At 61.0% G+C, this 55,149-nt stretch carries 58 protein-coding genes (2 of these 58 running past the window's edge); 37 read left to right on the forward strand and 21 right to left on the reverse strand.

Going from position 1 to position 55,149, the window contains the following annotated elements; translation table 11 throughout:
- The 12 genes from AC1DX3_RS08560 to AC1DX3_RS08615 all read left to right on the forward strand — a co-directional run.
- Nucleotides 1–1,260, forward strand: partial view of a DUF1800 domain-containing protein gene (locus AC1DX3_RS08560; protein WP_476988832.1) — the 3' portion only. The gene continues 570 nt to the left of window position 1, outside the view; the window shows 1,260 of its 1,830 coding nt (coding positions 571–1,830); the start codon falls outside the window, past its left edge; the stop codon is at nt 1,258–1,260.
- 2 nt (nt 1,261–1,262) lie between these two features.
- Complete coding sequence (locus AC1DX3_RS08565) at nt 1,263–2,822, forward strand: DUF1501 domain-containing protein (RefSeq protein WP_476988833.1); 1,560 nt, start codon at nt 1,263–1,265, stop codon at nt 2,820–2,822.
- Nucleotides 2,819–3,481: an HD domain-containing protein gene (locus AC1DX3_RS08570; protein ID WP_476988834.1), complete on the forward strand. Its 663-nt coding sequence runs from the start codon at nt 2,819–2,821 to the stop codon at nt 3,479–3,481. The genes AC1DX3_RS08565 and AC1DX3_RS08570 overlap by 4 nt, the downstream gene beginning before the upstream one ends.
- A gap of 23 nt (nt 3,482–3,504) precedes the next feature.
- Nucleotides 3,505–4,167, forward strand: coding sequence for a dienelactone hydrolase family protein (locus AC1DX3_RS08575; RefSeq protein WP_476988835.1), 663 nt, complete (start codon nt 3,505–3,507; stop codon nt 4,165–4,167).
- Nucleotides 4,168–4,233: 66 nt separating this feature from the next.
- Nucleotides 4,234–4,698, forward strand: coding sequence for a hypothetical protein (locus tag AC1DX3_RS08580; RefSeq protein WP_476988836.1), 465 nt, complete (start codon nt 4,234–4,236; stop codon nt 4,696–4,698).
- A gap of 310 nt (nt 4,699–5,008) precedes the next feature.
- Nucleotides 5,009–5,629, forward strand: coding sequence for a ribonuclease D (locus AC1DX3_RS08585; RefSeq protein ID WP_476988837.1), 621 nt, complete (start codon nt 5,009–5,011; stop codon nt 5,627–5,629).
- A gap of 22 nt (nt 5,630–5,651) precedes the next feature.
- Complete coding sequence (gene lptC, locus AC1DX3_RS08590; RefSeq protein WP_476988838.1) at nt 5,652–6,335, forward strand: LPS export ABC transporter periplasmic protein LptC; 684 nt, start codon at nt 5,652–5,654, stop codon at nt 6,333–6,335.
- A 46-nt stretch (nt 6,336–6,381) separates the two neighbouring features.
- The gene (locus AC1DX3_RS08595; RefSeq protein ID WP_476988839.1) at nt 6,382–6,918 is read left to right on the forward strand and encodes an LptA/OstA family protein; all 537 of its coding nucleotides are present in this window, start codon (nt 6,382–6,384) and stop codon (nt 6,916–6,918) included.
- A gap of 3 nt (nt 6,919–6,921) precedes the next feature.
- The gene (lptB, locus tag AC1DX3_RS08600) at nt 6,922–7,686 is read left to right on the forward strand and encodes an LPS export ABC transporter ATP-binding protein (RefSeq protein WP_476988840.1); all 765 of its coding nucleotides are present in this window, start codon (nt 6,922–6,924) and stop codon (nt 7,684–7,686) included.
- 362 nt (nt 7,687–8,048) lie between these two features.
- Nucleotides 8,049–9,569 carry an RNA polymerase factor sigma-54 gene (rpoN, locus tag AC1DX3_RS08605; protein ID WP_476988841.1) on the forward strand — a complete coding sequence of 507 codons (1,521 nt, stop codon included), beginning with the start codon at nt 8,049–8,051 and terminating at the stop codon, nt 9,567–9,569.
- A gap of 265 nt (nt 9,570–9,834) precedes the next feature.
- Complete coding sequence (gene hpf, locus AC1DX3_RS08610) at nt 9,835–10,443, forward strand: ribosome hibernation-promoting factor, HPF/YfiA family (protein ID WP_476988842.1); 609 nt, start codon at nt 9,835–9,837, stop codon at nt 10,441–10,443.
- Nucleotides 10,444–10,573: 130 nt separating this feature from the next.
- A complete protein-coding gene (locus AC1DX3_RS08615; protein WP_476988843.1) occupies nt 10,574–11,038 on the forward strand; it encodes a PTS sugar transporter subunit IIA in 465 nt (154 codons plus the stop codon).
- A gap of 200 nt (nt 11,039–11,238) precedes the next feature.
- Here AC1DX3_RS08615 and AC1DX3_RS08620 read toward each other — a convergent pair whose 3' ends face one another.
- From AC1DX3_RS08620 to AC1DX3_RS08630, 3 genes are all read right to left on the reverse strand, one after another.
- Complete coding sequence (locus AC1DX3_RS08620; protein ID WP_476988844.1) at nt 11,239–11,649, reverse strand: Hsp20 family protein; 411 nt, start codon at nt 11,647–11,649, stop codon at nt 11,239–11,241.
- A gap of 116 nt (nt 11,650–11,765) precedes the next feature.
- A complete protein-coding gene (locus AC1DX3_RS08625) occupies nt 11,766–13,004 on the reverse strand; it encodes a tetratricopeptide repeat protein (RefSeq protein WP_476988845.1) in 1,239 nt (412 codons plus the stop codon).
- 81 nt (nt 13,005–13,085) lie between these two features.
- Complete coding sequence (locus AC1DX3_RS08630) at nt 13,086–14,054, reverse strand: alpha/beta fold hydrolase (RefSeq protein ID WP_476988846.1); 969 nt, start codon at nt 14,052–14,054, stop codon at nt 13,086–13,088.
- Between the two features lie 288 nt (nt 14,055–14,342).
- On the opposite strand from AC1DX3_RS08630, the gene AC1DX3_RS08635 reads away from it, so the two are divergent.
- From AC1DX3_RS08635 to AC1DX3_RS08645, 3 genes are all read left to right on the forward strand, one after another.
- A complete protein-coding gene (locus AC1DX3_RS08635; protein ID WP_476988847.1) occupies nt 14,343–14,843 on the forward strand; it encodes a hypothetical protein in 501 nt (166 codons plus the stop codon).
- A gap of 10 nt (nt 14,844–14,853) precedes the next feature.
- Nucleotides 14,854–15,489, forward strand: a complete 636-nt coding sequence (locus AC1DX3_RS08640) for a CatB-related O-acetyltransferase (RefSeq protein ID WP_476988848.1) — start codon at nt 14,854–14,856, stop codon at nt 15,487–15,489.
- Between the two features lie 65 nt (nt 15,490–15,554).
- Nucleotides 15,555–16,472 (forward strand): hypothetical protein, encoded by a 918-nt coding sequence (locus tag AC1DX3_RS08645; protein WP_476988849.1) that lies wholly within the window; start codon nt 15,555–15,557, stop codon nt 16,470–16,472.
- Nucleotides 16,473–16,484: 12 nt separating this feature from the next.
- Here AC1DX3_RS08645 and AC1DX3_RS08650 read toward each other — a convergent pair whose 3' ends face one another.
- From AC1DX3_RS08650 to rimO, 3 genes are all read right to left on the reverse strand, one after another.
- Entirely contained in the window at nt 16,485–17,144 is a 660-nt protein-coding gene (locus AC1DX3_RS08650; RefSeq protein WP_476988850.1) for a glutathione S-transferase family protein, read from the reverse strand.
- 183 nt (nt 17,145–17,327) lie between these two features.
- Nucleotides 17,328–18,833, reverse strand: a complete 1,506-nt coding sequence (locus tag AC1DX3_RS08655; RefSeq protein ID WP_476988851.1) for a tryptophan halogenase family protein — start codon at nt 18,831–18,833, stop codon at nt 17,328–17,330.
- The gene (gene rimO / locus AC1DX3_RS08660) at nt 18,834–20,243 is read right to left on the reverse strand and encodes a 30S ribosomal protein S12 methylthiotransferase RimO (RefSeq protein WP_476988852.1); all 1,410 of its coding nucleotides are present in this window, start codon (nt 20,241–20,243) and stop codon (nt 18,834–18,836) included.
- A 108-nt stretch (nt 20,244–20,351) separates the two neighbouring features.
- Here rimO and fsa point away from each other — a divergent pair, with 108 nt between their 5' ends.
- Nucleotides 20,352–21,005: a fructose-6-phosphate aldolase gene (gene fsa / locus AC1DX3_RS08665; protein ID WP_476988853.1), complete on the forward strand. Its 654-nt coding sequence runs from the start codon at nt 20,352–20,354 to the stop codon at nt 21,003–21,005.
- Nucleotides 21,006–21,215: 210 nt separating this feature from the next.
- Nucleotides 21,216–22,397 carry an acetyltransferase domain-containing protein gene (locus tag AC1DX3_RS08670; RefSeq protein ID WP_476988854.1) on the forward strand — a complete coding sequence of 394 codons (1,182 nt, stop codon included), beginning with the start codon at nt 21,216–21,218 and terminating at the stop codon, nt 22,395–22,397.
- A gap of 7 nt (nt 22,398–22,404) precedes the next feature.
- Here AC1DX3_RS08670 and AC1DX3_RS08675 read toward each other — a convergent pair whose 3' ends face one another.
- The 5 genes from AC1DX3_RS08675 to dapF all read right to left on the reverse strand — a co-directional run bounded on the left by AC1DX3_RS08675 (nt 22,405) and on the right by dapF (nt 26,987).
- Nucleotides 22,405–23,106, reverse strand: coding sequence for a MarR family winged helix-turn-helix transcriptional regulator (locus AC1DX3_RS08675; RefSeq protein WP_476988855.1), 702 nt, complete (start codon nt 23,104–23,106; stop codon nt 22,405–22,407).
- A gap of 92 nt (nt 23,107–23,198) precedes the next feature.
- Nucleotides 23,199–23,942: an inner membrane-spanning protein YciB gene (locus tag AC1DX3_RS08680; RefSeq protein WP_476988856.1), complete on the reverse strand. Its 744-nt coding sequence runs from the start codon at nt 23,940–23,942 to the stop codon at nt 23,199–23,201.
- Nucleotides 23,942–24,892, reverse strand: coding sequence for a signal recognition particle-docking protein FtsY (gene ftsY, locus AC1DX3_RS08685; RefSeq protein WP_476988857.1), 951 nt, complete (start codon nt 24,890–24,892; stop codon nt 23,942–23,944). The genes AC1DX3_RS08680 and ftsY overlap by 1 nt, the downstream gene beginning before the upstream one ends.
- Nucleotides 24,889–26,157, reverse strand: a complete 1,269-nt coding sequence (gene mtaB / locus AC1DX3_RS08690; RefSeq protein WP_476988858.1) for a tRNA (N(6)-L-threonylcarbamoyladenosine(37)-C(2))-methylthiotransferase MtaB — start codon at nt 26,155–26,157, stop codon at nt 24,889–24,891. Before mtaB ends, ftsY begins: the two co-directional genes overlap by 4 nt.
- Nucleotides 26,154–26,987, reverse strand: a complete 834-nt coding sequence (gene dapF / locus AC1DX3_RS08695; RefSeq protein ID WP_476988859.1) for a diaminopimelate epimerase — start codon at nt 26,985–26,987, stop codon at nt 26,154–26,156. Before dapF ends, mtaB begins: the two co-directional genes overlap by 4 nt.
- 79 nt (nt 26,988–27,066) lie before the next feature.
- Here dapF and AC1DX3_RS08700 point away from each other — a divergent pair, with 79 nt between their 5' ends.
- Genes AC1DX3_RS08700 through AC1DX3_RS08710 form a run of 3 tightly spaced genes read left to right on the forward strand, consistent with a single transcriptional unit; the run spans nt 27,067 to nt 28,549 of the window.
- A complete protein-coding gene (locus tag AC1DX3_RS08700) occupies nt 27,067–27,300 on the forward strand; it encodes a hypothetical protein (protein ID WP_476988860.1) in 234 nt (77 codons plus the stop codon).
- On the forward strand, nt 27,297–27,653 hold the full coding sequence (locus AC1DX3_RS08705; protein ID WP_476988861.1) for a type II toxin-antitoxin system death-on-curing family toxin: 357 nt from the start codon (nt 27,297–27,299) through the stop codon (nt 27,651–27,653). Before AC1DX3_RS08700 ends, AC1DX3_RS08705 begins: the two co-directional genes overlap by 4 nt.
- Nucleotides 27,650–28,549 (forward strand): ion channel, encoded by a 900-nt coding sequence (locus AC1DX3_RS08710; RefSeq protein WP_476988862.1) that lies wholly within the window; start codon nt 27,650–27,652, stop codon nt 28,547–28,549. The genes AC1DX3_RS08705 and AC1DX3_RS08710 overlap by 4 nt, the downstream gene beginning before the upstream one ends.
- A 124-nt stretch (nt 28,550–28,673) precedes the next feature.
- Here the strand turns inward: AC1DX3_RS08710 and AC1DX3_RS08715 are convergent, their stop codons facing one another.
- Nucleotides 28,674–30,809 carry a M3 family metallopeptidase gene (locus AC1DX3_RS08715; protein WP_476988863.1) on the reverse strand — a complete coding sequence of 712 codons (2,136 nt, stop codon included), beginning with the start codon at nt 30,807–30,809 and terminating at the stop codon, nt 28,674–28,676.
- A 137-nt stretch (nt 30,810–30,946) separates the two neighbouring features.
- Here AC1DX3_RS08715 and AC1DX3_RS08720 point away from each other — a divergent pair, with 137 nt between their 5' ends.
- Both AC1DX3_RS08720 and AC1DX3_RS08725 read left to right on the forward strand, forming a co-directional pair.
- On the forward strand, nt 30,947–31,825 hold the full coding sequence (locus tag AC1DX3_RS08720; protein WP_476988864.1) for a glutamate racemase: 879 nt from the start codon (nt 30,947–30,949) through the stop codon (nt 31,823–31,825).
- A 175-nt stretch (nt 31,826–32,000) separates the two neighbouring features.
- Nucleotides 32,001–32,801, forward strand: coding sequence for a TraB/GumN family protein (locus AC1DX3_RS08725; RefSeq protein ID WP_476988865.1), 801 nt, complete (start codon nt 32,001–32,003; stop codon nt 32,799–32,801).
- 2 nt (nt 32,802–32,803) lie between these two features.
- Here the strand turns inward: AC1DX3_RS08725 and ahpD are convergent, their stop codons facing one another.
- Both ahpD and AC1DX3_RS08735 read right to left on the reverse strand, forming a co-directional pair.
- Nucleotides 32,804–33,337, reverse strand: a complete 534-nt coding sequence (gene ahpD / locus AC1DX3_RS08730) for an alkylhydroperoxidase, AhpD family (RefSeq protein ID WP_476988866.1) — start codon at nt 33,335–33,337, stop codon at nt 32,804–32,806.
- 98 nt (nt 33,338–33,435) lie between these two features.
- Nucleotides 33,436–33,984, reverse strand: a complete 549-nt coding sequence (locus AC1DX3_RS08735) for a peroxiredoxin (RefSeq protein ID WP_476988867.1) — start codon at nt 33,982–33,984, stop codon at nt 33,436–33,438.
- A 124-nt stretch (nt 33,985–34,108) separates the two neighbouring features.
- On the opposite strand from AC1DX3_RS08735, the gene AC1DX3_RS08740 reads away from it, so the two are divergent.
- The gene (locus AC1DX3_RS08740; protein ID WP_476988868.1) at nt 34,109–35,026 is read left to right on the forward strand and encodes a hydrogen peroxide-inducible genes activator; all 918 of its coding nucleotides are present in this window, start codon (nt 34,109–34,111) and stop codon (nt 35,024–35,026) included.
- Nucleotides 35,023–35,436, forward strand: coding sequence for a hypothetical protein (locus tag AC1DX3_RS08745; RefSeq protein WP_476988869.1), 414 nt, complete (start codon nt 35,023–35,025; stop codon nt 35,434–35,436). The genes AC1DX3_RS08740 and AC1DX3_RS08745 overlap by 4 nt, the downstream gene beginning before the upstream one ends.
- A 1-nt stretch (nt 35,437) precedes the next feature.
- On the opposite strand, the gene AC1DX3_RS08750 is transcribed toward AC1DX3_RS08745, so the two are convergent.
- Entirely contained in the window at nt 35,438–36,187 is a 750-nt protein-coding gene (locus tag AC1DX3_RS08750) for an SDR family NAD(P)-dependent oxidoreductase (protein WP_476988870.1), read from the reverse strand.
- 96 nt (nt 36,188–36,283) lie between these two features.
- Between AC1DX3_RS08750 and AC1DX3_RS08755 the strand changes: the two genes are divergently transcribed.
- Both AC1DX3_RS08755 and AC1DX3_RS08760 read left to right on the forward strand, forming a co-directional pair.
- Nucleotides 36,284–37,183: a LysR family transcriptional regulator gene (locus tag AC1DX3_RS08755; RefSeq protein ID WP_476988871.1), complete on the forward strand. Its 900-nt coding sequence runs from the start codon at nt 36,284–36,286 to the stop codon at nt 37,181–37,183.
- A gap of 158 nt (nt 37,184–37,341) precedes the next feature.
- Nucleotides 37,342–38,361 (forward strand): LacI family DNA-binding transcriptional regulator, encoded by a 1,020-nt coding sequence (locus AC1DX3_RS08760; protein ID WP_476988872.1) that lies wholly within the window; start codon nt 37,342–37,344, stop codon nt 38,359–38,361.
- A 107-nt stretch (nt 38,362–38,468) separates the two neighbouring features.
- Here AC1DX3_RS08760 and AC1DX3_RS08765 read toward each other — a convergent pair whose 3' ends face one another.
- A complete protein-coding gene (locus tag AC1DX3_RS08765; protein WP_476988873.1) occupies nt 38,469–40,937 on the reverse strand; it encodes a glucan 1,4-alpha-glucosidase in 2,469 nt (822 codons plus the stop codon).
- A 311-nt stretch (nt 40,938–41,248) separates the two neighbouring features.
- Here AC1DX3_RS08765 and AC1DX3_RS08770 point away from each other — a divergent pair, with 311 nt between their 5' ends.
- Together AC1DX3_RS08770 and AC1DX3_RS08775 are read left to right on the forward strand one after the other, a co-directional pair.
- Nucleotides 41,249–42,013 (forward strand): hypothetical protein, encoded by a 765-nt coding sequence (locus tag AC1DX3_RS08770; protein ID WP_476988874.1) that lies wholly within the window; start codon nt 41,249–41,251, stop codon nt 42,011–42,013.
- Nucleotides 42,014–42,030: 17 nt separating this feature from the next.
- Nucleotides 42,031–42,414, forward strand: coding sequence for a VOC family protein (locus tag AC1DX3_RS08775; RefSeq protein ID WP_476988875.1), 384 nt, complete (start codon nt 42,031–42,033; stop codon nt 42,412–42,414).
- 93 nt (nt 42,415–42,507) lie between these two features.
- Here the strand turns inward: AC1DX3_RS08775 and AC1DX3_RS08780 are convergent, their stop codons facing one another.
- Together AC1DX3_RS08780 and AC1DX3_RS08785 are read right to left on the reverse strand one after the other, a co-directional pair.
- Nucleotides 42,508–42,894, reverse strand: coding sequence for a RidA family protein (locus tag AC1DX3_RS08780; RefSeq protein WP_476988876.1), 387 nt, complete (start codon nt 42,892–42,894; stop codon nt 42,508–42,510).
- Between the two features lie 214 nt (nt 42,895–43,108).
- On the reverse strand, nt 43,109–44,389 hold the full coding sequence (locus AC1DX3_RS08785; RefSeq protein WP_476988877.1) for a hypothetical protein: 1,281 nt from the start codon (nt 44,387–44,389) through the stop codon (nt 43,109–43,111).
- Nucleotides 44,390–44,471: 82 nt separating this feature from the next.
- On the opposite strand from AC1DX3_RS08785, the gene AC1DX3_RS08790 reads away from it, so the two are divergent.
- Nucleotides 44,472–45,089, forward strand: a complete 618-nt coding sequence (locus tag AC1DX3_RS08790) for a CGNR zinc finger domain-containing protein (protein WP_476988878.1) — start codon at nt 44,472–44,474, stop codon at nt 45,087–45,089.
- Nucleotides 45,090–45,171: 82 nt separating this feature from the next.
- Here the strand turns inward: AC1DX3_RS08790 and AC1DX3_RS08795 are convergent, their stop codons facing one another.
- Nucleotides 45,172–45,675 (reverse strand): hypothetical protein, encoded by a 504-nt coding sequence (locus tag AC1DX3_RS08795; protein ID WP_476988879.1) that lies wholly within the window; start codon nt 45,673–45,675, stop codon nt 45,172–45,174.
- Nucleotides 45,676–45,825: 150 nt separating this feature from the next.
- Entirely contained in the window at nt 45,826–46,239 is a 414-nt protein-coding gene (locus AC1DX3_RS08800) for a winged helix-turn-helix transcriptional regulator (protein ID WP_476988880.1), read from the reverse strand.
- Nucleotides 46,240–46,417: 178 nt separating this feature from the next.
- Between AC1DX3_RS08800 and AC1DX3_RS08805 the strand changes: the two genes are divergently transcribed.
- From AC1DX3_RS08805 to AC1DX3_RS08820, 4 genes are all read left to right on the forward strand, one after another.
- On the forward strand, nt 46,418–47,005 hold the full coding sequence (locus tag AC1DX3_RS08805; RefSeq protein ID WP_476988881.1) for a dihydrofolate reductase family protein: 588 nt from the start codon (nt 46,418–46,420) through the stop codon (nt 47,003–47,005).
- A gap of 134 nt (nt 47,006–47,139) precedes the next feature.
- Nucleotides 47,140–47,553, forward strand: a complete 414-nt coding sequence (locus AC1DX3_RS08810) for a hypothetical protein (RefSeq protein ID WP_476988882.1) — start codon at nt 47,140–47,142, stop codon at nt 47,551–47,553.
- Nucleotides 47,550–47,753, forward strand: coding sequence for a helix-turn-helix transcriptional regulator (locus AC1DX3_RS08815; protein ID WP_476988883.1), 204 nt, complete (start codon nt 47,550–47,552; stop codon nt 47,751–47,753). The genes AC1DX3_RS08810 and AC1DX3_RS08815 overlap by 4 nt, the downstream gene beginning before the upstream one ends.
- Before the next feature lie 4 nt (nt 47,754–47,757).
- Nucleotides 47,758–48,633: an alpha/beta fold hydrolase gene (locus AC1DX3_RS08820; RefSeq protein WP_476988884.1), complete on the forward strand. Its 876-nt coding sequence runs from the start codon at nt 47,758–47,760 to the stop codon at nt 48,631–48,633.
- Nucleotides 48,634–48,777: 144 nt separating this feature from the next.
- On the opposite strand, the gene AC1DX3_RS08825 is transcribed toward AC1DX3_RS08820, so the two are convergent.
- Entirely contained in the window at nt 48,778–49,248 is a 471-nt protein-coding gene (locus AC1DX3_RS08825; RefSeq protein WP_476988885.1) for a terminase small subunit-like protein, read from the reverse strand.
- A gap of 505 nt (nt 49,249–49,753) precedes the next feature.
- Between AC1DX3_RS08825 and AC1DX3_RS08830 the strand changes: the two genes are divergently transcribed.
- The 4 genes from AC1DX3_RS08830 to AC1DX3_RS08845 all read left to right on the forward strand — a co-directional run.
- Complete coding sequence (locus tag AC1DX3_RS08830) at nt 49,754–51,148, forward strand: 3' terminal RNA ribose 2'-O-methyltransferase Hen1 (RefSeq protein WP_476988886.1); 1,395 nt, start codon at nt 49,754–49,756, stop codon at nt 51,146–51,148.
- A gap of 4 nt (nt 51,149–51,152) precedes the next feature.
- On the forward strand, nt 51,153–53,672 hold the full coding sequence (locus AC1DX3_RS08835; RefSeq protein ID WP_476988887.1) for a polynucleotide kinase-phosphatase: 2,520 nt from the start codon (nt 51,153–51,155) through the stop codon (nt 53,670–53,672).
- A 209-nt stretch (nt 53,673–53,881) separates the two neighbouring features.
- Nucleotides 53,882–54,478 (forward strand): RNA polymerase sigma factor, encoded by a 597-nt coding sequence (locus tag AC1DX3_RS08840; protein WP_476988888.1) that lies wholly within the window; start codon nt 53,882–53,884, stop codon nt 54,476–54,478.
- Nucleotides 54,465–55,149, forward strand: partial view of a FecR family protein gene (locus AC1DX3_RS08845; RefSeq protein ID WP_476988889.1) — the 5' portion only. 275 nt of this gene lie beyond the right edge of the window; only the first 685 of its 960 coding nucleotides appear in the window; it begins with the start codon at nt 54,465–54,467; the stop codon falls past the right edge of the window. Before AC1DX3_RS08840 ends, AC1DX3_RS08845 begins: the two co-directional genes overlap by 14 nt.

The raw sequence follows: 55,149 nt of genomic DNA on the forward strand, positions 1-55,149 counted from the left end.
CAGCTGCTCGAAGACGTGACCCTGCATCCGATGATGGGCACCTATCTCAACATGCTGGGCAACCAGAAGGAAGACACCCGCACCGGGCGTCACCCGGATGAGAACTATGCCCGCGAAGTCATGCAGCTGATGTCGATAGGGCTGTACAAGCTCAATCCCGACGGCACGCATGCCTTGACCCTGACGGGCCAGCCTCAGGCGAGCTATACCCAGGCCGATATCAAGGGGCTGGCCAAGGTCTTCACCGGCTATAGCTGGTATTCGCCGACGCCGGACAACGGCACCTTCTATGGCTGGCCACGCGACGACAGCGCCCCCGTCCACGCCATGCTGCCCTACAAGGATTTCCACTCGACCTCGCAAAAGGAATTCCTGGGCGTGGTCATTCCGGCGAAGTCGACACCCAATCCCGCCGGCGATCTGAAAATCGCTCTCGACACCCTGTTCAAAAATCCCAATGTCGGGCCGTTCATCGGCAAGCAGCTGATCCAGCGCCTGGTGACGTCGAACCCCAGCCCCGGCTATGTCAAGCGCGTCAGCAAGGTCTTCGACAACAACGGTTCCGGCGTCCGCGGCGACATGGCCGCCGTTATTCGCGCCATCCTGATGGACCCGGAAGCGCGCACCCTGCCCAAGCCGTCTTCGCCGATCAATGCCAGTGCGGGCCAGACGCTCGAATCCTACGGCAAGCTGCGTGAGCCCATCCTGCGCATGTCGCACCTGCTGCGTGCCTTCAACGCCACCTCCCATACCGGCCAATGGCGTATCGGTTCGACCAACTATAACTGGTCGCTCAGCCAGGCGGCGCTCGATGCGCCCTCGGTGTTCAACTTCTGGCGCCCCGGCTATATTCCGCCCAATACCAATCTGGGTAACAAGAACCTGGCCGCGCCGGAATTCCAGGGCGTCAATGAAGTCACCGTCGCCGGCTATATCAACACCATGCAGTACACGATCGGCTACGGGATCGGCGACTGGCAGGGCGACGACATCGGCAACGACGTCAAGATCGACTACGGCGCGGACTTCAATAATGCCACGGACGCCCTCAAGCTGGCGGCGCATATGAACCGCGTCCTCCTCAACGGCCAGATGTCGTCAAACCTGCAATACCGCATCAAGACGGCGGTCAACTCGATCGAGATCGGCACCCTGGCCGATGGCTGGTCGCAGGACGATATCGACGAAGCCAAACGCAACCGGGTCAGGACGGCGATCTTGCTGACCATGGCGTCCCCCGAATACCTGGCGCAAAGGTGAGCATGATGATCAAGAACCTGGGCTCTAACGAACTCGGCCGCCGTCGCTTCCTGCAAATGGGCGCGGGCCTGGCCGGCCTCGGTGCCATGGCGCCGTTCGCCCTGCAACTGGCGGCTGCCGGTCAGGTCGCCGCCACCGATGCGCCGGACTACAAGGCGCTGGTCTGCGTCTTCATGTTCGGCGGCAGCGACGCCAACAACATGATCGTGCCGACCGATCAGGATAGCTATAACCGCTATTGGTCGGCGCGTTTCACCGGCGATGTCCCGATCGCTTTGATGCCGGTCGGCGCCGCCAAGGTGGCTCCGGGCAGTGTGTCGCCGATCACCGGCCGCACCGCGAGCGCCTTTACGCCCGAAGCCTGGGGCGGCCTGCTGCCGATCGTGCCGAAAACGCCGCAGCCCATTCCCGTTGGGACTTCGGCCAGCACGCGGACCTTCGGCCTGCACCCGATGATGGGTAAGGTCCAGTCCCTGTTCAACAATAAACGCCTGGCCGTGCTCGCCAATGTCGGCACCCTGATCCAGCCGACGACGCGCAAGGACTATGAAAACGGCAAGAGCCTGCCGGCCAACCTGTTTTCGCACAACGACCAGCAAAACATGTGGCAGGCCGGCGGGATCGAAGGCGCGGAAATCGGCTGGGGCGGCAAGATGGCCGACATGATCCTCAGCGGCAACGGCACCAACAGCATTTTCACGGCCCTGACGACGTCCGGCAATACGGTCTTTTTGTCGGGTGAAACCACCCTGCAATATCCGATGAACGCCTATGGTGATCCGGCCCAGCGTATCGACGCCACGACCGGCTGGCTGTATGGCGGCAGCGGTCCGTCGCAGCAGATCCGGCTGGATATCCGCAATGTCGCCAACGGCACCTATTTCGCCGACGACCATGCCGGCGTGGTGACGCGTTCGATGGCGGCGACCGACCTGATCAATAATGCTTTCAACAAGACCGGCCCGAAACATATACTGGCCGTGCCGCCGATGATCAATCCGTTCGACGGCACCCAGGGCGACAGCTACTTCTTCCACCAGTTGTCGACGGTCGCCAAGATGGTGGCGGCGGCGCCGGCGCTCGGCCTGAAACGCCAGGTCTTCTTCGTCAGCATGGGCGGCTTCGATACCCACAGCGGCCAGAACCAGGTCCAGCCGGAACTGATGTCGGAACTGTCCCAGGGCCTGGCCTATCTCGATGCCGCGCTCAGCAATGTCAACGGTATCGACATGCGCGACTCGGTGACGGCCTTTACCGCCTCGGACTTCTCGCGCACCTATTCGACCAATGGCGACGGTACCGACCATGCCTGGAGCGGTCACCAACTGATCCATGGCGGCGCGGTCAAGGGCGGCGACATGTACGGCCAGTTCCCGACGGTGGGCGTCGACAGCCACACCTTCCGCAATCCGGATATCGCCGACAACGCCATGATCCCGACCACCTCGGTCGATCAATATGCGGCGACGCTCGGCAAGTGGTTCGGCGTGTCGGATAGCGATTTGCATGCCATCTTCCCGAACCTGCATAACTTCTCCAAACCCTATCTCGGCTTCCTTTGACCGACTCGGACATCGGGCTGGAACAGGCCTGGTCAGAGCTTTGCCGTGACCTCGGCACAGGTGACGACAGGCGCGGCGCCGTTTGGCGTGACATCGTGGCGGCCTATGGCGAGCCGCAACGCCACTATCATACGCTCAGCCATATCACCGCGGTGGTGGCCAATGCCGAGCGCCTGCGCGACCGTTTCGAAGATGCCAGCGCCGCTCTGCTGGCCCTGTTTTTCCACGACATCGTCTATGATCCGGCGCGCCACGACAACGAAGCGCGCAGTGCCGACAGGTTGCGCGACGCCTTCGGCGATGTCGCGTCGATCGATCGTGCCTGCGCTCATGTCCTGGCGACACAGCACCATGACGCCCACGCAGATCCCGATACAAATCTCGTCCTCGATATCGATATGGCCATTCTCGGTGCGCCGTGGGCGGATTACCTCACCTATGCCGAAGGCGTCTATCGCGAATACCTGCCGGTCTATGGCGACGAAGCCTATGCGAAGGGCCGTGCCGAACTGTTTCTGAAGCCGACCCTGCAGCGCAAGCGCCTGTTCCTCACGGCCGATTTTGCTCACTTGGAAGACCAGGCCAAGCGCAATTTGCGGGTGGAGTTGGATCTTTGGGCCAAGGGCGGCTTTGCACCTCGGGAAAAGCCGCCTATATAACCTTTCCAACCGAGGAGAGACGCATGGGACAGATGATCGACTTGACCCGCCCTGACGGCGGCAACTTGGCCGCCTATGTGTCGGACATCGACAAGACCCGGCCGGGCGTCATCGTTATCCAAGAATGGTGGGGTCTCAACGACCACATCAAGTCGATCGTCGAACGCTTCAGTTTCGAGGGCTTCAATGCCCTGGCGCCCGACCTCTATCACGGCCGCATCACCAAGGATGCCGACGAGGCCAGCCACATGATGAGCGGTCTCGATTTCCAGGGCGCCGTGCACGAGGACATCGCCGCGGCGCAGGCCTGGCTCAAGACGGTCAATCCGTCGGTCGCCATTATGGGCTTCTGCATGGGCGGCGCCCTGACCATCGGCGCCGCGGTGCGGCTCGACGGTTTCCAGGCTGCTGTCTGCTTCTATGGCATGCCGTCCAAGGCTTTCGCCGACCCGAAGGATATCAAGATCCCCTTCCAGGGCCATTTCGGCCGGATTGACGATTGGGTGACGCCGGCCCTGGTCGCGGGCCTCCAGACCGATATGACGGCCGCCGGCAACCCGCCGGAAGTCTATAGCTACGATGCCGACCACGCCTTCTTCAACAAAACGCGGCCTGAGGTCTATAACGCGCAAGCTTCGGAACAGGCATGGACGCGCATGATGGCGTTTTTGCGCAAGAACCTGTAGGAAGCGAAGCTCGTTACTCGCTTCTTAAGAGGTAAATTTGAGTATTTATCGGTAAGGATTGTTCAAATGGCCGTCAAGAAAGCATTTTTTACATTTATAATTATGTTAATGCTTTCAGCTATTGCCGTGGGTGTATATTTATTTTGTTATTCCCCATTGTCCATACCATACCAGCTATCTCCCGTTTCGGATTTAATTGAGGTTCGATTTCAGGGTTACTTGCAGAGAACTGAGGTTGGGACGTATGTATTGTGGGATTCCAAGTGCAGGCACACGACGGTCGCTGCTGTCCCCGATGAACTGGCAACGCAGAATCAGACAGCTTTCAATCAGTTGAACGTAGAGTATTTACCTGATAGGAACATAGCCTTCGGTAATTTTGAAGGATATATGAAAAGGCGTGCATTTATTGCTCGTGGAAAGAAAGCCAACTCCCAAATGTATTTTGATATGCGAAAATTAAATATAAAAAAAAGCACCACGATTTCTGCTGAGTTTGGACGCAATAACAATTGCGAATTAATCAGATAAAAAAAGTGCTATGACCTGTCATCAATCAAGCTGATGAAACATTTATCTTCTTGGAGTCTCAAATCAGAAGATCTGTGACTTACGGACTGTTAGCAAAAAATTAGGTGCCAATGGATGCCAGATCGACCCCGGCTAACAGATGCGCAATGGACTAAGCTTCCGGGTAATGCTGGCACACTTGGTGCTCGTGCCAAGGGCAATCGCTTATTCATGGGCGACGTCGGGCGAAGCTAGCTGCGGTGCCCGATTGACCTTTACCGCATTTGGGCTTAGGCGAATGCGAGACATATTCGCATAAGGGCCTGAAAGTTTGACCGTATTCTATCATGAAGGCGACCTGCCCGACGGCCTCGACCTGGGCGCCTCGGTCGCCATCGACTCCGAAACCATGGGTTTGCGTTTCCGCCGCGACGATCTGTGTGTCGTCCAGCTGTCATCTGGCGACGGCCACGCCCACGTCGTGCGCATGAATCGCCCGGGTTACGACTGCCCGAACCTGAAGAAGCTGCTGACCGACCCCATGGTGCTCAAGCTGTTCCACTATGGCCGTTTCGACATCGGCATGTTCGAACTGCACCTCGGCGTCACTACGGCGCCCGTCTATTGCACCAAGATCGCGTCGAAACTGGCGCGCACCTATACCGACCGTCACGGCCTGAAGGATCTGGTGCGCGAGCTGTTGAGCGTCGACCTGTCCAAGGCCCAGCAAAGCTCGGATTGGGGCCAGGCAACGCTTTCGCCGGAACAATTGGCCTATGCGGCGTCCGATGTCCTGCACCTGCACGCCCTGAAAGACAAGCTCGACATGATGCTGGCGCGCGAAGGCCGCGCCGCCCTGGCCCAGGCCTGTTTCGACTTTTTACCGCAGCGCGTCAAACTGGATTTGGCAGGATGGGAAGATTGCGATATCTTCGCCCACAGCTGGGTATAAACCAGCGTAAAATTAGGCACATATGACGCTGACCCCAACCTCCACCGCCGATCCGGCCGCCGTCGACGACGATGCGGACATAGAGATCGCCGACCGCCGCGCCCGTCTGGCGCAGCAGGCAGCGGCGGTGCGGCGGCGTTCGCGCGTCATTCAGTGGCTGCGCAAGCTGTTTCCGGCGGCGATCGTCATTCTGGCCGTCGGCAATTTCGGCTGGATCACCATCCAGGCCATTGTCAGCTCGCTGGATGTCTACAAGGGCAATACCGCCGAAGATCGCATGACCAATCCGCGTTTCACCGGCCTTGGCAATAATGGCGACCACTATATCATCAGCGGGCTGGAAGCCATTCGCGCCGGCCACGACGCCACCGTCATCACCCTGAGTTCGCCCAGCATGGACTTCAAGGGCGACGCCGCACGCGCCACGCACATTTCGGCCAATAATGGCGTCTATGACCAGAACGCCCAGACCTTCACCCTGACCGGCAATGTCGTCATGGTGTCGGGCGGCTCGGACATGACCTTCACCACGACCGAGGCGGTCGTCGACCTGGCGAAATCCACCTTCCATGGCGACAAACACATTGAAGGAAACGGCTCGGTCGGTCATATAGTGGGAGAATCCTTTGTCATTGCCGACAGCGGACGCGACGTCACCTTCCATGGCCGAGGCGAAGCCAAGGTTTTCGTGACTATGCAGCAGTAATGGGGCAGCAATAGTGGCGATGACACAGATAAAAGGGAATAAAGGCATGAAAACGCACCTGTTAATCGCCGCCGCCGCGGCTTTCGCATTCGGCCTGGCCGGCGTTGCGAACGCCCAGGTGTCCAGTTCAGGCGGTCCCTACATGGTCAGCGCCGATACGTGGCACGCCGACGGCGCCGCCCATATCCAGTATTACGACGGCCGCGTCGAGATCATCCAGAACGACTCGCGGCTGCGCGCCGACCACATCAAGGTCAGCCACTCCGCAACCACGGCCAGCGGCGGTGACGGCTGGGGCGAGGTTCTCACCATCGAAGCCACGGGCAATGTCTATTACGTTACGCCGACCCAGCAGATGAAGGGCGCCAGCGCCGTCTACACCAAGGCGGCCGACACCATGGTCATTACCGGCGACGTCGTGCTGCAGCAGGGCCAGAACGTCATGACCGGCGACCGCCTGACCACCATCGTCTCGACCGGTACCAGCACCTTCGACGCGCCGCAAAGCGGACGGGTCAAGGCGGTCATCTATCCCGACAGCAAATCCGCCAATGCGGCCGCCAACAAGACCACCGGTCACTGATAGATGCAGGTCGAAGAGCTTATCCCGTCGTCCAAACCGGCGCCGATCATCGAAGGCATTGTTGTCGAAGGTATCGGCAAGACCTACAAGGATCGCGCCGTCGTCAAGAGCGTCAGCCTCAAGCTGGGGCGCGGCGAAGTCGTGGGTTTGCTCGGTCCCAACGGCGCCGGCAAGACGACCTGCTTCTATATGATCACCGGCCTGATCGAAGCCGATTACGGCACGATCATGCTCGACGGCCAGAACATCACCCATCAGCCGATGTATCAGCGCGCCCGCATGGGCATGGGCTACCTGCCGCAGGAAGCCTCGATCTTCCGTGGCATGTCGGTGGAGCAAAACATCCTGGCCGTGCTGGAACTCAACGAAAAGAACCCGGTCGCCGTCCAGGACGATTGCACGCGCCTGCTCGAAGAGCTGCGCATTACCCATATCCGCCATTCGCCGGCGACGGCTCTGTCCGGCGGTGAACGCCGCCGCGTCGAAATCGCCCGCGCCCTTGCCGGCAAGCCATCCTTCATGCTGCTGGACGAACCCTTTGCCGGTATCGACCCGTTGGCCATCACCGATATCCGCGACGTCATCACCTATTTGAAGGGCCGCGGCATCGGCATTCTGATCACCGACCACAATGTCCGTGAAACCCTGGAAATCGTCGACCGCGCCTCGATCATCCACTCGGGCGAAGTACTGTTCGAAGGCACATCCGAGCAGATCACCCACGACCCGGAAGTCAAGCGCGTCTATCTCGGCGAGTCGTTCCGGTAGGTTTTTAGCCACGAAAAGCACGAAAAACACGAAACGAAGTTCGACGCAGTCAAAATTCGAGCGCTTTTTTGAGCCTGCGCCCGAAGGGCAAATGCTTGTACGCAGCCCGGATATTGATGCGCTTCGCGCGAAGACGCCCTGAATTTTAGTGTATTTCTCTTTTTTCGTGCTTTTGGCTTCGCCGAACGTTGCTTCGTGTTTAAGCCTTTTTAACTTCCCACAAGCCCGGGTGAAATTCGCTAACGCAATTTTTGTGCCACTTGCCCGCCCGGTGGATTTTTTTCGTTAATCTTTGCCCGCTATCAAGGAATTGTAGAGCAATTGCGGTCATAGTGATCGTGCATGGATCAACGGGATTCTTAATGGCGCTCGGTCAAAGACTCGAACTCAGACAAGGGCAGGGGCTGGTCATCACGCCCCAGCTGCAACAGGCTATCAAGCTGTTGCAACTCTCGAACCTTGAGCTCGAAGCCGTTATCGAGACCGAGCTGGAACGCAATCCCCTCCTGCAGCGCGACGACGCCGATCCGGTTGGCGACAGTAACGACGCCGAAGCGCCCATGGAGCGTGATACGGGCGAATCGCGCGAACTCGAACTCGGCGACCGTGATGCCATGCAGGCCAACAGCGAAATGGATGCGTCGAATTCCGACGTCTATGGCGACGATGCGCCGGTGGTCCGCGAACGCGAATCGGTGGTGTCGGACAGCAATGAAGGCCCGATGGTCGACTGGTCGAAGGCCGGCAAGGGCGGCGGCGGCTTCGATGGCGACGACGAAGGTCTGGAACGCTCGCTGACGCGCGAAAAGACCCTCAGCGAACACCTGACCGATCAAGCCCTGATCGCCCACTTCACGGCGCCGGAAATGGCGATTGCCCAGATCCTGATCGATGCCGTCGATGAGGCCGGCTATATGCGCGTGCCCCTGGAAGAAATCGCCGACCGGCTGGGCTGCGACCTGACCTTGGTCGAAAAGGTCCTGATCGCCTGCCAGGGCTTCGAGCCGACCGGCATCATGGCGCGCAGCGTGCCGGAATGCCTGCGTTTGCAACTGGTCGAGCGCAACCGTTTCGACCCCGCCATGAGCGCCCTGATCGACAATCTCGAGCTTTTGGCGCGCCGCGACCTCGGCGCCCTGCGCAAGATTTGCGGTGTCGACGAAGACGATATGAGCGAGATGATCGCGGAGCTGAAGTCGCTCAATCCACGGCCGGGCGCGGCTTTCGGCGGCGAGGTATCGCAGACCGTCGTGCCCGACGTCTTCGTTCGCGCCGATGCCGGCGGCGGCTGGCGCATCGATCTCAATTCCGACACCCTGCCGCGCGTCCTGATCGACCAGAAATACCACGCCAAGGTCGCGACCTCCGCGCGTTCGGACTCCGAAAAATCCTATCTCAGTGAATGCCTTAATCAGGCCAACTGGTTGATCAAAAGCCTGGATCAACGCGCCCGCACCATCCTCAAGGTGTCGTCGGAAATCGTTCGCCAACAGGACGCCTTCTTCGTCTACGGCGTCGAATATTTGCGTCCGCTGAACCTGAAAACGGTCGCCGATGCCATCGGCATGCACGAATCGACCGTGTCGCGCGTCACGAGCAACAAATACATCGCCACGCCGCGCGGCGTTTTCGAGCTGAAATTCTTCTTCACATCGTCGATCGCCTCGTCCGACGGCACCTCCGCCCATTCCGCGGAATCGGTGCGCCACAAGATCAAGACCTTGATCGACTCCGAGAAGACATCGGGCGAGATTCTGAGCGACGACCGCATCGTCGAATTGCTGAAAGAGGCCGGCGTCGACATCGCCCGCCGGACGGTCGCCAAATATCGCGAAGCCCTGCGCATCCCGTCCTCGGTCGAACGCAAACGCGCTGTCAAATAGCAAGCCTTAATGCATGCATAAGCGATTGTATTAACAATCTTTATCGCAACTTTATGTCGCACCTCTTACACAGATTAGTGACTTCCCAGATCGTCAGATCGGCGTAAAGTCTAGGGGTGTCCTAATAGGCACTCCGGCGGCGTTCGTTATGCAAACGGACGGCGGGCTTTCTTTCCTCAAAGAAAGCCGAAATGTTCAGTGGGCGAATCCGGCCCTGTCGGATTCGGTGGGTTCTTTTCATTTAAGAACGGAGCGACATATCGCTATGCAAATTCAAGTCAACGGAAAACAGGTCGAAGTCGGGGATGCACTGCGCGAGCGCATTGAAACCCAACTGACCCAGGGCATCTCCAAATATTTCGATCGCGGCGGCGATGCAGAGGTGACCATTTCGAAGCAGGGACACTTATTCAAGGCGGATTGCTGGATACGCCTGGCCTCGGGCCAGACTCTTGTATCCCACGCCTTTGGCGGCGATGCCCATTCGGCCTTTGACGGAACGCTCGATCACATGGAAAAGCGTGTCAGGCGCTATAAGCAACGCCTGAAGAACCACCACAATGGCACGCCGCAAAAAGAAGAAACGGCCAATGTCACCGTTTTGCGCGCCTTCGATACCGACGTCGAAGACGAAGAGATCGACGACGGCATGGACCACAGCTCGCCGCCGCATTCGATGATCATCGCCGAGACGGAACAGACCTTGCGCACCATGACGGTGTCGGCGGCCGTGGCCGAAATGGAAATGTCCAACTATCCAGCCATCATGTTCCGCAATGCGGCGCACGGCGGCTTGTCGGTGATTTATCGCCGGCCGGACGGCAATATCGGCTGGATCGATCCGGAACGGACGCGGGCCCGGGCCGACGCGTAAATTTGTAGGGGGAAGCCGGACAATTTAGCGTGTAGACGGGGTGGGTTGACGTAAGCCGCCCGCCCCTCTATGGCATCGCACGCACGGTTGTGCGCCGCTAAGTCTGTCCTGCTGCTATTACGGAAGTCCCATGTATCTCAATAGTCTGTTGGACAGGCACGCCATTCTCGGCAGTATCAGCGTCAACTCGAAGCGGCAGGCGCTTCAGGTCGTCGCCGACCTGGCGGCCCGTCAGTTAAAGCTGGATGCCGGGGACGTGCACCAGGCGCTTCTCGAACGCGAAAAGTTGGGCTCGACCGGCGTCGGTATGGGCGTCGCCGTGCCGCACGCAGCCTTGCCGGGCCTGGACGCCATGCACGGCATTTTCATTCGCCTGGAAAGCCCGATCAATTACGATTCGATCGACGACATGCCGGTGGATCTGATCTTTGCCTTGTTGGCGCCGGAACATGCCGGCACCGAGCATTTGCGCGCCCTGGCCAAGGTGTCGCGTGTCCTGCGCCAGAAAGAGTTGCGTGAGCAGCTGCGTCTGATCGACAATCCGGACGCGATCTACGCCGTCCTTACCGGCATCGCCGACAGCCACGCCGCTTAATACCAGCCGTGGTGTGCTGCATTTCGGTTGTAAGGTTTTGACCACGAAAAACACAAAAAGCACGAAAAGTTCGAGCGCTATTTGCGTCTGCGCCCGAAGGGCGAACATTTCAAATGTGACTTGAAATCTAAAGCGCTGCGCGCGAGGACGCCTTAAATTTTAGTGTTTTTCTCTTTTTTCGTGCTTTTCGTGTTCAAATCTTACTCTGCTACCTCAATCGGAATAATCTTCACCTGATCGCTTGGCTCCGGCCGCTGCAAATCGATATGCAGCAAGCCATAGGCCAGTTGCGCCTTGGTCACTTCCAGTCCGTCGCTCAGCACAAAAGCCCTGGTGAAACCGCGCAAGGCAATGCCGCGGTGCAGATATTCGCGCTCACCCGTCTGTTCCTTGCTGGCGGCGACGGTCAGGTGGGCGCCGCGCAGCTCGATGCGTAACTGATCTGCGGTAAAGCCGGCGACGGCGATGCTGATGCGAATATGGTCGGGCGTCAGGGATTCGACATTATAGGGCGGATAATTGTCATGGCTGCGGCCGATACGTTCGGCCAGGCCACGCAGCTCGTCGAAACCCAGCATATAGGGGCTGTCAAACACCACTGTCCGCATCATCGTCGCCCTTTCCCAAGCCTTTTCCTGATATGGGCGCGGCGCGATTAAAATCCAGTATGGGGGTCAAATTCGTAAGACCGGCCGCGGAAGGCAGTTTTGCCCTTGGCGGCTTCCAACTACACGCCTTGAGCGGCGTTCGCTGCCTTGTCGTCCAAGGCCTTCAGCGCGGCGCAGCCGGCGGCGATGTTATTGGTGCAGGCTTGCGTATAGCGCTCTCGGGCGTAACCCACCTGTTCCGGGGTCGGGCCACCCAGCTCGCCATTCATCAGCATGTCGGCATAGGCGACGCAGCTTTCGCTGTGACGGTTATTGCAATCAATGCCGTACAGGTCCCGGGCATATTGCGGGTCGGCAGCGACCGTGCCTTCGCCGTGGCGCAATATCTTGGCCAGCAGGACGCAGCCCTGCCAGCCGTGATCGCGGCATGAAGACCTGAGTAGGCCAGCCACCTCCTTCATGTCGACGGGGCCGAGCAGCCCGTCATGCATCATCCTGGCCTTGCCATAGCAACCGTCGCCATCGCCGGCATCGCAGGCGCGTTCATAGAGAACGAAGGCCAGGGCGGCATCCTCATCGCCGCCTTCGCCGCGTTCCAGCATGCCGGCATAGCGCGCGCAGCCCTTGGCCCGATCGACGACACAGGCCTGCCTGAGGCCGGCGCGGGCCAGCACCAGGTCCTTCGGCCACTGCGTGCCTTCGGTGCTCCAGCGGGCGATGACGTCGCAGGCGTCATAATAATTGCCGTCGTAACAGGCGGTTTTCATCAGGGCGATCATGCCCGGCATGTCCTGGGCCTCCGCACGGCCAAAGGCGGCGTGGTAGTCGTCGTAACCGCTTGGGTTCGGCTTCGCCGCCATTTCACACATGTCGCTTTTGCCCATATCGCAGGCTTTTCGGGCCATCTCCTTCGAGCCGGATGTATCGACTATGCCGCCCTGGCCCGTCGCCATCATGACGGCCAGGTTGCGGCAGCCGCCGCTATCGCCCTTGTCGCAAGCGACGCGGTTGGCCGTACGCGCCTCGTTGAGCCGGCCCTGTTTGAAATACATGGTCGCGACGTCGGCGCAGGCCGAGGCCAGGCCGCCGTCGCAGCCATATTGTTCATAGCGCAGCCCGTCGCCGGCATTTGGCGACACGCCGTCGAAACCGCTGAAATAGGCAGCGCCGATCTTGGCGCAGGCCGACGCGGAACCCGTCCCCTCACGGCAGGCGTTCTTCCAGTGCGACAAGGCCAGGCTGGTCGAGCTCGCCCGATCTCCGATCAGCTCCTCGCCTTCGCTGGCGCGCACCGGCGTAACGGTCAGTGTCATCAATACAGCGAAGAGGAGGCCGAAAACACAGCGCGAAAATGGCATGGACTTACCTTTCGGAAAAGTCCACGCTGACGCAAGCCAGGGGCCGGCGCAACACACAACGGCTGTAATGTCAGCTTGATCTTAGCTTTGCGACTCAAGAAATTCGGTGATGGCGGCGCGGGCGGCCGGTTCGGTCAGCATGGGCGCATGACCGATATAGTCGATATCGACGCGGGTAAAGTCGGGCGACGCGGCGGCCATCTTTTTGGCCTCGCCGTCGTCGAGCAGATCAGAGAGGGCGCCGCGCACCAGCAGCAGTTTGCGGCCGTGCGCCAGGCTGGCATAGCAGGGCGCCATGTCATGGGTGCTTGCGGTCACCGTGCCGCTCTTGAAGGCTTCGGTGATGCGCGGGTCATAGGCCAGGCGCAGCATGCCGTCCTTGCCCTTCTGGAAGACGCGATGAGCGAATTTCAGCCATTCCGCCGGCGTATAGTTGGGAAAGGCGAAGCGGTTCTGTTCGGCGATAAATACTGCCGCGTCGTGCCAGTTCTTGAACGCCATATGTTGACGCGCCGCATAGGACGAGACGCGCGCCAGGCCTTTGGGCGACAGGACCGGCCCGACATCGTTGAGCACGGCCGACTTGATCAGGTTGGGACGCAGGGTCGACAGTACCATGGTGACCAGCCCGCCGGTCGAGGTGCCGACGAAGATCGCCTTGCCGATGCCCAGGGCGTCGCACAAGGCCAGGATGTCCTTGGCATAGGTCCAGATGTGGTAGTTCATCGCGTCGCCGTCGTTTTCCGACAGGCCGCGACCACGGAAGTCGGGGACGATAACGCGGCGGTCCAGCTTGGCGATGTAACCAGCGACCTCTTCGAAATCGGCGCTGTTGCGCGTCAGGCCGTGCAGGCAGATGACTGGCAGGCGGACGCGGCCGGGGCTGGCGGGATAGTCGCGGGCATAGAGACGCAGGCCGTCTTCGGTAAACCACCAGCGATCCTGGAAGGTGGCAGCCTTGCGCGACAACAGGGCGTGATCCGCCCGGGCGGTTTCGGAGGCCTCGTGCGTATAGGTCGCCGATCGCTTGTTGTCTTTGAGACTGATCAAAATGTATGTCCGCCTAGCGCCTGGGGAGAGCCGTCAGCTGATTCTCTAACATGAAATAATTCGTGTTGGGGGTAAAATGCAAGGTCTAATGGCGTCCAGTGCCAGCCGGGCCGCGCTTGGTGCTTGATCTTGGCCTATTTTGAGCGTATGTCCGCCGCCGAGCCTTCGGGAAGGCTCAGCCCCGCGAAAAGCCTCCGGTTATCCCGACGTATCATACGTTACCGACAATCTGCTCTTTTGTGGCTTTTCACGGGTTGGGGAAAAGGCCTTGAACAAAGGAGATGACCCATGCCCGCAACGGCACCCAAACCCCTGGACAGCTATAAGCGCGACGCCGCCCGATTATTGAAATCGGCGCGTGCCGGCGATTCTATGGCCACGGCCCGTTTCGCCCGCCTCGACAATCCGCCGGCCGACCTGCAACTGAAACATGCCCTGGCCGTTGTGGCTCAGGAGGCCGGTTTCGAGTCGTGGACCGCGCTGAAACAAAGCTCGGAGGAGGTCGATTTTTCCGAAATCTTCGCTTCGCCCGGCCTTAAGGACTCGATCAATCACTGGTTCCGCAATTACGATGAAGCCAAGGCGCACCATGATGCCCACGGCGGCGTCCTGTTGCCTTACCGCAGCCAGGCCTTCGTGACGTCGTTCGATATCTTGCCACGTTTGGGTTACGAAATCGACGATCCGGACTGGCGCGATATCGGCCATGATTTCGTCAAGCCGGCGTCGGACGTGGCCCATGAACGCATCAAGGCGCGCCTGACTCGCCGCTTCGGCGCCAAAGCGTAGGGAGATCATCATGCCTCTATTGAATGTCGACGCCGTCCACCCGATCACCGCGCCGAATGGTGCCGTGATCACCACAGCCGTCTATCTGCAAAACGTCATCGACCACCCGCGTATCGAGGTCGGAGCCTATTCTTATGCCTCGAACTTCACCTCGCCGGCGGATTGGGTGCAGACCCTGGCGCCCTATCTCTTCCCGGTCAGCAACGAGAAGCTGATCATCGGCAAGTTCTGTCAGTTTGCCCACGGGACTCTGTTCATCACCTCATCGGCCAACCATCCGATGGCCGGTTTTTCGACCTATCCGTTTCGCGTCTTCAAGCCGGAAACCATGGTCGACTATGTCAACCTGCCGTTCAAGGATACGGTCGTGGGCAATGATGTGTGGATCGGCCACGGCGCCATCGTCATGCCGGGCGTCACCATCGGCTCGGGGGCAATCATCGCCGCCAGCGCCGTAGTGACGAGGGATGTCCCGCCCTACGCTATTGTGGGCGGCAACCCGGCCAAGGTCATCCGGCAACGCTTCAGCGACGAGGTGGTGGCGGATTTGCTGGACATCGCCTGGTGGGACTGGCCGATCGACAGGATCGAAGCCAGGCTGACGGCGATTGAGATTGCCGATCTGGCGGCGTTGAAGCGACTGTGATGCACGTGTCTTAACGTGATTTTCAGCTCCCGCCTGTAGACTAAAAGCCACAGGCTGGAGATGACATGGAGCTCAAGGAACGCAGAAGGTGGTTGATAGGTCTGTTCCTGACCGGCATCGGCGCGATTATCAGCTTGGTCTTGCCAAATAGCGCTATTCTGATGCTCAGCTATCTTCTGGTGGGCATTCTGCTCGTTTTCTGCGTACCGGTATTTTGTTACGGCGTCCTTGCTTTTATTGTTCAGGCCTTCCTGTGGAAAGCGCCTCAAAACATCCGCCTATTAACTGCCGGAGCAGCTGTCGCCATCACAGGGGTGGGGATCCCACTCATTTACAACGCTCATCAGTGGGTGCATTTTAATGCTTTACTGAAAGAGCAAAGCCCACCCCGTGCCGTTGGCCGGCATGAAACTGTCGCCGTCATTTATGATTATACACTGCTTGCCGATCGCGAACGCGGATGTGATCAGATTTGCCAATCCTTGCTGTTTTCCCGAGAAGCACGGGTTGTAGTTATGGGGTACGGCGAAGACTCCGAGACAAGTCCCATCGTGAAATTTACGTCCTACCATGTCGAACATCGTAAGCCGTGCCCGTACGTGAAAAAGTCCGATCAGCCGGTCCAGAATATCGACCTGTATTCGCACTTATTGAACGGCGAGTGCCTCATCGCCGAGCCGCCAGACCTGTCCAAAGTCGACCTCTATATCAAGCCAAATGGCTTTGACCAGGCCGCAGGCCGCAGCTATTTCTCCGCCTATCGGTTGGATGGCTCCAAGGTTATCCCCGTTTATACCTATAGACACATCTCCCTGCCGCGAATGTCGTCATTTTTCACGTTCGGCCGTGATGTGCGAATGGGCGGTGACACGACCGGAGTTTTTACGTTCGGGAAAGAGGGCACATTTGAACAAAACCTGACGACGGGTGATCACATGCGCCGCATGGGGTTCACCTACACTGACGGCTCTGCGTCTCGTTAATCGCAAAGGCCCTCAAAGTGCCTTGAGGAAGTCAGGCACAAAGCGGTTGTTGGCGTAGAGATAGGCCACCAACCGCTGCATGACCGGCAACACGCTGGACCGGCGCGCCATGGCATCGCGCCACGTCGCCAGTTTCGGTGTCTCGGCCGTTAGTGGCGCACCCAGGCGCTCGCCATAGACCACCACCATAAACAAGGCGATATCGGCGAAGGAAAACGTTCCGGCAAGGTAAGGCTGCGCGGCGAGGCGCTCTTCCATGCTGAGGCAGTATTTTTCCGCCCCGGCGCGCGCCGTCTTCGCAGCTTCGCCGTCCAAATCATCCTGCAGGCTCATCAGACGGATGATATGCGGGAAATAGACTTCGTCCGACGCGTGCTCCAGTTGTCGAGCCTTCGCCCGGGCCAGCCGATCGCGCGGCCACAGCGGCGGCTCCGGCGCCGCATCTTCGAGATATTCGAAGATCTGCGTCGAGTCGTAGATCTCGGCTTCGCCGTCGATCAAGATCGGCACCTGGCCTTTGGGATTGATGCGCAGGACGTCGGGATGCTTTGGGCTGTAGCCAGTAGCGGCACTGTAATCGACCATGACGATCTCTGGCGTCAGGCCCTTTTCATAGGCAGCGATTTCGACCTTCATGCCGAACATGCTAAGCGGCGCGGTATAGAGACGCATGGCGAGCCTTTGGGATATAAGGGTTTATCCGCAGATTGACGCAGATTTTAAGTGGCGATTTTTCAGAGTATGACGAACCACCGTCAGCTGCCTATCAAGGCTCTGAAAAATCACCACTTAAAATCTGCGCTAATCTGCGGACTATCCTATAAATGCCGGCCAAGCCCACATATGTCAGCAACTTCACACCGCCGCGCAATGCCTACGGATAAAGGCGCTGTGGGACACGCCCTCCGCGGCCATGCCCTTGACGTCGGCGCGGATATTGCGCGTCAGGTCCTGCAGGTCCTTCAAGGCGAAATTGTCCGCGAACGGATCATAGGCCCGCGGCTCGATGCCGAAGCCGTCATACATGCACAGCCAGCTCGGGTCGAAGAAGCTTTCGGCGTCGTAGCGGGCGAACTGGCCGCTGGCCTTATAGAGCTCGATCTTGTGCAACAAAGTATCCGGCAGTTCCAGGGCCCGGCACTGTACCCACAACGGTTCCGGCCGCTGGCTGGCCCAATAGTGCAGGATGATGAAGTCGCGGATGCGCTCGAATTCCAGCGCCGACAACCGGTTATATTCCGCCACCAGGGCCGGCTCGCACTCCATGGTCGGGAAGCGCAGCAGCAGCTTGTTGATGCCCGACTGGATCAGGGTAATACTGGTCGATTCCAATGGTTCGAGGAAACCGCCGGCCAGACCGATGGCGACACAATTGCGATTCCATAACTGCTCGGCATGACCGGCGATAAAGCGGACGAAATTCGGTTGGGTCAGGACTTCACCATCGAGCACGTCGCGCAGGGCGCCTTCGGCGTCGCTGTCGCTGATCAGGTCGCTATTATAGACATAGCCGTTGCCGACGCGGTGCTGCAACGGAATGCGCCACATCCAGCCCGCTGCTTGTGCCGTCACGCGGGTGGCGACGGCGATATCATTGGGGTCGACGTGGCTGCACGGTAACGCGACGGCGCGGTCGCACGGCAAATATTTGCGCCAGTCGCGGAACCCGGTCTTCAGGGCGCCCTGGATCAACAGTCCGCGGAAGCCCGAGCAGTCGATAAACAGATCGCCGGCGATCGTCGTGCCGTTGTCCAATTGCAGGCTTTCGATAAAGCCCGTCTCGGCATTTTGTTCAAACGTGGTGACCTTGGCGTCGATGCGCGTGACACCGCGCTTTTCCGAGAAGCTGCGCAGAAATTTGGCGAACAGGGAGGCGTCGAAATGCACCGCCCAGTCATAGATCTGGAAATCGGCGCGCGGCTTGGGGTCGGGCAGGGCGAACCGGTTCTGGTAGATCAGTTCCGAGCTCAGGCAATAGTCGTCGAGCGGGTAGGGTTCGCCGGATTCCTTCAGCCTTTGCCACAGATGATGGAAACCGACCGGGCCAGCTTCCAGGCCGTAGCGCGCGAACGGGTGCAAAAAGCGGTTGCCCTCGTGGCGCCAGCCGCGAAAATCGATCCCCAGCTTGAACGTGCCCTGGGTCGCCTTCATGACGTCGTAGGTATCGAGGCCGAGCGACGCGAAATAGCTGCGGATAGCCGGCACGGTGGCCTCGCCCACCCCGACCGTACCGATGTCCGAAGACTCGATCAGGGTGACTTTGACGTTCTTGATAGCCAACCGATAGATCAGCGACGCCGCCGACATCCAGCCGGCCGTGCCGCCTCCGACAATGACGACGTGCTGGATCGGCTGGGGCATTTAGACTCGCGAGATCAGGGTGTGCATGCGGCGTTTGGGGACGGCCCCCGGCACGCGGTTCAATTTGATCAAACCGTCGGGCTCGCCCCACAGGTCGTAGGCGTCGGCGCGGGTGACCCGGGCCTTGGCGAAATCGCCGGCTTTCAAGCCGGTAAAGCCTTTCAGGAAGATATGGCCGTCGATTTCCGGGGCGTCGCCGCGCGTGCGGGCGATGACGGTGCCGTCATTGCGGATATCGTCGACCAGGACGTCTTCGACTCTGCCGACCTTGGCTTGCAGTTTCTGCGCCGAGATGCGCGAGGCCACGGCCATGAAGCGGGCCAGGCGGTCCTGCTTGACCTCCTCCGGCACGTGATCGGGCAGGTGCTGGGCCGGCGCGCCGTCGACGTTTTCATAGGCGAAGGCGCCGACGCGGTCGATCTGGGCGACTTCCAGCCAATCGAGTAGCAGGTTGAAATCGGCCTCGGTTTCGCCGGGGAAGCCGACGACGAAGGTCGAGCGCAGGGTGAGGTCCGGGCAGACCTCGCGCCACGACAGGATACGATCCAAGGTCTTGTCCTGGTTGCCTGGGCGCTTCATCGCCTTGAGGATTTTCGGGCTGGCGTGCTGGAACGGGATGTCGAGATAGGGCAGGATCTTGCCTTCGGCCATCAGCGGGATGACGCTGTTGACGTGGGGATAGGGGTAGACATAGTGCATGCGTACCCAGATGCCGAGCTCGCCCAGCCCGCGCGACAGGTCTTCGAAGGAGGCGTTCCAGTTCTGCCCGCGCCATTCGCTTTGGGCATAGCGGATATCGAGCCCGTAGGCCGAGGTGTCCTGGGAGACGACCAGCAATTCCTTGACGCCGGACCTGGCCAGGTTTTCGGCTTCGCGCAGGACTTCATTGACCGGACGCGAGACGAGATCGCCACGCAGGGTCGGGATGATGCAGAAGGAGCAGCGGTGGTCGCAGCCTTCGGAGATCTTGAGATAGGCGTAATGTTTCGGCGTCAGGCGCACGCCCGGGTCGTTTTCCGGCACCAGCGGACGGAACGGGTCCGGCTTCGGCGGCACGATATTGTGGACGGCGTCCATGACGGCGTCATATTGGTGGGCGCCCGTGACGGCGGCGACATTGGGGAAGCGGGCGCGGATCATGGCTTCTTCGCCGCCCATGCAGCCGGTGACGACGACCTTGCCGTTTTCGGCCAGGGCTTCGCCAATGGCGTTGAGGCTCTCTTCCTTGGCGGAATCGAGGAAGCCGCAGGTATTGACGACGATGACGTCGGCGCCGGCATAGCTGGCCGAGGTGTCATAGCCTTCGCCCTTCAGGCGCGTCAGGATGCGCTCGGAATCGACCAGGGCTTTCGGGCAGCCGAGGGAGACGAAGCCGACCTTGGGGGCAGCGGCGGTTACGGGGTCACGCATAAACAAAAAACTTGAGTTTGAGGGGGGAACAGTCTTTAAGCCCCCCAATAGCGAAATTTCACGCCGGTTGGAAGTTATTCCTTAGCCGCGTTCCCGAAAGGAAATCCCATGCTGCTCTTTGCCGATACCGCCGACACCAAGATTCTCGCCGAACTGATGGAAACCGGCCTGATCGACGGGGTCACGACCAACCCGACGATCATTGCCAAGTCCGGCCGCAACATGTTCGAGGTCATCAAGGAAATCTGCGACATCTGCGACGGTCCGATCTCGGCCGAGGTGGCGGCGACGGATGCGGTGACCATGATCAAGGAAGGCGAGAAGCTGGCCCAGATCGCCACCAATATCGTGATCAAGGTGCCTTTGACGATCGAGGGCTTGAAGGCGACCAAGGAATTTTCGTCGCAGGGTTTGATGACCAATGTCACCTTGTGTTTCTCGGTATCGCAGGCGCTTTTGGCCGCCAAGGCGGGTGCGACGTTCGTGTCGCCGTTCGTCGGGCGTTTGGACGACCAGGGCGCCGATGGCATGGAGCTGATCCACAATATCCGCACGGTGTATGACAATTACGAGTTCGACACCGAGATCCTGGCGGCCAGCCTGCGTACGGTCGGCCATGTCGCCGAAGCCGCGCTTGCCGGCGCCGATTGCGCCACCTTGCCGCCGCAGACCTTCCGCGACATGTTCAAGCATCCGTTGACGGACAAGGGTCTGGAGACGTTTTTGGCGGATTGGGCGAAGACCGGCCAAAGCATACTGTAAACTTATGGGGTGTGGGGGCTGTGCCCCCACAAAACCTTGCCTTTTCTATGCAAAAAGCCTTGGCCCTTTTGGGGCCGAGGCTTTTTGCATAGAGGAAGCGAAGTCTGGGGGCCGCGGACCCCACACCCCGTACGATTACAGCTTGCTCCACCGATCTTGCCAAGCCTCAACATTCCGATAAAGTACCCGCGTTCTTTCATGGGGGAAGCCATGTCCGAAGTCGCACCCCAGGCAACCCAGCGCCTGGCCTTTATCGATGCCCTGCGCGGCTTGATCCTGTGCCTGATGGTGCTCGACCACACGCGCGAATTCTTCCACGCCGGCGCCTACCAATACGATCCGCTCGATCTCGATAAGACCTCGGTCATCGTCTACTTTACCCGCTGGGTGACACACCTGTGCGCCCCGACCTTCGTCTTCCTGTCCGGCGTGTCGATCTTCCTGCAAAAGGAAAAAGGCAAAACCGGCTGGGCCCTGTCGCGTTTCCTCCTGACCCGCGGCCTGTGGCTGGTCATCCTCGAACTGACCGTGCTCGATTTCGGCTGGAATTTCGCCGCGCCGCTCGTCTTCCTACAAGTCTTCTGGGCTATCGGCGTCAGCATGATGATCATGTCAGCCCTCGTCTGGCTGCCGCGCAACGCCGTCTTAGGCCTCGGCATCCTTATCGTCGCCGGCCATAACCTGCTCGACAAGGTCGACGCGCAATCCCTAACCGGCGGCGCGCAAATCTTCTGGCGCCTGATGATGCAGCCCGGCGGCTTGGGCGCCGTGCCAGGTTTTATCGCCTATCCCGCCATACCCTGGCTCGGCGTCATGTGCCTCGGCTACGGCTTGGCGCCCATCCTGTCACGATCCGAAAACCGCACCCGCAACCTGTTGCTGCTCTCCGCCGGCATGATCGCCCTGTTCCTGATCCTGCGCATTCCCAATCTCTACGGCAATGGCCGGCCTTGGGAAGTACCCGCCAATGCCGCCTTCACGCCGCTGGCCGTGCTCGACGTCACCAAATATCCGCCGTCGCTCGACTATGTCCTGATTACCATCGGCATCGCACTCTTATTGGCCCTGGGCCTCGAGCGCCTGCCGCAAAACCTGCTCAAGCCGTTCCTCGCCTTCGGACGGACGCCGCTTTTCACCTATCTCTTCCACCTCTACCTCCTGCACATGTCGGCGATCGGCATAGGTCTGATCATGGGTGTCCCGCCCCAAGACTTCATCAACTTCCTGATCAAGGGATCGCCCGGCGGCGCGCTCGCGGCCGACCATTGGGGCCTGCCGCTATGGGCCACCTACCTCATTTGGCTGGCGGTCCTGGCTATCCTCTATCCGCTCTCAAGCCGCTATGCCGCCTATCGCGCCAAGCACCGTCACTGGTGGACAAGCTATTTGTAGCGTGTGGCTACTTGACGACGGAAATCACCGGCGCGTGCACCAATTCTTCGGTCAAGGCGGTTTCGTCGGCGCCGGCGGACAGGGGCGGCATCGGCAGCTTTTTCAGCTTCTTGGCGCTGAACTTGTCCTTCTTCGGCTTTTTCTTCTTTTCCGCCTTCTTGAGCGCCTTGGCGGCGGCTTTCTCCGCCTTCTCGGCGGCGGCCTTTTCGCGGCGCGCGGCGCTGTCCAGGCCGATGACGGCATGCAACTGTTCTTCGCGCGATGCCGTCAGCTTGCGCAGCAGCTTGACGAAGCTGTCGCGTTTCGGCGGCGACAACAGGCTGAGGATCTTTTCGTCGGCGGCCAGGACGCGCGGCTGCATATCGGTGAGCGCGGCACGGCCGGCCTCGGCCAACGTAACCAGATTGGCGCGGGCGTCGGTGGTCGAACGTTCGCGTGCCAGCAGATCCTTGGCCAGCATGCGCGACACCAGTTCCGCCAGGGTCGAGCGGTCGATGCCGGTGACCTTGACAAGGTCGGTTTGCGACAGACCTTCGCCGTTTTCGAGCGCCTGCAGCACGGCATATTGCCGCTGGGTCAGCGCACCTTCGCCGGCTTCTTCGTTATAGATATCGAGGGCAATTTGCAAAACGCGGTGGAGGAGATGCGACGGCGATTCGTCGAGACCATTTTTGGACATCAGGTTTTCCGCATGCTTGGATTTCTTCATAGCGCGCATCCTTATAACAACCGTCTTTATAAGTTTGCCATATTTATATGTCGCTTTTGCGACAATTTCCTCCGCACACGGAAGATAGGGATTTAGCCGGCTTTCGGCGCGTCATCCGTACCCGGATCGGTGATCAAATTTTTCATCATGAACGGCAGGAGCGCGATGGAAAAGACAACCGGCCCGCCGATGATCGAGACCAGCTTCCAGGTCGTCCAGAAAGTGTCGCTTTGTGTCCGCCAGATAACTTCGTTGATGGCCGCCATGGCGAAATAGGACAGGCCGTAATAGATGGTCAGGCGCGGCCATGCCGCGTCCTTGAGCTTCAGCGCATCTCCCAAAAGGGCCTTCAGCGGTTGCTTTTTCAGCAGAACGCCGCCCAGCAGGATGCTGCCGATCAACACGTCGACGATCGTCATCTTGATCTTGACGAACATCGTGTTGTGAAAATAGACCGTCATAATGCTGAACGGGATGGTGATCAGACACGACATCAGCGGAATCCACGCAATGCGCTTTTCGGCCACCAGGCCCAGGATCAGGGCGACCAGCGAGGCCGCGCCCAAGACACCCGAGGCCCAGATCAGGGCGTCGCCCTTGGGCACCAGTTTAAACACCGAACAGGCAAAGAAGGTCAGGCCGAACGCCACCAGCGGGCCGTAGTCAACGATCAGCTTGATATGGTTCTGCTTGGGCTCACCCGGCTTCAAGGCCAGTTCCGGATTGACCTCGCCCAGTTTTTCGGCGGCAATGGCGCCCGCCGCATCGACGACCTTGTCGTTTTCTTTGATTTGTTCACCCAAAGAAGCCTTACCGAGTGATTTTTCGTCGCTCATCACTTATCTCCCAGGGGTTCCAGCCCGACCATCGAGCGGGCAAAGTCGCGCGCCTTGAAGTCGTGCAGGTCTTCGATATCTTCGCCGACGCCGATCAGCTTGATCGGGGCATCGGACGCCTTGGCGATCGGAATCAGGATACCGCCGCGCGCCGTGCCGTCGAGCTTGGTCATGACCAGGCCCGAGACGAAAGCTTGCCGGCCGAAAATCTGTTCCTGGCTGAGCGCATTGCGCCCGACCGTGGCGTCAAGCACCAGCAAGGTCTCGTGCGGCGCCTCGGGATCGACCTTCTTGATGACCCGGACGACCTTCAGCAGTTCATCCATCAGGGCCTGCTTGTTCTGCAAACGCCCCGCCGTGTCGATTAAGACGACGTCATAGCCCTCCTCCTTCGCCTTGACGAAGGAGTCGTAGGCCAGGCCCGCCGAATCGGCGCCGGTCTTGCGGCCCATGAAGTCGGCCTTGGCGCGTTCGGCCCACACTTTGAGCTGCTCGACCGCGGCGGCGCGGAAGGTGTCGCCGGCAACGACCAGGACCTTGGCGCCCTGACCGGTCAGCTTGGCGGCGATCTTGCCCAAGGTCGTCGTCTTGCCAGAGCCATTGACCCCGACGAACAGCACGACATAAGGCTTGGGCCCGCTCAAGGCATCGAACGTGCCCTCGTGATTGACCAGTTCGTCGGCCAGGGCCTCGGCCAGCGCCGAGCGCACCGCCGTCGGATCCTTGGCCGAGTTGAAACGCTGCTGCGCCATCTTGGCGGCGATGGTGGCGGAGATCTGCGGGCCGAGGTCGCTTTCGACCAGCAGGTCCTCGAGCTCTTCGAGCGCCGCGTCGTCCAGCGCCTCTTTCTGCGCGAAGACCTGGGTCACCTGTTCGGTCAGGTTTTGCGAGGTCCGCGACAGGCCCTGGGTCAGGCGCTGGAACCAGCCTTTTTTCTTATCGTCACTCATACCGCTTGCTGTAGCCCAGTTTGCGCAACCGTGCCAAGCGCATGTTTGGCATCCGCGCCGTGGATGACGATATCGGCCAGCGCGCCGACCGTCGCGTCCCCGTCGAATACCACCTCGGTAAAGTCGGCGGCGCGGGCAAAACCGGGCTTTTCGACGATGCACGACAGGGTGCGGCCGGTCTGGCGTCCCAGGTGCCGCGTCAGGGCCTCGGTGCCCTTGGCGCGCAGTTGAGCGGCGCGCGCCTTGATCAGCGGCTTGGCGACCTGGGGCATCTTGGCGGCGGGAGTCTGCGGCCGCGGGCTATACGGAAAGACGTGGAGATAGGACAGGTCACAGGCGTCGACCAGCGAGACGGCATTAGCGAACATCTCATCGGTCTCGGTCGGGAAGCCGGCGATCATGTCGGCGCCGAAAGCGATATCCGGCCGCGCCTTACGCACGGTTTCGACCAGCTTGATGGAGTCCGAGCGGTTATGACGGCGCTTCATCCGTTTAAGGATCATGTCGTCGCCGTGCTGCAAGGACAGGTGGAGATAGGGCGCCAGGCGCTCTTCCTCGGCAAAGGCGCGCAGCAATGTGTCGTCGATTTCGGCGGCGTCGATCGACGACAAACGCAGGCGCTTCAGGTCGGGCACCAGCTTGAGAATGCGCGTCACCAGGTGGCCCAGTTGCGGATTGCCGGGCAGGTCGCCGCCCCACGAGGTCAGGTCGACCCCGGTCAGGACGATCTCGTTATAGCCCTCGGCCACCAGGCGCTGGGTTTGCGAAATGACGTCGCCGGCGGCGGCTGACCGGCTATTGCCGCGGCCATAAGGAATAATGCAGAAGGTGCAGCGGTGATCGCAGCCGTTCTGCACCTCGACAAAAGCACGGGCGCGGTCCTTCAGCCCGTCGATCAGGTGACCGGCCGTTTCCTGGACCGAGAAAATGTCGTTGACGACGATGCGCGCCGAGTCCGGCGTCAGGGCATAGGCGCCGGATTTCGCCTTGTCGGAATTGCCGATGATGAAATCGACCTCGTCCATGGCGGCGAAGGTGTCCGGATCGGTTTGCGCCGCGCAGCCGGTGACGATCAGGCGGGCGTCCGGGTTTTCCTTGCGGGCGCGGCGAATGGCTTGACGCGCCTGGCGGACGGCCTCGCCGGTGACGGCGCAGGTATTGAAGATGATGGCGTTGTCGAGCCCGTCTTCGGCGGCGGTCTTCCGGATGACCTCGCTTTCGTACGAATTCAGGCGGCAGCCGAAGGTAACCACGTCTACGCTCACAATGTACCCTCGAATTCAACTTCGATGGGACCGGTCATGATGACGTGGTCGTTGTCAGCCCAGGCGACATGCAGCGGGCCGCCGTCCATGATGATGGTCGCCGCGCGATCGGTCAGGCCGCGGCGCGCTGTGGCCACCAATGTAGCGCAGGCGCCGGTGCCGCACGCCTTGGTGATGCCGGCGCCGCGTTCCCAAACCCGCATGCGCACGGTCTGGCGGTCGATGACCTGGGCGAACTCGACATTGACGCCTTCGGGGAAGAGCGGATGGTTTTCGATCAGGCTGCCGGTCGCCTTGACGTCGACGGTATCGACATCGTCGACGAAGAAGACGCAGTGCGGATTGCCCATCGAGACGGCTGCGGGCGTATGATAGAGCGGCGCGTCATAAGGCCCGATCTTCAGTTCCAGTTTCGCCGTGTTCATCTCTTCGGATAGCGGAATCTGTTTCCAATCGAGGCCGGGCTTGCCCATGTCGACGCTGGCCGTGCCGGTCTTGGCGTCGGCGCGCAGGACGCGGGCCTTGGTCAGGCCGCCCAGGGTGTCGATTTTCAGGGTCTTGTCCGAGGCATCGCGGTTCAGATACCAGGCGACGCAGCGCAGGGCATTGCCGCAGGTCTCGACCGTGCCGCCGTCGTTGTTCCACACACGCATAAAGGCGTCGCCGTCATTCGAGCCTTCGATACTGATCAGCTGATCGAAACCGATGCCGGCGGCGCGGTCGCCCCAGGCACGGATCTGCTCCGCCGCCGGCGTGAAGGCGGTGTCGCGGGCATCGACGACAATGAAATCATTGCCGAGGCCATTCATTTTCAAGAAAGGGCGGCTCATTTCGCGCTATATAGTCACAAAAGCGAGAGATAGACAGGGGCTTGTTGATATCATGATATTTCATGATAACGTCCGCCCTATGACCGATACCCCCGTTCGAGAAAAATTCGCCACCCAGATGGATACGGCCTTGCTGGCCGAGGTCCGTGCTCTGGCGCGCGACGAGGGCCGGCAATTGCAGGCGGTGATCGAGGAGGCCGTGCGTGACCTGTTGGAAGCGCGCAAGGGCGGCGACGTGCGTAAACGTGTGGCCGACGCCTATCGTGATAGCCTGACGCGGTATGCGCCCCTGTACGAACGGTTGGCGAAATGACCGACTATCTGACGGCCGAAGATGTCATTGCCATCCATGACGACATCGTGTCGCGTTATGGCGGGACGCCTGGTTTGCGCGATCGCGGGCAGTTGGAGGCGGCGGTTTACCGGCCGCAAACCGGCGCCTATGACGACGTCTCGGCCGAGGCCGCGGCGCTATGGGAGAGCCTGGCCCAGACTCATCCGTTCCATGCCGGCAATGCGGCGACGGCGTTCGCGGCCATGTACAGTTTCCTGCGTTTGAACGGCTATGACATCAGCGCCGACGCCGATGCGGTATGGGCTTTCCTGGCGCCGTTGTATCAAAAGGGCGGGCCAGATTTTGTCACCCTGGACCGCTGGTTGAGATGAGCGAGGCGCCTGAGAGATTTCGCCCGCGTCTGCTGCCGCGGCCGGGCCGACCGTCACCGCGCGTCGTCATCCGTGGCCGCAAAAAGTATTATTTCAGCGATCTGTATGCCCAGTTGATGGAGGCTCAGTGGGGCACGCTGGTCGCCGTTTTCATGGCTACTTTCCTGGTCATCAACACCTTTTACGCCGTCGCGTATTTCCTGCTGGCCGACCTGTGGCATGGCGAGGGCATCACCAATGCGCGGCATGGGGTGTTTCTCGACTACTTCTTTTTCAGCGTCCAGACGTTGGCGACCATCGGTTATGGCGGTATGTCCCCCCAGGGCATTGTCGCCAACATATTGGTGACCTTGGAGGCGGTGACCGGATTTACATTTTACGCCCTGATGACGGGCCTGGTGTTTTCGAAGTTCTCGCGGCCGACGGCCTTGGTGACCTTTTCGGAGCGCGCGGTGATCAATCGCGACATGGGCGAGACGCACTTCATTTTGCGCATGATCAATGATCGCGGCAACCGCATCGTCGATGCCCAGGCGACGCTTTACATGATGCGCGACGATATCTTGCCGGACGGTCAGATCATGCGGCGTTATTACGATCTGGCCTTGGTGCGCTCGAAGGTGCCGATCATGCAGCTGAGCTGGAGCGTCATGCATCTGATTGACGAGACGAGCCCGCTTTATGGTGAGACCAGCGAGAGCATGGACGAGAAGAATGTCGAGGTCATTGTCTCGATGGTCGGGTTGGACGAGAGTCTGTCATCGGAGATCCACACGCGGTATTCTTACACGGCGGAGGATATTCATTTCGACCGCAGCTTCGAGGGGATCTTGCACCGGCGGCCGGATAATACGTTGGAGGTGCATTATGACCGGATACATGACTTGAAAAACTAATGGGGTTTGGGGGCTGTGCCCCCCAAGTCTTCCCTATTTCCTTCTTTGATCCCTGGCCCTACGGGCCGGGTCAAAGAAGGAAGCAAGAAAAGATGTGGGGTCGCGGACCCCACGCCCCATTTGTTTATGCAAAGCCACGTAACCGCATCAACGCATCCCTATTCACATCCCGGCCCAGGAAGTTCCGATACGCCACGTCCTGCGGGATCGTGTCGCCCACACTCAAGATGTGGTCGAAGTAATTCTTCGCCGTATCCCCGGCAAAAGGCCCGCCCGCCGCCATGAACTTCTCATAAGCATCCGCCACCAAGGCATCCGACCACAGATAGCTGTAATAACCGGCGCTATAATCATCGCTCGAGAAGATATGCGCGAACTGAGTCGGCCGGTGACGCAGCACGATCTCCTTCGGCATGTTCATCTTGGCGAGATAATCCTTCTCGAACTGCCCAATATCGATATCGACGTCGCCGGCCAAATGATAGGCCATGTCGATCAAGGCATCCGCCAGATATTCCACCGTGATGAAACCCTGATTGAACTTCGACGCGTTCTTGATCTTCTCCTGCAGTTCCTTCGGCATCGGCGCGCCCGTCTGATAATGAACGCAGAACTTGTCCATCACCTCCGGCAAAGGCAGCCAGTGCTCGTTGAGCTGCGACGGAAACTCGACAAAGTCGGTCGCCGTATTGGTCCCCGCTTGCGACGGATAATAGACGTTCGACGACAAGGCGTGCAAAGCATGACCGAACTCATGGAACATGGTCTCGGCATCGTCCCACGAAACCAGGATCGCCTGGCCCGGCTCGGCCTTGAGGAAGTTGCAATTGTTCGACACCACGCAGTGATGGCCCAACATCTTCGACTGCGACTGGTACTCGGTTTCCCAGGCGCCCGACGACTTGCCCTCACGCGCATAAGGGTCGTAATACCAGGTTCCGATGCGCTCGCCATTGCGCTTGACCGAATAGGTCGTCACGTCGGGATGGAAGACCGGCACACCCTCGATCGGCTCGAAGACAAAACCGTACATCTTATTGGCGCAATAGAACATGCCGGCCTGAATCTTGTCGAGCTGGAGATACGGCTTCATCTCGCTCTCATCCAGATCAAAGCGTGCCTTGCGCACCTTCTCGGCGTAATAACGATAGTCCCACGGCGCGATCGTGATGCCGGTACCTTCGCTGTCGGCGATCTTCTGCATGTCGGCGACCTCTTCGTGGACGCGATTGACCGCCGGCCCCCACACAGCCTCCATCAGACCCATGGCGTTTTCCGGCGTCTTGGCCATCGCCACTTCCAGCCGCCAATGAGCATGCGTCGGATAGCCATAAAGCTTGGCGCGCTGGGCCCGCAGCCGCAGAATCTGGCTGCCGATCTTCTTGTTGTCCCATTGGTCGTTATTGTCGCCGCGCATGATATAGGCGGTCCAGATCTTTTCACGCAGGTCGCGGCGCGTCGAATAGGTCAGGAAAGGCTCCATGGCTGAACGGGTATTCTGGATGGCGTACATGCCGTCCTGGCCCATATCGGTCGCCTTGGACTTGGCGGAGGCGACGAAGCTGTCGGGCAAGCCGGCCAGGTCGTCCTTGGTGATAAAGGTCGCTTGGGCCTCGTCGTGCTTCAAATTCTTGGAGAAGGTGTCGAACAGGGTCGCCATCTGCTGGTTGATGTCGGCGACCGTCTTCTTGTCGGCGTCGGACAGCTTGGCGCCGCGGCGGACGAAGCCGTTATACTGCTTCCACAACAGACGGTCCTGCTGCGGGTCGAGCTTGAACTGGGCGCGATTGTTATAGACCGTCTCGATGCGCTGGAACAAATCCTTGTTCTGATTGATCTCGTCGGCGAAAGCAGCCTGCATCGGCGACAGGCGCGCCGACACCACCTGGAACTCGGCCGTCGACAAATTACTGTCCCACACGCCGTAAACCGAATTGACGCGGCTATAGGGTTCGCCGGCGCGCTCATAGGCCTCGCTGATCGAGGCGAAGGTCGGCGCCGAACGCTTCATGGTGATGGCGTTGATCTCCTTGCGGTAATCGTCCATGGCGATCTTCATCGCGGGCTCGAAATCGGCGATTTTCACCTTGTCGAACGGCGGCAGCCCACCGAACGGACCCGGCCACGGTTGGGTCAGATAAGCCGTGGCGATGGCCGCACCGTCTTGAGCGAAGCTGAGGCCGGGGGACAGGGCGGCGGTCATGGCTGTACCGCCCATGAGGCCCAGCGCCGCGCGGCGGTCGATTTTGGTGGATGACATGAAAGACTCCGTGAAGGATTTGACCGCATAATTTCTCTCTCGGGCCTGTACGGCACAGAGCAAAAGGCGTAATTGCTGAAACTATATGTCACCTGTCGCGTGGCAAAATTAAGTTTTGTTAATGGAGTGGCTGCGCAATGGCGATTGGCGTTTTTGATTCCGGAATCGGCGGCCTCAGCATCCATCGCGCCCTCGTCGACCGCTTACCCGAAGCCGATTTCGTCTATCTCGCCGACCAGAAAAACACCCCCTACGGCGATCGAAGCGGCGAGGAAATCGTCGAGCTGACCCGGGCCGGCTGCGAAACCCTGTTCGAGGCCGGCGCGTCGCTCGTCGTCCTGGCCTGCAATACGGCGTCCGCCGTAGCGCTGCGCCGGTTGCAGTCGACCTGGCTGGCCTCCTTCCGCAAGACCTATAAGCGCCCGGTCAATGTCCTGGGCATCATCGTCCCGACCATCGAAGCCGCCACCGGCATGCCGTGGGAGCACGAGGCCGAGCGCCGCGGACCCAAGATCGAAAAGCTTGACGTCATCGGTATCTTCTCGACCCAGGCGACGGCGAAATCGCGTGTCTATGAGATCGAAATCGACAAGCGCCGCCAGGACCTGGCCGTCTTTACCGAAGCCTGTTCGGGCCTGGCCGACATGATCGAACATGCCGCCGACCGCGACGCCTTGTCGGCCAAGATCAAGGGCCATGTCGAGGCGCTGAAAACCCGCATCGGCCGCTATCCCGACCGCGCCATCCTCGGCTGCACCCACTATGAGATCGTCGCCGACCTGTTCCGCGAACACCTGCCGGCCGGCACGCCCTTGATCCATCAGCCGGCCCCGGTCGCCAAGGCCCTGGGCGACTATGTCGAACGCCATCCCGATTACGATATCGGCCACAGCGGCGGCCGCGTTTTCCTCACCACGGGTGAGCCGCAAAAAGGTATCGGGTCGCAGTCCGCGCTCATCGAGGCCTTCTGGGGCGCACCCCTGACCTTCGACGCCGTGGCCGCTCCCGCCTATTGATCCCGGATCAATAAAAAGAGTCACAATAACCGGCTATCATGGCCCGGTGACTCGTTTACCCATCCTGATGGCCCTGCTTGGCCTTGTGCTCGCCGGCCCTGGGGCCATGGCGCAAAACGAAGTTTGGCCTGAGACCCGGGTGGTTGTGAAGGGTCGCTCGGCGCCGGGTCCTGTCATGTGGCACATCTCCAGCGGCGACTCCCAGGTCATCATCCTCGGCGTCCTTCCGGTGTTTCCGAAGAAACAGACCTGGCAGACGACACGCATCGCCAATGCCCTGCGCGGCGCCCGCGGCCTGATTACGCCGCCGGCCAGCAGCACCGGCGTGGGCGATATGTGGAGCCTGATGACGAAGAAGGGCTTGCCGGGACACGGCGCCCTGAAGGACATCCTGCCGGCGTCTTTGAACGGCCGCTATGAAGCAGCGGCTCGCCGCGCCGGCGTCGACATCAAGGATTTCGCCCACGATAAGCCGGTCTGGGCCGGCGCGCGTCTGCGCCGTGAAGTCCTGCAAAAACGGGGATTGAGCGACGATGAACCGGTGCAGACCGTTGTCGGTCTTGCCCGTCGTGCGGGTGTGCCCGTTCGGGCGGCCGGCCGTTACGACATGGGCCCCATGGTCAAGAGCGTCAATGCCATGAACGATGCCGCAAGCCAGGCCTGCCTCGGTCATACGCTCGACGATATCGATTTCGATCTCGACCGTGCGCCGGTGGCGGCGAAAGCCTGGGCCACGGGCGATCTCGCCACGGTACGCAACAATTACCAGGGTTCGACCCTGATGAAATGCCTGGCCGGATCGGAGACCTCGGCCACCATCGGCGCCCGCAGCGTCAATGACAGCGTCGCCGCCGTCACCGCCGCCCTGGCCAGGCCCGGCAAGACGGTAGCCGTCCTGCCCCTGGCCCTGCTGTTGCGCAGCGGCGGCGTGCTCGACCGCCTGCGGGCGAAGGGCTACGAGGTGTCGAATCCCTGAGTTTAAACCTTCGCGGCTTTTTCACCGCGGATCACGGCCGAGACGGCATTGACCGTGGCGGCGATACGCAGGGCTGCCTGGACCTGGACATTGGTGACGCCGTGGCCGCGCAGGACCTTTTCATGGCTGTCGAGGCACAGGCCGCAGCCATTGACCGCCGACACCGCCAGCGACCACAGTTCGAAATCGACCTTGTCGACGCCGGGATTGCCCAGGATATTCATGCGCAGACCGGCGCGCAGGGTCTCATATTCCTTGTTATGCATCAGGTGCAGGGCGCGATAATAGACATTGTTCATGCCCATGATGGCGGCCGCGGCCTTGGCGGCGGTCAACGCTTCGGGCGTCATGATGGCGCTGGCGGCGGCTTCGATATTCTGCACGACTTCCGGCACGCCGACGGCATAGGCGCAGGCCAGGAAGGCGCCCCACTTCTGCTGGTCGCTCAGCAGGGTCTCGTTCGCCAGGCTGGACAAGTTGAGCGACAGGTCCTTGGCATAGGCCGGGACGAATTCGCGGAGGGCATCGATACTCATGATATTTTCCTTCAATCAGACGTAAAAAAGGCGGCGCAAGGTCAGGGAGAACGCTCGCACCGCCTTTTTCGAAGCTCCGCGATCCGCGGAGTGATAAGTTACAGCGTGGCGCCGCCAACAGGGCGGTTACAGGCGCACAGTTCGTCGGTTTGCAGGCCGTCGAGGATGCGCAGGGTTTCCGCCGGCGAACGGCCGACATTCAGGCCGTTGACGGTGATGTGCTGGACGACATTGTGCGGATCGACGATGAAGGTGGCGCGCAGGGCGACATTGGCTTGATGGTCGAGGACGCCCAGCGCGCGGGCAAAGACGCCGCCGGTGTCGGCGAACGACCATTGCGGCAGCTTGTTGAGGTCGGCATGATCGCGGCGCCAGGCCAGCTTGCAGAACTCGTTGTCGGTCGAACCGCCGAGCACGACGGCGTCACGGTCATCGAAATCCTTGTTCAGCGCAGCGAAAGCAGCGATCTCGGTCGGGCAAACGAAGGTGAAGTCCTTCGGATAGAAGAAGATGACCTTCCACTTGCCCGAGAAGCTGTCCTGGGTGACCTGTTCGAACGCACTTACGCCGCCTTCTTCATGGGCGTTAAAGCCGGGCTTTACACCGACGACACTGAAGTCCGGGAGGGTTTCGCCAACACCGATCATAATCATTCTCCTTAAGTCATTTGGTTCGGCCGATTTGCCGATGGAGGGGGTTTACGCCTGTTACGGGTAGAAATCTAATTAAATATTTTTGACTTTTTGATAACTTGAACTTATATGGTGGGGCATGCTCCCAACGCTCCGCCAACTGCAATATCTCAAACTGCTCGCCGAGCACAAAAGCTTCAACGGTGCCGCCGAAGCCGCCTTCGTGTCGCAGCCCGCCCTATCGTCCGGCATTGCCGAGCTCGAAAAGATTCTCGGCGCCCGCCTGGTCGACCGTGCCCGCGGTCAGGTCATCCTGACCTCCGTCGGCGAGGACATGCTGAAGCGTTCCGAAGATATCCTGGCGCGTACCGAAGATCTGGTCGAAGCCGCGCGCGGCGCCAACCGGCCCCTGACCGGGCGCTTCCGCCTGGGCGTTATCCCGACCGTGGCGCCGTTTCTCCTGCCCAAGGCCTTGCTGAAACTGCGCAACGAATTCCCCCACCTGCGGCTCTTCCTGCGTGAAGACCAGACGGCGCGGCTGATCGCTTCGTTGAAAGCCGGCGCGCTCGATGCCGCTGTTATTGCCCTGCCCTATGATCTGGCGGGGCTCGATCACGCCTTTATCTGCCAGGACGCCATCCTGGCGGCCACTCCCGCCGGCCATCCCCTCGCTTTGCAGACGCGCATCTCGCCGGAATCGCTGAAGAACGAGGAACTGATCCTGCTCGAAGACGGCCATTGCCTGCGCGACCACGCCCTGGCCGCCTGTTCATGGACGTCGTCGAGCGGCGCGTCGGAATCCCTGTCGACCTATACGGCGCACGCCGGCGGTTTCGCCGCCACCTCGCTCAATACCCTGGTCCAGATGGTCGGCTCGGGGCTCGGCGTCTCGCTGTTGCCGGCCATGGCGGTCGATTCCGGCCTGTTCCGCAGCGACGAGGTCAGCGTCCGGCCGCTTGAATCGGACCACGCTTTCCGCGATATTGTCGTCATCTGGCGTGCGGGCTCCAGCCGCGCCCCCGAAGCCAAGCTCCTGGCCGAAAAGCTCAAAGCATGAAACGCATCCTTCTCGCCTGCCTGCTGTTGACGGCCTGCTCGAAACCGCAGCCGGCCGAGGCGCCCCAGCCGGTCATCGAATCCGTGCCACCGGTCGTCGATACCTGGCCCGGCAAATATGAGGGCGATCTGATGGTGCGTGTTTCCGGCACGCCCGGCGCACACAAGCTGATCCTGGTCGCCGCGACCGCCGACGGCTGCACCGGCGATATCGGTCTGGCCGGTGGGCAATTGGCGAAAACCCTGTCGCCGGACGCCCTGGAACTGACCCTGCGCCCCGACGACAAGGCGACCTGCACGATCGCCGTCAAGAAAGCCGGCGACGTGCTGACGGTCAGCGAAAGCGGCATCTGCACCGCCTATCACGGCCTGTCGTGCAGCTTTAACGGCACCGCCAAACGATTGAAATAGCTTACAGACCCTGCCCGCCGGACGCTTCGATGCGCTGGCCGTTGATCCAGCCGGCCTCATCGCTCAGCAAGACAGACACCGCGCCGCCGATATCGTCCGGCAGACCGGTCCGGCCGAGCGCCGTTTGCGAGGCGACAAAGGCGTTGACCTGGGCATTGTCGCGCACCGTGCCGCCGCCAAAGTCGGTCTCGATCGCGCCCGGCGCCAGGACGTTGACCGTGATGCGGCGCTCACCCAATTCCTTGGCGAGATAGCGTGTCAGCACCTCGACGGCGCCTTTCATCGACGCGTAGGCGGCATAGCCAGGATAGGCGAAACGCGCCAGGCCCGACGACAGGTTGAGGATGCGGCCGCCGTTCTTGATCGATGGCAGCAGCTTTTGCGTCAGGAAGAAGACGCCCTTGACGTGGATGTTCATCAGTTCGTCGAACTGTGCTTCGGTGGTGTTCATGAAGGACGCATGCAGGCCGATGCCGGCATTGTTGATCAGGTAGTCGAAATCATCGCGGCCCCAGGCTTTCAGGGTTTCCCGCACCTTGCCGGCAAAGGCGTCGAATTCGGCGATCTTACCGGTGTCGAGCTGCAGGGCGACCGCCTTGCGGCCCATCAGGGCCAGGTCGGCGACGACGGCCTCGGCCTCGTCCTTGCGCGAACGGTAGGTGAAGATGATGTCGGTGCCCTTGGCGGCCAGATGGTGGGCCATGTTGCGGCCCAGGCCGCGGCTGCCGCCGGTGATCAGTGCGATGGTCATGGTGTGTCTCCTTGAAAGTTGCCACACTTTACTGTTTTCAAAATCAACGATAAAGTCCGCATACCTGACATCACTGTTCGCATGCGAAGAACAATCATGAACCATCTCGACTCGGTTTCGGCCTTTATCCGCGTCGCCGAACTGGGCAGTTTCACCCAGGCGGCCCTGTCGCTCGGCCTGCCGAAATCGAGCGTTTCCCAGGCCGTGGCCCAGCTTGAAGCCCGCCTGCAAACGCAATTGCTCTACCGCACCACTCGCCGTGTCCAGTTGACCCACGACGGCCACAGCTATTACGAACGCGCCCGCGACCTGCTGTCCGATCTCGAGGACATGGACGCCATGTTCCAGTCGTCGCCGGCCTCCTTGAGCGGCAGTCTGCGCGTCGACATGCCGATCGCCCTGGCGCAAAACCTGATCATTCCGCGCCTGCCGGACTTCCTCGATCAACACCCGGCCCTGCGCATCGAGCTCAGCAGCACCGACCGCCGCGTCGATGTCGTCGCCGAGGGTTTCGACTGCGTGCTGCGGATCGGCCTGTTGGCCGATTCCGCCCTGATGGTCAAATCCCTCGGCGAGATGACCATGGTCAATGTCGCGTCGCCGGCCTATCTGGCGCGCTACGGCACGCCGCATACCCTCGACGACCTGGCTCAACATCAGATGATCCACTATGTCAGCACGATCGGCGCCCGCCCGTTCGGGTTCGAATATCGCGATGGGGACGCCTACGCCACGCGTGACGTACCCGGCCGGCTCTTCGTCAACAATACCCTGTCATTCCAAGGCGCTGTCCGCGCCGGACTAGGCTTCATCCAATGCCCGCTGGTCGGCGTGCGCGCCGAACTGGCGTCGGGCGCCTTGATCGAAATCCTGCCGGACTACGTCGCCGAACCCCTGCCGGTGTCGTTGATCTATCCGCGCCGCCGCCATCAGGCCCGCCGCGTCCGCGCCTTCATGGACTGGCTGGCCGGCATCGTGCAGGACTACCTCAATTGACGGTGATGGTGGCCCTCCAAACCCGCAGGGTTTGGCAAGCGCGACCGCGCGCCCTAGCTCGTGCGAGGCCAGCCCGCGCGGCGCTTGAGCGCGTAGCAAAGCTTGAGCGCACAACAAGAACATGTCATGGTCGCACATAATGAATCATAAGATCTGAGATGAAACGTCCCACCTCGTTCGACATAGCGGCGCTTGCCGGCGTTTCCCAAGCCACCGTTTCGCGCGCCCTCAGCGGCTCCACCTCCGTCAGCGAAGCCGTCCGCCAGCGCGTCTACGACGCCGCGGTCAAGCTCAACTACACGGTCGACATCAATGCCCGCAAATTGCGCTCGAAGAAGATCAACACCATCGCTGTCCTGGTCTCCGAAGACCTCGACCACAGCGACAACCGCATCAACCCCTTCTTCCTGCCCCTGATCGGCTCGATCCTCGACTATGCCAGCGAAAAAGGCGTCGACGTCCTGATGTCGCTGCAAAAGCCTGGCGCCGACTGGGGCGCCGACTACGGCTTTTCGCGCCGGGCCGACGGAATCATCTTCCTCGGCTATCGCGATTTCGACTCGTACTTGCGCAAGATCGAGGTCCTCAAAGAAGTCGGCGAACCGTGGGTCGTCTTCGGCCCGGTCATGCCGCAAACACCCCACCTCTTCGTTGGCAGCCAAAACGAAGAAGGCGCCCACTCCGCCGTCGAACACCTGATCAAACTCGGCCGCCGCCGCACGGTTTTCCTGGGCGAAGCCTCCAAAGACCACTCCGAGTTCTTCGAACGCTTCCGCGGCTACCAACGCGCCCATGCCGAGGCCGGCCTGACCCCCGATCCGGCCCTGGCCATCGACTGCTTCATCTCGCGCGAAGAAGGCGCCGCCGCCATCGAACGCCTGCTCGACGAAGGTATCCAGTTCGACTCGGTCTTCGCCGTCACCGACCTGCTGGCCATCGGCGCCATCCAGACCCTGCAAAAGCGCGGTCTCGATGTGCCGAAAGACGTCTCGGTCATGGGTTTTGATGATCTGTGGGCCTGCACCTGCATCAATCCGACGCTCAGTACGGTCAGACAAGACACAACGACGTCGGCGAGGGTGCTGGTCGACACGCTCGCCAAACTCATCGATGGCGAACCGGTCGAGATGACCAGAATCCCTACCCAATTGGTGATCAGGGAGTCATGCGGCGGATAGGCCCTTCGGGGACCAAGGGGCAAGCCCCTTGGAACCAAAACCAAGCCAATAAAAAACCCCCACCGTAGGGACACGGCGGGGGCGAGTTTGGGTCAAAGGGTTGAGACTTAGTCTTTGACCGAACCGAAATGCTGAGCCGTCGGCGCATTGCGGTCCCAGACCGCCTTGTCGCGCAACGACCGCAAAAGCTTGATATATTCCGCATGACTCCACGCCAGAGGCGTCGCCGAATCCGTGCCCTCGCCGACCACATAACCATGCGGATCGGCCGAACCGACGCCGTCGAACACCTGCTCGGGGATCATCAGACCCTCATTGGCGAAGTCCTCCATCCCCTTGACGTAAACCGAACGAATGGCGTCGATATCGGCCGCCGTAGCCCCGCCGGCCTTCAGATTATCCAAGGCCAGCTCGTAATGGCCGCGTTCACCCGTAAAGATCGGCCATACCCGGCCGCGCTGATCCGGCTGCATGGCGCCATGGACGGCATAGTCGCCACCCGACAGGCGATCGCCGTAACCGTCATTGCCGTAACGGCGGAAACCCGGCACCGTCGTGTCGCCGAAATGGAAGTCGTAACGGACACGCAGATTGTCCGGCAAATCCTGGTCGTCGATCACCTTCACCGACGACTCGATATTCTTGTCATCGGCCGGCCGCACGCCATAACGCACCAACTCCAGGAATCCGGCATCGATCATCAGGTCCGAACGCAGGCCGGGATGGCCGTTGCGCTCGTCCTGAACACCTGGATTATTGGCGTCTTCCGAACGCGAAATGCGCAGATAATAGGTCACTGGCTTGTCGTCGCCTATCACCTTGCCCGTCGTGGTGACCAGACGCTTTTCCAGCAGGGACGAATATTCATCCGCCTTGGTCTGGTACAGCTTGGCGCCGTCAGCATCGCCGGCTTGCGTCGCGATATCGCTGGCGGCGGTCAGGCCTGCAATGACGGCAGCCGTGGTCGAGGGTGAATAGCCTTCCTGCTCTTCCCAGCGCTCTTGCTGGCTATAGGGCGGAGTAATGACAGCATGGTTCCAGTCGAGACCGACCTGGCCGCCCTTCGACAGAAAATCGGCCGCCGGCTTCAACGAAGCCGTATACGACGTCATCAGGTCGTCATGCGAGATCAGGCCCATGGATTCCAGTTTCCAGCCCAGCAGGATCGGCATGGCGGTCTGATCGAGCTGCACGCCCGCCCATTCGACCGTGCCGTCGACGTGCGACTTCTGCTGGAACCAGCCGGAAACCCCGGTATTGCCGGCGGTGGTCGGCATGACCTGCACGGTCGGCAAATAACGGAAGGCGGCGACGGGCGTTTCCTTGTCGCCCAAGGCGGCCAGCGCCATCGCGACCTGATAAAAATCGCGCGGCCACACGGCCTTGTAACCCGTAGCCGACACGTCCGTGATCAGCTCGTCGCCCCAGGGATTGCTCAGCGAAGCGATCAGGGCGCCGGCCGCCGTACGGTCTTCCTGCACCTTCAACGTCAGGGCCGAGGCGTAGAGCAGCTTGCCGTCGTCTTCGGTCACCGGAACCAGGCTCTTCAGCTCGGTCAGCGAGGCGAGATAGTCCTCCCAGCCGACAGCCTTGCCGGTGCCGTTAAACTTGGCCAGCGTACCGAAATAACCAGATTTCAAGGTTGCGCTGGCCTGGGCATCGGCGGCCTTGGCGTCGGCTCCGAACCCTATGGCTATATCGAATGTCGAGGATGTCGTGACCGTGGGCAACTGCCCGACCAGGACGACATTGCCGGCCGTGCCGCCGGTCGTATCGTGTTCCGCGATCAGCTGCTGATGGCCGCGGACGTCATCCAACCCGTCGGTAACACCGCTAAAGCCGACATTATGCGCCTTGAACGGCACGCTGGCCTTCAGGCTCAACGCCACATCGCCCTGGAAGGCCGACAGCGCGCTGTTGCTGGCCGTGCCCTGATCGTCGCCGGAGGTATTGGCCATGGACGGATCCAGCACCACAAAGGCGGTGACAGGCCCGTTCAACGCCTTGACCGTGACGCGCATCATCAGGCTCTGGTGATCGGGGTCGGTAAAGACGTCCTTGATGATGACGAAGCGGCCTTGTTTATCCGTATTGGTCAAGCGGTAGGCGGGCGACAAAGGCCGGCCGGCGCTGTCCTTGTCGATATAGTCGACATGGCTGTCGGTGTCGGTGTTCTCAAAAGCCGTCCAGCCCCCCTTTGACGTATCACCTCCGGAAACGGCGATCTGCAATTCGCGGATCTGGGCTTCGTGGATGCGGCCGTACATGGTCTCGGTAACGATGCCCTGGGCCAGCGAGAACCACACCTTGGACACCGTGCCGGTCACGGCCTGATCGCTATATTGCAGGTTCTTGTAAGCTTCGTAGGAGGCGCCGATGCCTTGCTTGCCGGCATAGGCCCACGGCGAAGACATGCCCGGACCGTCGCTGGCCTTGCCGCCGGAATTGAGGGTGGGATTGTGATCGGCGGGGGTAACGGCATCGTCGGCGAAAGCTGTGGCGCCGAAGCCCAGACAGGCGACGGCGATTAGGCTCACGGCCGATCTCAATAAGGTCTTAGAACCCGCGAACATCATACGCCTCTCCTGTACCCGGGCCGTGTACGCCATGGGACTTTGTCTGATTGGGCGGAGGTGTCGACATCAGGCCCCCGCCATTTTTTGCGACACTATGCAAAAAAGACGGGCGAGTCGCGCTGCATACGTATTCACGGCTAATGAAATATTCATGAATACGAATTCGGAAGGGTTTGTAAGGTTATTCAGAGGGCGCTATTGGCGCTGACAACGGCCTTCGCCAGGGCTCCAAGCGGCCAGGTCTCCAAGGCATTGACATTTTACGGCCGACTCCGTTTGTGTGGCGGCTCTGGCAATTCGGGAACATGATCATGAACTTGCGTCTTACCACGGCTGTGCCGGCGCTCCTCGCCCTGTCCTTTTTCGGACTCGCCGCCTGCCACGCCCCGGACAAAAGCACGACCGAGGTCACAAGTACCAGCACGTCGGTGAGCGAGGTGATCAGCGCAACGGCACCGTCGGCCGCCGGTGAAGTGACATCCTCCTTGTCGCCCGTCCTGACCAGCGAGCCATTATCCTGCACTGACGAGATCGGCGCCACCGCGGCGGACAAACGCGCCCAGATCTGCCGCGCCGTTTCGCCGGCGACGCACCCGCCGTGTAATGTCGCCAACAGCTGCGCCATGATCGAGGACGAAATCGCCCGCAGCTGCGCCCTGTTCGACGGCCAGGGCCCGGCGATGCCGGAATGCACGACGGCGCCCAAGAGCCAGGCGGCGGCCGTGGCCGTGGTGACGCTGTACTATTCGGCGCTCAACGCCCATGACTATGCGACGGCCTGGCAGCAGTGGGGCGAGGACGGCCCGCCCAACCAAAACCTGACCAAGTTCACAGCCGGCTTTGCCCATACCCGCGCGACCCACGTGACGATCGGCAAGCTGGAACCGGCGGAAGGCGCCGCCGGCTCGATCTATCAATCGGTTCCGGTCGTCGTCGACGCCACCCTCGATGACGGCAAGCACCAGCGCTTTACCGGCGAATATGTCGTCCGCCGCGTCAACGGTGTCGATGGCGCAACCCCGTCCCAGCTGCGCTGGCATATCGATTCCGCCCATCTGACCGCCGCCGCGGGCTGAGGATAGGCGGTCACGCCATGTCGGTTCAGCTTAATCACACCATCGTCTGGTCCAGCGATCCGGCAACGTCCGCCCGTTTCCTCGCCGAGATTCTCGCCTTGCCGGCGCCGCGACGCTTTGCCCACTTCCATGTGGTAGAGGTGGACAATGGCGTGTCCCTGGACTTTGCCCACGCAGCAACGCCCATCCAGTCGCAGCACTACGCGTTTCTGATCACCGAGGCGGAGTTCGACGGCGTGCTCGAGCGCATCCGGGCGCGGGGATTACCCCATTGGGCGGACCCCGCGCGTCAGCGGCCCGGCGCCATCAACCACGGCGACGGGGGACGCGGCGTTTATTTTCCCGATCCGGACGACCATTTTTTGGAAGTGCTGACCCGGCCCTATGGCAGCGGCGGTTGAAGGGCGCATAATCGAGTCAATAAGTGACTCTGAGCCCTTCACGCCGCCGCTTTCATTCGTGCATCATCTCAATCGCAGCACTTGCTCCTCGTGTTATTTCACCGCCAATGCATCGACCTCTATAAGGAAGGCGGGATTGGCCAGTTCGTCCACGATCACAACCGTCATCGCTGTCGGGTGTGCACCCCACACGGCTTGCGCCGCCGCAAATACAGCCCTCATGTCGTTATTTTTAACAACGTAAACGTTCATCTTGATCACATTTTCCTGGGTGGCTCCGGACGCCTTGAGGACTGCCAATAGATTCTCCAAGGCCTGCTTGGTTTGCGGGCCGATGCCGCCCTCTACCACCTTTCCGTCGGACGTTACGCCATCCTGCCCACCGATTGAGAGGATGGTGCTAACCTGAGTGGCCATGACAGCTTGTGAAAAGGCGGGGTTGGCATGGAGTTCAGGAGGATTGAGATGGGTAATTTGCATATGATGGACTCTCCTGTGAGGTTAGGTGCTGCGGATCTAAAGTCGGCGAGAAAAGGCGGGGTACAATTGAGGGTGAGATCGACGACAACACCCCCCAGGCCGGGATGAGCCGGCTGATCATGGCCGCCATCTCCAATAGTCTGGACGTCAATAGTCTGGACGTCCTGCATATCATCTATGCCGGCGCCTAAGGGTGATCACTCCGGCCGCTGCCTCAGGTCGCTCGCTCCGCGTCGATAACGGTCTGCTTTGCCACCTCTTCCACCTTGCCGAGCGCAAAGGCGAGCAGCGGAAGCACGAGCGCGTAGCAATATTGCGTCAGGGTGACCCCGATATGGAACGGGAACCAGATTGTGGGCACACCCAGGCGGGAAATCTCATTGATAAACAAAGCGATCGCGACCACTGCCATTGTCGCCAGTGCCAGCCACTTGCGCTCGCCGCGCATCACGATCCGCGCCGCAATCGCCGCGAACAAGACCATGAAAACGATACGGCCCGTAGCGACCAGGGCATCATTGTGGGCGACGGCGCCGGCAACCCTGATCGCCCAGGCACCCAGGGCGGCGAACAAGACAATCTTTCGCTCTCGCCCGTCCGTCCAGTTATTCCACGCCGCCGTCCAGGCCAGCATCGCCAGCGGCGACAACAGAAAAGTATTCTGCGCGTCCAGCATGGACACGCCCTCCAGGTCAGTCCAGGCGGCAATCGCATTACCCAACCTCAGGCAGGCCGTGGCCACCAGGGCGACTGCCAGCCACCGGGCAAAGCCTGGCCGGGCAGTCGCGCGCGCCGATATGAGCGCGATCCCGGCCAGCAGGAACATCATCACCGGCAGGGCGATTTCGACGATATAGCCGGCAATTGTCCGAAGCCATTCGGCACGGTACAAGGTCTCACCGAACGACGCCTCCGCCAGGATAGGCGCGCTCCTCAAGCCACCGCTCTGATGGTCTCGCCCAATACCTGGCTGCATGAACGCCCGGATCGCCAACACCCCGTCAGGCTCGCCCGCCGTTCGCGGAAGCCGCGCCAGATAAGGCCGGGCGCCGATCACCTTGGGGTTGGCCCCGAGCCGGCCGATGCCGCCGACGGGTTTGCCGTTCCAGAACATCTCGTAACCATCGTCGACCATGGTCGGCCCAAGCAGCACCAGGTCGCCCTGCGGCGGCAAGGCGACGCGGCGGCGATACCAGCCATAGCCGTCCAGGTCAGGATGACCGCGGGCGTGCCACCCGGCCAGATATCCTGGCAGACCCACGTCGCCATCGGTATTTTCCGGCTTCGAGATCAGCTCGATTGGGTCCCAATTGCGATCATCGGTGGCCGGATCGGCCCATCTTGCGTCGTCGCCGGCATGGAAGCGCCAGGATCCGTCCAAAACCGCAGCGGGACCGGTCGGGTCCGGCCGGCCGCCGATCGCCAGCACTGCGACGACCGCTACCACCATCACCAAACTCAAGAAGCAGAACCAAACGTACAGCCGCCGTGACACGTTTCTTCTCCATGAAACAGGATAGCACTTGACTGTACCGATTAAACGCCTTTTACTGGTACGTCATGAGAGTGCCTATTGAATGACTGCAACCCTGCCTCTGTCTGCGCCCCGGCCCATATCCGCGATTCGGCTGGATGGCGGCCGGCTGTGCCTCGATTTCGTCAACACAATCCACGACCGCTACGCTGCCACCGTCGAGGACTATATCTCTACCCCCGAACGTTATGTGCAGTGGGCCAGGCGCGCTGGCGCGCTGGCTCCCGGCGAAGAGGCCGATCCGGGCGAAGAGAGCGACCGCCTCATGACGGACGTTCGCGTGCTGCGGGATGCCGTCTACCGCCTCCTGTCGGCCCGGGTGGATCAGACCCCGCTTCCGGAAGGTCCGCTATCCGTCGAAAATCACTGGCTCGCGCGGGCGCGCCAAAGCCAGATTCTGGACGAAAACGGTCTTCTCACCTGGCGCGTTGAACCGGGCGACCTGCGAATGCCCCTCAAATGTATCGCCCTCGACGTCGTGGATACGCTGGCTGACGCGCGCGCAGGTAAGCTCAAGCTTAAGTGCTGCGCCAATCACACCTCCTGCGGCTGGTTGTTCGCCGACACCAGCAAAAACGGCCTGAGACGATGGTGCGCCATGGAGACCTGCGGAACCCTTAGCAAAATGGCAACCCGCCGCGGACACTCCGGTTCGGCGTGACGGTTAGACATATAAAAGGGGTCAGAGGCGTTTTCGAAAGCGACTGACATAAATCACATACTATAGCCGCGGTAACGCCAATCTATCTCTCGACCTCCAGCTTTACGATCAGCGGCCGGCAATCCAGCTCCGAGGGGCGGCAGATATAGCTCACCTTGACATAGCTGTTGGCTAGGACAGGGCCGTCATGGGCCTGGAAGTCCGGAGCGTCAAAGCGGACGTCCTGGACGGTGAAGCCCCAACTCGTATGCGCTTCTTTCGGCATGGGTTTGAAATCGGTCACCGGACCGGAAACGACGTGATAGGTCTTGTCGGCCATGGCCTTGCGGACGGCCAGTTCGTCGCCGATGATGGACGTGCCTGTCAGCAAGGTCCAGGCGATGCCAAACACAAAGATGCTCCAGGCGAAAATAGGGTGAGGGGGCCATTTCTGGCGCTTGGTCCAGTCGACTTTGGCAGGCTTGTGATGACGGCTGAGGCGGATAAGGATCACGCCGGCCAGCATGAGGGCCGCACCGAGCGCAATGAAGGCCCAGTTTCCCAGATGAAAATCGGACGCGTCGTAGACTGTATCATAGGTCAACATGTTGGTGTCCCCGGAGGATTATACGCGCTTCGGCGAGCAGCTATCCCGACCTGACTCCCGTCGGTCGCAATGAAATCGAGTCATCACATACTCTGAGCGATGGGGTCCGCCTTCACGCTGAACATGACGATCGCCGACGACCTTCGGTGATCATAGATGCTCGGCCCGTAGCGCCGCCTTCATCTGTTCGAGCGCCGCATCGCCGCCGGCCGCCAGCGCGTCGGCAATCCGCGCCAACCTGTCATCGGCCTTGCGGTGCTGGCTGCCCCAGGCGCCGAGCGTGACCAGCACCGGCAAAAGGTCGATGCCGGCCTCCGTCAACCGGTAGATTGCCTTCAGCCCGTGGCTCGGGTCGTCGCTGCGGGTGAGGATGCCTTCGTCCTGCAATGTCTGCAGCCGCTCGGCCAGCGTGCGCGAGGAGATGCCTTCGCCGGATTGCAGGAATTCGCGAAAATGCTTTTTCCCGGCAAACACCAGGTCGCGAATGATGAGCAGCGTCCAGCGGTCGCCGAGCAGTTCGAGCGACAGGTTGATCGGGCAGCCGGACTTTTCGCGCGTCGCCATGCATATGCTTCCATTTGTAAAGCACTTTACTATTGACACCATTGTCCGCCTGCGTCAAATGGTTCCAAAAGTAAAGCATTCTCGGTAACGGCTCTGTTTCGCCGAGGCGGACGACACGTACCCCCAAACGCTCAGGACCCATCCGAAAACGAGGCGAACCCCCCATGAAAAACTTGATATGAAAAACTTGATCCTTCAGATGCAGATTTCGGTCGATGGTTTTGTCGGCGCCAATGACGACCATCGCTGGCAGCTCTGGGAATGGGGCGACGACATCGCCTGGGATGAGGCGTTAAAAGCGGATTTCAACGCCGTCTTTGCCGGCGTCGACACCATCCTGCTCAGCCGCAAGATGGCCGAGGAGGGCTATCTCACCCATTGGGGCAACGCGGCGAAGAAGTTTCCACGCGATCCGTTCTACGCCTTCGCCCAGCGCGTCGTGGACGCCCGGAAAGTGGTGCCGAGCGACAGGCTCGCGGCTTCGCGCTGGGAGCGCACGACGGTGGTGAGCGGCGACCTGCCGCGTGAAGTCGGGACGCTGAAGGCGGGCGAGGGGGGTGATATCGCCGTCTTCGGCGGCGCCGGCTTCGCCTCCGCCTTGATCGCCGCCGGCCTGGTCGATGAATTCCAGTTGTTCATCAATCCGGCCGTGCTGGGCGCCGGCCGGCGCATTTTCGACCAGGGCGGCTTCCGAAACCTGCGTCTGCTCGGCTCGAAAGCCTATGGCTGCGGCATGGTGGTCAACCGCTACGCCCCGGCGCGATGACCGGACGTTAAACGTCGCCTTTTGCCAAAAGCGGACGTTTGGCCATAGACCACCCCCTGCCCGTCATAAATGTTGTGTACTCACAACATTTTCATTGACGGCCGTGCGCGGTGATGTAAGGTACACACAACATTATGTTAGAAGGGCACAACAATATGTATGGCTGGCCAAGATCTCCTGCTTACCTCGTCACCTCGCTATGTCTTTGGCTGATTTTCCTCGCTGCCATTTTCGGCGTTACCTGGGGCAAGTACAACGGCTGGCCTGATGTCGCGCTGTGGGCTCTGGCAGCCGTGCCTGCCGTCACGGTCGTTATTCAGACCTTCATGGCTTACCGGCTTATTTCGAAACAGGATGAGTTCGTCCGCGCACTCACGGCGAAACGTATGTTGGGTGCCATCGGGGCGACAATTACCGTTGTCGTCGCCTACGCGCCTTTTCAGCAACTCTTGGGCGCGCCATACCTTCCAGCCTGGCTCATCTACCCGCTGTTTTGGGGCCTGTTCGGTTTGGTATGCCTGTTTATCCGAAATGGCGGACGCGCATGAAGAGCCGGCTGAAGGTTCTGCGGGCCGAGCGCGACCTTACCCAAGAGCAGCTCGCTGTCCTTATCAATGTCTCGCGCTATGCCATCAACGCGCTTGAGACCGAGCGGCATGATCCGTCACTCGACCTTGCCTATCGCATTGCAGCTGCGTTCTCCGTGCCTGTCGAGCAAGTATTTCCCAACCCCTATTCGAAAGACTAACACGATGAAACATCAAATCTCCTGGCTGGCCGCGGCCGTGGTCAGCCTCGCTCTTGCTTTGCCTGCGTTTGCCGGCGATTTCAAAAGCGACCGCATCACTGTCACGGTACACGGCGAGGGGCGTGACGTTGTCCTGATTCCAGGCCTGTCGTCCTCGGCCGACGTTTGGGACCCAACGATCGCGGCCCTCCCCGGCTATCGCTATCACGTCGTCCAGGTGAAGGGGTTCGCAGGCACTCAGCCGGAGGCGAACGCCAGCGGTCCCGTTGTGGCGCCGGTCGCGGAAGAAATCGCCCGGTATATTGGCGCCGAGAAATTGGAGAAACCTGCCTTGGTGGGTCATTCCATGGGCGGCACCTTGGGCATGATGGTCGCCGCCCGCCATCCGGGCCTGGTATCAAAATTAATGGTGGTCGATATGTGGCCCTTTATGGGGGCCATGTTCGCTCCGGACGCGACCGCGGAATCGGTCGTCCCTGTTGCCAGCCAATTTCGTGATGGCATCATCAATGCACCCGAGGCTTCGCGCAAAACCATGGCCGAGCAAACGATTGCCGGCATGATCAAGACGGAGTCCTTTCGTCCGATCGCCATCAAGCACTCCCTCGACAGCGACCCAGGCACATCGGGTCAAGCCATGTATGACCTCATCACGACGGACCTGCGCCCTGAACTCGCTAAAATCCAGATACCGCTGCGGGTGCTGTGGGCCCTGCCGCCAGGTGCGCCCATGACCGCTGAGCAGATGGAGGGCTATTATCGCATGTCTTACGCGAACGCACCCACCGTGACGATCCGGCAAATCACCGACAGCTACCACTTCATCATGTATGACCAGCCCGAGGCGTTCCAGGCCGAACTAAAGACCTTTCTGCAATAGGCTTGAAAGCTAGGCTTCCCGGTATCGGCGGCTTTCCCCCTTCCGGGCGCATATGCGGCCGGTTGGGGCTGCTGCCGGAATTGCCGTCGGCCTTTTCGACGCTTAAGGACTTGGTGCCCGTTCGAATCCGGCCGCCCCTGCGCCTTAACAGATCAGGTCGTCGAGGGTCTTGTACATAAAGGGCTTGCTCTTGCGCTTAGGCGGCTTGCTGACAATTTCGCTCGCTTTCTTCGGCGACAGCCACGCAATCATCCGGCACTGCACATCGATCACCAATTTGGCGGCTTCATTCAGCGCCTTGGTCTTGGCCGCCAACTGCGGATCGCTCGCATCGACCAGGACCTTGACATCCTTTTGGTAGTCTTCGGCGATCACCTGACAGGCCGCCCATCGCGCCTCGGCCTGGGCTTCCCGCGCCGCATGATACTTGTCGCGGAAGTCGGGATAGAGCTGGACCCACAGATAGATGGTGCTTTCGCTCGGCAGCGTCATGTCGGCGGCCACCATGCGCTTCAATCCGATCGTGCTCACCGCAATCAGCTGGCAAACCCGCTCGGCCAGTTTTTCCGAATAGGTGCTGCGCGGACGCCGCGCTGTTTTTGTCTCCGTGGTCATGGAAGGCCCTCCTCAGGCATAAAAAAGCCCCACCGGTCAAAGACCGTGGGGTTGATTTCGTTCGCAACACTGGATGCTGAGAAAAACCTACCAAGCTTGCCCTGCCATGTCAACGGGAAAATTACGAACTATAATAATTAATTTCACATATCGTAATCATGCGGCAACATAATACCCGTCAAAAATCGCCATATTGAGATTCGGAGCGTCGGTTTTCCGCCAATCCGGACACAGCCACTCCGAATCTCGCCAAACCCTACCGACCAGACACACCCTTGACGCGTCCCCCACAATGCTGAATGATAAGCCCATGACCTCGAACCACGTCGCCATTACCGCCCTCTCCAACCCGCTCGTCAATGAGCGCGGCGAGGTTGCGCGTGGCCGCAATCCGTTGCCGCCCGTTTTCCCGGCTGAGTTCGAACCCTAGGATCATTCCCGCATCTTACCGTTTGCCCAGCCCTTTTGACCCGATCAAAAGGGCTTTTTCTTTTGAGATTCCCTCATGTTGCTGACCATTTCCACCACCCATAAACCCGCGACCGACCTTGGCTTCCTGCTGCACAAGAACCCGGGCAAACTGCACACGACCGAACTCAAATTCGGCGACGCCCACGTCTTCTATCCTGAAGCCGGCGACGACCTGTGCACGGCCGCCCTGCTCATCGACGTCGACCCCATCGGTCTGGTGCGCAAAAACGCCCAGGACGCTTTCGGCCTGCAACCCTATGTCAACGACCGCCCCTATGTCGCCTCCAGCTTCCTTAGCGTCGCCCTGGGCCAGGTCTTCCGCACGGCCATGACCGGCCGCTCCAAGGACCGTCAGGACCTGGCCGACCAGGACCTGCCCTTCACCCTCCACCTGCCCGTCCTGCCCTGCCGCGGTGGTGAAACCGTCCTGCGCCGCCTGTTCGAACCGCTCGGATACACGATTACCGCCGCCCGCCTGCCGCTCGACGACGCCTTCCCGCAGTGGGGCGACAGCGTCTATCTCGACGTCACCCTGGCCGTCACGGCGCGCCTCGCCCAGGTGCTCAAACACCTCTACGTCCTCATCCCCGTCCTCGACCAGGACAAGCACTACTGGGTCGGCGACGACGAAGTCGAAAAGCTGCTGCGCCACGGCGACGGCTGGCTCGACGGCCACCCCGAGCGCGAAATGATCGCCCGTCGTTACCTCAAAAACTTCAAAAGTCTGGCCGACCTGGTCATGGCCCGCCTGTCCGACGTCCCCACGCCCGAATCCGAAGCCGAAACCACGCCCCAACGCGAAGACCAGCTCGAACGCCGGATCAACCTCAACCAGCAACGCCTCGACTGGGTCGTCGCCACCCTGAAGGCCCGCGGCGCCAAGCGGGTGGTCGATCTCGGCTGCGGCGAAGGCAAGCTCATCTCCCTCCTCAGCCAGGACGTCGCCTTTGACCAGATCACCGGCGCGGATGTCTCCGTGCGCGCCCTCGAAATCGCTCGCGAACGCCTCAACTTCGACCGCCTGCCCGAATTCCAGCAACAACGCATCACCCTGATGCAGTCGGCCCTGACCTATCGCGACAAACGTCTTGCCGGCTACGACGCCGCGACTCTTATCGAGGTCATCGAGCACCTCGAACCCGAACGCCTGGACGCCCTGGCCCGCGTCATCTTCGAACACGCCAAGCCCGGCTTGGTCATCGTGACGACGCCGAACGCCGACTATAACGTCCTGTTCGAAAACCTGCCCCCGGGCAAGTTCCGCCATCCCGACCACCGCTTCGAATGGTCGCGCGCCGACTTCCACGCCTGGGCCACCACGACCGCGGCCGCCTTCGGCTACACGGTCGACTTTGCCCCGATCGGCCAGCTCGACCCCGCCCTCGGCGCCCCGACCCAGGCCGCCATCTTCTCACTATCGAAATCCTGACCTCATGACCGAAACCCTCATCACCCTCCCCGAGCTCTCCCTCGTCCTCCTCATCGGCGCGTCGGGCAGCGGCAAGTCGTCCTTCGCCCGCCGCCATTTCCTGGCGACCGAGGTCCTGTCCTCCGACTATTGCCGCGGCCTCGTCTCCGACGACGACAACGACCAGTCGGCCACCAAGGACGCCTTCGAAGTCCTGCACTTCATCGCCGCCAAGCGGCTCGCCGCGGGCCGTCTCACCGTCATCGACGCCACCAATGTCCAGCCGGAATCGCGCAAGTCCCTGATCGCCCTGGCGCGTCAGCACCACGTCATCCCGGTCGCCATCGTCCTCAACCTGCCGCGCGAAACCTGCCTGGCCCGCAATGCGTCGCGCCTCGACCGCCAGTTCGGCAAGAACGTCGTCTGGGGCCAATCCGATTCCCTGCGCCGCTCGCTGAAACTGCTGCGCAAGGAGTTCAGCCAGGTCACCGTCCTCGACACCCCTGAAGCCATCGACAGCGTCCGCATCGAGCGCCAAAAACTGTGGAACAACAAGAAGGACATCACCGGCCCGTTCGACCTGATCGGCGATATCCACGGCTGCTTCGACGAACTCGAACTGCTGATGCACAAGCTCGGCTACGTCATCGACGGCACCCGCCCCTACCGCGTTTCCCACCCGCAAGGCCGCCGCCTGATCTTCGTGGGTGACCTGGTCGACCGCGGGCCCAAAACCCCCGAAGTCCTGCGCATCGTCATGGACATGTGTGCTGCCGGCATCGCCTTCTGCGTCACCGGAAACCATGACTATAAACTGCGCAAAGCCCTCCAGGGCCGCGACGTCAAGGTGGCCCATGGCCTCGCCGAATCCCTCGCCCAATTGGCCGAGGAAAGCGGCGAGTTCAAACGCGACGTCATCGCCTTCCTCGAAAGCCTGGTCAGCCACTATGTCTTCGATGGCGGCAAGCTCGCCGTCTCCCACGCCGGCCTGAAAGAACACTATATCGGCCGCGGTTCCCCGCGCGTCCGCAGCTTCTGCATGTTCGGCGAAACCACCGGAGAAATCGACGAATTCGGCCTGCCCGTCCGTCACGAATGGGCCCGCGACTATCGCGGCGCCACCACCCTCGTTTACGGCCACACCCCGGTCCCCGAACCCGAATGGCTGAACCGCACCATCAACATCGATACCGGCTGCGTCTTCGGCGGCAAGCTGACCGCCCTGCGCTATCCCGAAAACCAGCTGGTCGCGGTCGACGCCCTGCGGACCTATTGCGAACCTGTGCGTCCGATTGCCCGCCCGGCCGACCAGCGCCCGGACGACCTGCTCGATCTCGAAGACGTCACCGGCAAACGCATCGTCTCGACCGAGCTGTTCAACAACATCGTCATCCGCGAGGAAAACGCCATGGCGGCGCTCGAAGTCATGAGCCGCTTCGCCATCGATCCGCGCCTGCTGATCTACCTGCCCCCCACCATGGCGCCGTGCGAGACCTCCAAACTCGATGACTGGCTGGAACACCCCACCGAAGCTTTCGGCTATTTCCAAAAAGCCGGCGTCACCTCTGTCATTGCCCAGGAAAAGCACATGGGCTCGCGCGCCATCGTCGTTCTCGGCCGCGACGCCGCCGTCATCCAACGCCGCTTTGGCGTAGGCGACACCCTGGGTGCCGTCTATACCCGCACCGGCCGCGCCTTCTTCAACGACAAGGCCCTGGAACAGACCTTCCTGACCCGCATGGCCCACGCCGTCGCGACCGCCGGCCTGTGGGACGAACTCAACACGGATTGGCTCTGCCTCGATGCCGAGATCATGCCGTGGTCGGCCAAGGCCCTGGCCCTGCTTGAGCAGCAATATGCCCCGGTCGGCGCCAGCTCCAACCACATTCTGCCCCTGGCCGCTAAGTTCCTGGCCCAGGCCGGCCAACCCGACCTCGCAGCCAAAATGACAGCCCGCGCCGGCATGGTCCATGCCTACCGCGACGCCTATCGCCGCTATTGCTGGACCGTTGACGGCATGGATGGTTACCGAATCGCGCCCTTCCATGTCCTGGCCCACGAAGGCGCGTTCAACATGGACAAGGACCACACCTGGCACCTTGGCTTGATCGATCGCCTGCACGCAGCCGACTCGGCGCTGTTCACCCGCACTGAACGCCGCATCATCGATCTCAGCGATGCGGCCCAGGTCGCCGACGCCACCCAATGGTGGGAAACCAGCACCGCCACCGGCATGGAAGGCATGGTCGTCAAACCGCTCGGCTTCACCGTCAAGGGCGCCAAGGGCCTGATCCAGCCTGGCATCAAATGCCGCGGCCGCGAATATCTGCGCATCATCTACGGCGCCGAATATACCGCGCCCGAACATCTGGCCCGCCTGCGCGCCCGCTCCGTCGGCGCCAAGCGCGCCCTGGCGCAACGCGAATTCGCCCTCGGCTACGAGGCCCTGAAACGCTTCGTCGCCAGCGAACCGCTTCACCGCGTCCACGAAGCCGTCTTCGCCGTCCTCGCCCTGGAAAGCGAGCCCGTCGACCCGCGCCTTTAAACCAACTCCCTGACCTGTGCCCGCAACGCCACAATAGTCCGACAATAATTCTATTGTATGATAATTTCTGGCCGTTATCCCGGATTATGGTACAAGTCCATTTAGAAGACGAGCGGGACGTCAGATACCCGCCGATTCTTTTTGAAAAAGCGGGAAAACATGGCGGAAAATCTCGGGGCGATCGTCTTATTCAACAGGACGTGTAAACTGTGACCGGTGTATCGGACACCGGCCGGGCGGCACTCCTCGCCTTTGTCGGCACGCAGATCCTGCCGCATGAGGCGGACCTGCGCCAATGGCTGGCGCGACTGGGCGTGAAGGCGCATGAATGTGACGATGTCATACAGGATGTCTATTGCCGGCTGCTCCGGCTCGAACGCACCGACCATATTCTCGATCCGCGCGCCTACCTCTTTCGCTCGGCGCGCAATGTCGTGCTTGAACAGGTCCGCAAGAGCCGAATTGTGTCGATCATGACCGTGCAGAATATCGACGACCTCGGCATAGCCGACCAGGGGCCCAGCCCCGAAAGCGCCACCTCGGCGCGTGCCGAGCTGACCAGGGTCCTGGCCCTGATCAAGACCCTGCCCGCCCGCTGCCGCGACGTCTTCGAACTGCGCAAGGTTCACGGCCTGTCCCAGGCCGAAACCGCCAGCCGCCTGCGCCTCAGCGAAAATGTCGTCGAAAAGGAAACCGCCCGCGGATTGACGTTGATCCTGCGCACCATGGCCGGCACGCCCACCCGCGCCGCCGCCAGCCCGGCCTACCCCAAAATACGGGCAAGAACGCATCATGTCGCCGATTGATACCGAGGCGGCCCGGTGGGTGGCCTACCGCCACGCCGGCCGCAACGACCCTGCCGAAGATGCCGCCTTCCAGGCCTGGTACGACAAGGACGATCGCCATCGCGGCGCCTATCTCCGCGCCGAAGCCGCCTGGACCCTGCTCGACCGCGCCCAGGTCATGAGCCACGGCCCCTCGGGCGTAAAACCCCAGCCCGCACACCTGTGGGCACCCCCCTCCCGCCGCGCCCTGCTGACCGGCGCTCTGGCCGCCACGCTCACCGTCTCCGCGGGCGCCGCCTATGTCTTGAGCCAACGCGTCACCTTCACCACCACGCGTGGCGAACTGCGCAATGTCCCCCTGGCCGACCGGTCGGTGGTGGCCATCAATACCGACAGCCAGGTCGATGTCGCTATGACCGACCATCTCCGCCACATTCAGCTGGTGCGCGGCGAAGCCTGGTTCGAAGTCACCAAGAATCCCGACGCCCCCTTTGTCGTCTCCGCCGGCGATATCCGCGTGCGCGCCGTCGGCACGGCCTTCAGCGTCCGCCGCCGTGACCGCGGCGCCGACGTCATGGTGACCGAAGGCACGGTCGAGACCTGGAATATCCATACCCCGGAGCAACGCACCCGCCTGACCGAGGGCAACGAAGCCTTCGTCACCGACCAACAAGCCCCGGTCGCCGTCGCCT

The sequence above is a fragment of the Asticcacaulis sp. P2_B1 genome (assembly GCF_056404915.1).

Excerpts from the sequence above, each read along its gene's own strand:
- AC1DX3_RS08565 (WP_476988833.1), top strand. The coding sequence starts at position 1,263 with ATGATGATCAAGAACCTGGGCTCTAACGAACTCGGCCGCCGTCGCTTC.
- AC1DX3_RS08575 (WP_476988835.1), top strand. The coding sequence starts at position 3,505 with ATGGGACAGATGATCGACTTGACCCGCCCTGACGGCGGCAACTTGGCC.
- AC1DX3_RS08580 (WP_476988836.1), top strand. The coding sequence starts at position 4,234 with ATGGCCGTCAAGAAAGCATTTTTTACATTTATAATTATGTTAATGCTT.
- lptC (WP_476988838.1), top strand. The coding sequence starts at position 5,652 with ATGACGCTGACCCCAACCTCCACCGCCGATCCGGCCGCCGTCGACGAC.
- AC1DX3_RS08595 (WP_476988839.1), top strand. The coding sequence starts at position 6,382 with ATGAAAACGCACCTGTTAATCGCCGCCGCCGCGGCTTTCGCATTCGGC.
- lptB (WP_476988840.1), top strand. The coding sequence starts at position 6,922 with ATGCAGGTCGAAGAGCTTATCCCGTCGTCCAAACCGGCGCCGATCATC.
- rpoN (WP_476988841.1), top strand. The coding sequence starts at position 8,049 with ATGGCGCTCGGTCAAAGACTCGAACTCAGACAAGGGCAGGGGCTGGTC.
- hpf (WP_476988842.1), top strand. The coding sequence starts at position 9,835 with ATGCAAATTCAAGTCAACGGAAAACAGGTCGAAGTCGGGGATGCACTG.
- AC1DX3_RS08615 (WP_476988843.1), top strand. The coding sequence starts at position 10,574 with ATGTATCTCAATAGTCTGTTGGACAGGCACGCCATTCTCGGCAGTATC.
- AC1DX3_RS08620 (WP_476988844.1), bottom strand. The coding sequence starts at position 11,649 with ATGATGCGGACAGTGGTGTTTGACAGCCCCTATATGCTGGGTTTCGAC.
- AC1DX3_RS08625 (WP_476988845.1), bottom strand. The coding sequence starts at position 13,004 with ATGCCATTTTCGCGCTGTGTTTTCGGCCTCCTCTTCGCTGTATTGATG.
- AC1DX3_RS08635 (WP_476988847.1), top strand. The coding sequence starts at position 14,343 with ATGCCCGCAACGGCACCCAAACCCCTGGACAGCTATAAGCGCGACGCC.
- AC1DX3_RS08640 (WP_476988848.1), top strand. The coding sequence starts at position 14,854 with ATGCCTCTATTGAATGTCGACGCCGTCCACCCGATCACCGCGCCGAAT.
- AC1DX3_RS08645 (WP_476988849.1), top strand. The coding sequence starts at position 15,555 with ATGGAGCTCAAGGAACGCAGAAGGTGGTTGATAGGTCTGTTCCTGACC.
- AC1DX3_RS08650 (WP_476988850.1), bottom strand. The coding sequence starts at position 17,144 with ATGCGTCTCTATACCGCGCCGCTTAGCATGTTCGGCATGAAGGTCGAA.
- AC1DX3_RS08655 (WP_476988851.1), bottom strand. The coding sequence starts at position 18,833 with ATGCCCCAGCCGATCCAGCACGTCGTCATTGTCGGAGGCGGCACGGCC.
- rimO (WP_476988852.1), bottom strand. The coding sequence starts at position 20,243 with ATGCGTGACCCCGTAACCGCCGCTGCCCCCAAGGTCGGCTTCGTCTCC.
- fsa (WP_476988853.1), top strand. The coding sequence starts at position 20,352 with ATGCTGCTCTTTGCCGATACCGCCGACACCAAGATTCTCGCCGAACTG.
- AC1DX3_RS08670 (WP_476988854.1), top strand. The coding sequence starts at position 21,216 with ATGTCCGAAGTCGCACCCCAGGCAACCCAGCGCCTGGCCTTTATCGAT.
- AC1DX3_RS08675 (WP_476988855.1), bottom strand. The coding sequence starts at position 23,106 with ATGAAGAAATCCAAGCATGCGGAAAACCTGATGTCCAAAAATGGTCTC.
- AC1DX3_RS08680 (WP_476988856.1), bottom strand. The coding sequence starts at position 23,942 with ATGAGCGACGAAAAATCACTCGGTAAGGCTTCTTTGGGTGAACAAATC.
- ftsY (WP_476988857.1), bottom strand. The coding sequence starts at position 24,892 with ATGAGTGACGATAAGAAAAAAGGCTGGTTCCAGCGCCTGACCCAGGGC.
- dapF (WP_476988859.1), bottom strand. The coding sequence starts at position 26,987 with ATGAGCCGCCCTTTCTTGAAAATGAATGGCCTCGGCAATGATTTCATT.
- AC1DX3_RS08700 (WP_476988860.1), top strand. The coding sequence starts at position 27,067 with ATGACCGATACCCCCGTTCGAGAAAAATTCGCCACCCAGATGGATACG.
- AC1DX3_RS08705 (WP_476988861.1), top strand. The coding sequence starts at position 27,297 with ATGACCGACTATCTGACGGCCGAAGATGTCATTGCCATCCATGACGAC.
- AC1DX3_RS08710 (WP_476988862.1), top strand. The coding sequence starts at position 27,650 with ATGAGCGAGGCGCCTGAGAGATTTCGCCCGCGTCTGCTGCCGCGGCCG.
- AC1DX3_RS08715 (WP_476988863.1), bottom strand. The coding sequence starts at position 30,809 with ATGTCATCCACCAAAATCGACCGCCGCGCGGCGCTGGGCCTCATGGGC.
- AC1DX3_RS08720 (WP_476988864.1), top strand. The coding sequence starts at position 30,947 with ATGGCGATTGGCGTTTTTGATTCCGGAATCGGCGGCCTCAGCATCCAT.
- AC1DX3_RS08725 (WP_476988865.1), top strand. The coding sequence starts at position 32,001 with ATGTGGCACATCTCCAGCGGCGACTCCCAGGTCATCATCCTCGGCGTC.
- ahpD (WP_476988866.1), bottom strand. The coding sequence starts at position 33,337 with ATGAGTATCGATGCCCTCCGCGAATTCGTCCCGGCCTATGCCAAGGAC.
- AC1DX3_RS08735 (WP_476988867.1), bottom strand. The coding sequence starts at position 33,984 with ATGATCGGTGTTGGCGAAACCCTCCCGGACTTCAGTGTCGTCGGTGTA.
- AC1DX3_RS08740 (WP_476988868.1), top strand. The coding sequence starts at position 34,109 with ATGCTCCCAACGCTCCGCCAACTGCAATATCTCAAACTGCTCGCCGAG.
- AC1DX3_RS08745 (WP_476988869.1), top strand. The coding sequence starts at position 35,023 with ATGAAACGCATCCTTCTCGCCTGCCTGCTGTTGACGGCCTGCTCGAAA.
- AC1DX3_RS08750 (WP_476988870.1), bottom strand. The coding sequence starts at position 36,187 with ATGACCATCGCACTGATCACCGGCGGCAGCCGCGGCCTGGGCCGCAAC.
- AC1DX3_RS08755 (WP_476988871.1), top strand. The coding sequence starts at position 36,284 with ATGAACCATCTCGACTCGGTTTCGGCCTTTATCCGCGTCGCCGAACTG.
- AC1DX3_RS08760 (WP_476988872.1), top strand. The coding sequence starts at position 37,342 with ATGAAACGTCCCACCTCGTTCGACATAGCGGCGCTTGCCGGCGTTTCC.
- AC1DX3_RS08765 (WP_476988873.1), bottom strand. The coding sequence starts at position 40,937 with ATGATGTTCGCGGGTTCTAAGACCTTATTGAGATCGGCCGTGAGCCTA.
- AC1DX3_RS08770 (WP_476988874.1), top strand. The coding sequence starts at position 41,249 with ATGAACTTGCGTCTTACCACGGCTGTGCCGGCGCTCCTCGCCCTGTCC.
- AC1DX3_RS08775 (WP_476988875.1), top strand. The coding sequence starts at position 42,031 with ATGTCGGTTCAGCTTAATCACACCATCGTCTGGTCCAGCGATCCGGCA.
- AC1DX3_RS08780 (WP_476988876.1), bottom strand. The coding sequence starts at position 42,894 with ATGCAAATTACCCATCTCAATCCTCCTGAACTCCATGCCAACCCCGCC.
- AC1DX3_RS08790 (WP_476988878.1), top strand. The coding sequence starts at position 44,472 with ATGACTGCAACCCTGCCTCTGTCTGCGCCCCGGCCCATATCCGCGATT.
- AC1DX3_RS08795 (WP_476988879.1), bottom strand. The coding sequence starts at position 45,675 with ATGTTGACCTATGATACAGTCTACGACGCGTCCGATTTTCATCTGGGA.
- AC1DX3_RS08800 (WP_476988880.1), bottom strand. The coding sequence starts at position 46,239 with ATGGCGACGCGCGAAAAGTCCGGCTGCCCGATCAACCTGTCGCTCGAA.
- AC1DX3_RS08805 (WP_476988881.1), top strand. The coding sequence starts at position 46,418 with ATGAAAAACTTGATCCTTCAGATGCAGATTTCGGTCGATGGTTTTGTC.
- AC1DX3_RS08810 (WP_476988882.1), top strand. The coding sequence starts at position 47,140 with ATGTTAGAAGGGCACAACAATATGTATGGCTGGCCAAGATCTCCTGCT.
- AC1DX3_RS08815 (WP_476988883.1), top strand. The coding sequence starts at position 47,550 with ATGAAGAGCCGGCTGAAGGTTCTGCGGGCCGAGCGCGACCTTACCCAA.
- AC1DX3_RS08820 (WP_476988884.1), top strand. The coding sequence starts at position 47,758 with ATGAAACATCAAATCTCCTGGCTGGCCGCGGCCGTGGTCAGCCTCGCT.
- AC1DX3_RS08825 (WP_476988885.1), bottom strand. The coding sequence starts at position 49,248 with ATGACCACGGAGACAAAAACAGCGCGGCGTCCGCGCAGCACCTATTCG.
- AC1DX3_RS08830 (WP_476988886.1), top strand. The coding sequence starts at position 49,754 with ATGTTGCTGACCATTTCCACCACCCATAAACCCGCGACCGACCTTGGC.
- AC1DX3_RS08835 (WP_476988887.1), top strand. The coding sequence starts at position 51,153 with ATGACCGAAACCCTCATCACCCTCCCCGAGCTCTCCCTCGTCCTCCTC.